The sequence below is a fragment of the Fibrobacter sp. UWB16 genome (genome assembly GCF_900215325.1).
Classification (GTDB): Bacteria; Fibrobacterota; Fibrobacteria; order Fibrobacterales; family Fibrobacteraceae; genus Fibrobacter.
In genome coordinates, this window is record NZ_OCMS01000001.1 from 115344 (window position 1) to 173014 (window position 57671).

A 57671-nucleotide genomic window follows, 5' to 3' on the forward strand; every position below is an offset into this window, starting at 1 on the left:
ATTCCACAACGAAATTGACTGTCTTGGAATCCGTAGCACCATCCGGATCCTTCACAGTGAACACGACATTGCGTTCACCATGCCAGTGCGGGTCGGCAATATTGATGTGGGCAAGGCCACCCTTGTAAATTACGACACTGAACGGATCCTTTACGGCTTCCTCGTCTTCTTCGTCATCATCCTTCTTACCCTTCTTCTTATCCTTCTTGCTCTTCTTGACCGGCTTTGTTTCAGGCTTCAGCACCTTCACTGCCCAAGAAAGCTGTTCCATGGTATTATCCGGGTCACGAACGAACTTGCTCAAGTCAATATCCTTGAACTGGCCCTTTTCACGAATTCTCTGCGGCGGGATATCTCTCAAAACCGGAGGATCGTTCACAGAAACAATTTCAAACGTAATGGACTGAGAAGTCTTAGCGCCATCCGGGTCGCTCACTTCGAGAATCATCATTTCAGGAGCGCACCAGAAATCCTTGTTCGGAGCCATCACCGTAAGCACACGGCTCGGAGAAATTTCAGCCTTGAGCTGCTTTGCACCAGTGATTCTCCAGCGGAGTTCATTCGGCTTGTTATCCGGGTCCTTCACAAATTCGTCAAGCTTGATCTGCTTGAAGGTTTCCTTTTCCTTAATCTTCTGGTCCGGGATTCTCTTCACGAACGTCGGAGGATCGTTCACACGAGTCACTTCAAAGAGCATCTTGTGGCGAGCATAAGCGCCTTCCGGGTCCGTCACGGAGAACGTGAGGTTTTCCTTACCGCTCCACTGCTTGTCCGGAACAGAAATAATCACAGTGTTGTCCTTGCGGATATCCACCTTGAGGTCACGATTGCCAGAAACTTCCCACTTCAAGGAAGATGCCGGATGGTCCGGGTCTTCGGCGAGAGTCGAGAGGTCGATCGTCTTGAAGCGGCCGCCTTCGAGAATCGTTTCACCCATCGGAGCGTCCTTCGAAATAATCGGGGCGTCGTTCACAGAACGCACTTCGAAGCGAGCTGTCTTGCTTGCAGAAGCACCTTCCGGGTCAGTTGCGGTAAACGTGATGTTTGCAGCACCGTGCCAATACTTGTTCGGGATAACAATGTTGGCGACCTGGTTTGCATCAACGTTCACGCTGAGCTTTTCACCAGCCGGTTCTTCGTCATCCTTCTTGCCCTTCTTCTTGGAAGAACCCTGGCCAATCGGGCTTACCTTGAACGTCCACTTGAGATCGCTAATCTTGTGGTCCGGATCCTTCACGAAGTCAGCGAGCTTAATCGGCTGGAACTGCTTCTTTTCATCAATCGACTGATCGCGAATATCACGAACGAATTCCGGAGCATCGTTCACAGAAAGCACCGTGAATGTCACTTCCTTGCTATCCGAGGCGCCATCCGGGTCCGTCACCGTGAAGCGGATCTTTTCAGAACCGTTCCAGCTTGCGTTCGGCGGAGTCACAGTCACCTTATGCGTTGCATCCATCGTCACGCGAAGTTCCTTCTGGCCTTCGATCTTCCACTTGAGGCGATTCTTGGCATGGTCAAGGTCTTCAACGTAATTGTCAAGTTCAATCGGCTTGAACGATTCCTTTTCCTTGACAGTCTGGCTTGCAATTTCCTTCATGACCGGCGGGTCATTCACAGAAACAACCGTAAATGTTGCAGTTGTACGAGCCTTGGCACCAGACGGGTCCGTCACCGTGAACGTCACCTTTTCAGAGCCGTTCCACATCTTGTTCGGAGTCTTGACCGTAACAATGCCGGCCTTGGACATATCGACCTTGAGGTCCTTATTGCCGGTAAAGTCGATCTTCAAGCTTTCAAAGCGGTCATCCGGGTCAGACACGAGTTCAGACACGTTGAACGGAGTAAATTCGCCCTTTTCCTGGATGGTCTGGTCGGCCACCTGCTTAATTTCCGGGAGGTCGTTCACGGATTCCACGGTGAAGAGTGCAGAAGAGGAAGCCTTAGCACCTTCCGGGTCCGTCACCGTAAACGTAATTTCTTCGGCGCCATTCCAGAACTTGTTCGGAATGATAATCTTTGCAACCTTCTGGTCGTCAATTTCAACCTTGAGTTCAGAATCTTTCTTCTTGGAACCTGCCGCCGGCTTGCTAGAGACAGAGAACGTGAGTTCAGAGAGCTTGTTATCCAAGTCCTTCACCATGTCAGCAAGCTTGATCGGCTGGAACTGACCCTTTTCGCGAATCGTCTGCGGCATCACCTGCTTCACGAACATCGGAACGTCGTTCACGGATTCCACAGTAAAGGTTGCGGTACGTTCGTCGCAAGCGTTATCCGGGTCGCAAACCTTGAACGTCAAGGCTTCGGCACCATGCCACTGCGGAGACGGCGGAGTAATGCGCACGTTACGAGCGGCATCCACAGCCACCTTGAGTTCCTTGTTGCCCGTAATCGTCCACTTGAGGCGGTTCTTGGCATGGTCAAGGTCTTCAACAAAGTTATCAAGTTCAATCGTCTGGAATTCACCCTTTTCCTTGATCGTCTGTTCACGAATATCCTTCATGACCGGCGGGTCGTTGATAGCCTTTACAGTGAACTTAGCAGAAGTTGTTGCACGAGCGCCTTCCGGGTCCGTGGCCGTAAAGGTCAAGTTTTCCGTACCATTCCACTGGTCGTGCGGAATCTTCACAGAGACTTCATGGGACCTGTTATCGATATTGACCTTGAGGTCCTTATTGCCCGTCACTTCGACCTTGAGCTTGGAGAAGTCATGGTCGGCATCGCTCAAGTAGTCATCCAAAATGAACGACGTGAATTCATTCTTTTCTTCAACAGCCTGGTCCGGGATTTTCTTGAATACCGGCGGGTCGTTCACAGACTTCACATTGAGTGCGACATCCTGCTTTGCAGAACCGCCTTCCGGGTCGGTGACCGTGAACGTAGCAATCGTGTTACCGTTCCAGCTCGGGTCCGGAATTTCAACCGTAGCCACATGCTGGTCGTCAATATTTACGTTGAGCGTGCCGAGTTCCGGCATCGGGCCCTGGTGCTTGACTTCGACATCCCAGGAGAGTTCAGAATTCTTGTGGTCTTCATCCTTGACAAAATCATCAAGCTTGATCTTCGTGAACTGCTGTTTTTCGCTGATGTTCTGGTTCGGAATCGGACGAATGATCTTCGGCAAGTCGTTCACGGAATTGACCGTAAACACGGCTTCGCATTCAGCAGAAGCGCCTTCCGGGTCCGTAGCCTTGAACTTGATGGATTCAGAGCCATTCCAAAGTTTGTTCGGAATGCGAATAGTGGCAACACCACCAGAAACAGAGACCTTCAGGTCCTTGGCACCGGCAACAGCCCACTTGAGCATTTCGATGCGGTGGTCCGGATCCTTCACGTACTGGCCAAGCTGAATCGGAGTAAATTCCTGCTTTTCGTCAATTGTCTGGTCCGGGATGTTCTGAACAAACTCAGGAGGGTCGTTAATAGACTTTACCTTGAGCAAAACATCCTGCTTTGCAGAAGCACCAGCAGCGTCGGTCACGGTAAACGTCACGCGTTCCTGGCCGTTCCAGAATTCATTCGGAGTGGTAATGATGGCAGAACCGTAATTATCGATTTCGATCTTCAAGTCCTTGTTGCCCGTCACTGTCCACTTGAGCTTCATCGGATCGTCATCCGGGTCGGTGACATAGTCCGCAAGGGAAATCATGTCGAACTGGTTCTTTTCGTCGATGACCTGGTCCGGAATCTTCTTCGTAAACGTCGGAGGATCGTTCACGGGCTGAACCGTAAATGCAGCGGTCTTGTTATCGCTACCGTAATCCGGGTCATTGGCAATAAACTTGATTCTTGCAGCACCATACCAGTGAGCATCCGGCACGACAATCGTCGCAACGCGGTTAGCGTCAATCGTCACAGACAAATCGCCATCAGCCTGCGGGCCACCAGCCGGAACGACTTCGGTATCCCACGTAATCTGGTTCTTCTTATGGTCTGGGTCATTCACAAAGTCATCCAGGCGGATCTTTGCAAACTGCTTGCCTTCCGTAATCACCTGGCTTGGAATTTGAGCCACCACCGGTGGATTGTTCACAGATTCGACGGAGAAGTTTACGGTTTCCGAAGCCGAGGCGCCCTTGGAGTCCGTAGCCGTAAAAGTCAAGTCTTCAGAGCCATTCCAAAGAGCATCCGGCGTGGTAATTTCAACCGTATGGTCCGGAGCAATATTCACCTTGAGGGCCTTGTTGCCACTGACTTTCCAGCGAATCTGGGAGGGCTGGTCCACATCGTCGGTGACAAAGTTATCAAGCTTAAACTTCGAGAAAGTTCCACCTTCCTGAATAGATTCACCAGGAATACCACCAATCTGAGGAGGCTCGTTTGCCGGAGCCGGTTCTGGCGCCGGGGCAGGTTCGTTCACAGGAGCTGCAGGCTCAGCCTGTGGAGCCGGTGCTGGATTTTGCGCAAACGACGATGTTGCAATAACACTAGCAGAAGCTATCAAGGTCGCCATGGACCGCTTCAGTTTATTCATTTTAGATCTCCGATTCCATATACGCAATCAAAATTTCACTGTGAAATTTTTCACACGTCCTTAAAAACGTCTCTAAATATAATGCTTTTCTGCGAAATCTTTTCATATTTCAAAAATGTTTTTCCATAACAAAAAAAGGCTTTTTTGTCCAGCCGTTCCAATTATTTCACGTAACTTTTTGACTATCAACGACTTACAGAAAAATCCCCCCAAAAAGTAAAACAGGCGCCATTTTTCAAGAAAACGCCATTTTTCCGAAAAAAGCGCCCTCCAACCGCCCGCAATTGTAAACTTTTTGTAAAAATTGGATTTTTTAAGGCATCAGCCCCTCGCAAGAAGGTTCCAAAATATGACAAATTGAGCTAAAAAAGCTAGTTTTAGAGATAAACCGATTAAATCTAACCAGGAAACACAATGAAATTCGTATTTCTCTGCGACGCCAACTACCTCAAAGGCGACATGGTCAACTTCCAGAACAACTTCCCGACCAATCACGAACTCGTGACGATGACCTCTGAAGACCTTCTCCAGAGCAAGTCCATCATCGAAGGGACATTCGCTATCTTGGCAGAACGCACCACTTGGCAGAAGAACTTCAGCCTTTTCCGCTACTTCGGCCTCCTCCCGCTCCTTGAAGTGCTCCCGCTCGGCATCGTCAGCCGTGGCCGCCGCAACGAACCCATCAAGGGCCGCAGCCAGAACAGAAACCAGGAAATATTCTTCAACCCGGCCGCATCCGCTGAAGAACTTTATCTCCAGGTCGACAAGTTCGTCGCCGCTCCTCCTTCTGGCTACTCCTATCCGCGCGGAGCCGCCAAGTAAGGCATGCAAAGAAAGGTCCTAGAAAGCCTTTACAACCAAGGCGGGCTTACACTTTTCGCCATTTCTGACGAAGAAGCGTTACCCATAGAAGCCTTGCATAAATTCGCACTGGCACTTAACGCCGGTGCGCGTTTTGTTGTAATTGACTTCACTGGGAAGCGCCCTCTCGAAGGGAACGCCCCCATTCAAGCCGCAGACCTTTCAAAAAAGATCCTCTCATCCGAAGAAATCGAAAAAATTTCCGCCTCATTTGCTGACGACGGAAGTATTTCATTCACGGGGACCAAAGCACTCCCCACTTCGGACGACGCATTCCGCAAGCTCTACCACAACATCAAAAGCCTCGAAAAGATAGCCCCGCACGTCATAGGCATCATTTCGACAGAGCAAGTCGAGAACGTCGGACACCTCGTCTCTATGGCGCGCCTCCTGATTATGCATGTGACGCCCCTTTCAATGAAATCGGCAGCCGCATTCATCGAAGACGTCAAAGAGGCTCAAAAAATCGAGATTTTGTGGCTTTCCAAGGAACGCCCAGCCAGACGCAGTTACCCCAAGGCCCGCAAAGCCATTAGCCGAAACGCCTGCGCCACCAAAGAAGCCTTTTCCATCGATTTCAAGAAAAATCCAGAAAAACTAGCCCAGGTTGTAAGGAAACTCCATAAAGTATCCATTCTCGTCAAGAATCCGCTGGACGGATTCCCGAGAATTATCCGCAACCTATTCCCGCTTTTGCTCATTGCGGTCATTATCGCCCCGTTCCTGTTCGTAACAGACATCGACAGGAGCGATTCGAACCTCCGCGACCGCATCCAGGAACGAAACCAGCTCTCCGTAGCCCCTTCGTTTGAATACACCTTCGATGGAAACGAAAGTATGCAGCGCATCGCCCGTTACGCCATCGGACGCTTTGACGCCATCATCACCAACGACAAGATGATCAAGAACTACGTGGCGAAAACGCTTGAGGACAACGGATATAAAGTCGTCGAATGGGAAAGAGGAAACTTGAACATTCCGCCTAAAGGGACGACCATACGCTTCTCGAGACCGGACGAAATCAAGCGCCCCGCCTCGGCAGATACAATCGGCGCCGCCTGGAAATACTGGACATCCGTCATTTCGGATAGCATCGCCTACATTACTGAATTTTATCACGAAACAGCGACAGCCACGCAACGAAAGCATAACGGTATCGACGTCGCAAGCCGCCAGGGGGCCCGTATTTTAGCACCATTCGGCGCAAAGGCCTGGACGAGCCGCGATGAACGAGGCGGCGTCATCATTGCACTTGTCCGCAAGGAAGACGTTATCTTGTTCATGCACTGCGACAAGCTCCTTTATCTGAACGGCCAGGAAGTCATGCCGGGCGACCCGATTGCAACCGTCGGAACCACCGGGCACACCACAGGGCCACACGCCCACATTGTTACAGGGCTCGTGAGCAAGAAGGGCAAAAAGCGTATTGGCAATGTCAAATACGACGTAATTGACCCTATCAAGTGGTTTTACAAGTTCAAGCCGACCAACAAATAACATTTTTTGGTGTTTTACGTCACACGTAACGTAAAAATATGTGAAAAACGGCCTTTCGTAACTGTAAATTTACACCCTTACTATCGCAAATCTATCCACAATTAAGTAACTTTGGAACACGGGATTGATGTAGTAAAAAAACAATGTCAAACAAAAGGATTAGGACATGAAAAATTCCATCATTTGGGCATCCCTCGCACTCGTCGCAGCATTCTTCTCTGCATGCTCTGGAGTCGTGACCCCAAAGGCCGAACTCGCCACCCATACCGATTCGGTACACGATATTCCTGCTATTGACAGCCTTATCGTCAGCATGAAACAAGACTACATCAAGCAGTGCTATATGCCTGTTGCAAGCCACATGCCGCCCGAAAATTCCTGCCAGTCTGACTTGTTCCAGATGGTCGAACGCCGCTACCACATGGACTTCAACCAGAACCACGTCGCTGCTGCTAGCAACGAACTCTTCTTCAAGGACGTCGTTCCGGAAATCAACAAGAAGGTCAAGAGAGAACCGGCCCTCCGCGATCCGCTGCGCCGCGCATTCTCCAACAGCAACGAAATGCTTGCCTACTACAAGGACAAGTACAAGTTCAACACCCAGATTGAACAGTTCTAATTCAAGTTTTTCTTGTTAAGACTACATTGAACACGGCTACTCTGCCGTGTTTTTTTCATGTCATCCCGGACTCCGTTCCGGGATCACCAGACACAATTCTAATAGCAATCTAAATTCAATACCTACCTTTTAAGTATTTTCAAAAAATTCTATATTTACGCCCGCAATAAAACAAACCTAAAAGAGACAAATCTATGGGAAAATCACTCTATCAGAAAATTTTCGAAAGCCACACGGTAGCTAAGCTCCCGAGCGGCCAGTGCCAGCTCTTTATCGGGCTTCACCTCTGCCACGAAGTGACGAGTCCGCAGGCCTTCGCCCAGCTCCGCGAAGAAGGTCAGAAGGTGCTGTTCCCGGAACGCACTTTTGCAACGGTCGACCACATTATCCCGACCACATTCCCGGAACGCAACCGCCCGCTTCAGGACGGCATTTCCGAAGAGATGTTCTCCCATATCGAAAACAACACCAAGAATAACGGCATCAAGTTCTTTGGCCCCGCAACCGCTGAACAGGGCGTGATCCACATCGTAGGCCCGGAAGAAGGCGTTACGCAGCCGGGTATGACCGTTGCCTGCGGTGACTCCCACACGGCAACGCACGGTGCATTCGGTGCTATCGCATTCGGTATCGGCACAAGCCAGGTGGCAGACGTTTTGGCCACCCAGACGCTCGCCATGAGCCCGCTCAAGACTCGCCGCATCAAGTTCACCGGCAAGCTCAAGCCGGGTGTAACCGCCAAGGACGTCGCCCTTGCTTACATCGCTAAGCTCGGAGTGAACGGTGGCGTTGGCTACGCTTACGAATTTGCCGGTCCGGTCATCGAAGAAATGGGCATGGAAGGCCGTATGACGGTCTGCAACATGGCTATCGAAGGCGGCGCCCGCGTCGGTTACTGCAACCCCGACGAAAAGACTTTTGAATACCTCAAGGGCCGTCCGTACGCCCCGAAGGCCGACAAGTGGGACGAAGCCGTTGCTTACTGGAAGTCCGTCGCTACCGACGCCGACGCACAGTTTGACGACGAAGTCGAAATCAACTGCGACAACCTCGAACCGATGGTCACCTGGGGTATCACTCCGGCTCAGGCCATCCCGCTCAACGGCAACATGCCGAAGATCGACGAATTCGAAGGCAGCGAAAAGAAGGTCATCTCCGAAGCTTATGAATACATGGGCTGGGAAGAAGGTTCCAAGATGATTGGCCGCCCGATCGACATCGCCTTCGTGGGTAGCTGCACCAACGGCCGCCTCTCCGACTTGCAGGCCGCCGCCGAAATCATCAAGGGCCACAAGGTCGCTCCGACCGTCAAGATGTGGGTCGTTCCGGGTTCCATGAAGATCAAGGTGGAAGCCGAACAGCTCGGTCTCGACAAGATCTTTAAGGAAGCCGGTGCCGAATGGCGCGAAGCAGGCTGCTCGCTCTGCCTCGCCATGAACCCGGATAAGCTCAAGGGTCGCCAGGTCAGCGCAAGCTCCAGCAACCGTAACTTCAAGGGCCGCCAGGGCAGCCCGACGGGCCGCACCATCCTCATGAGCCCCGCCATGGTGGCTGCTGCCGCCATCGAAGGCAAGATCACCGACGTCCGCAAGTACATCAAGTAACGCAAGGAGATTTAAAAAATGAATTCTATCGACATTGTTAAAGGTTCCGGCGTTCCTGTACGCGGTAACGACATCGACACTGACCGTATCATCCCGGCACGCTTCCTCAAGTGCGTGACTTTCGAAGGCCTCGGCGCAAACGCCTTTGCCGACGATATCGCAGGCCTCGCCGCTCAGGGCAAGGTCCACCCGTTCCGCGATCCGGCCTACAAGAACGGCTCCATCCTCGTCTCGAACCAAAACTTCGGTTGCGGTTCCAGCCGTGAACACGCTCCGCAGGCCCTGAAGCGCTGGGGCATCCGCGCCATCATCGCCGAAAGCTACTCCGAAATCTTCTTCGGTAACTGCGTCGCCATTGGCGTGCCCTGCTACAAGGTAAGCCACGAAGTGGCCGACAAGATCCTCGCCTGGATCGAAGCACACCCGAGCGAAGAACTCGTCACGAGCACCGAAAGCCGCACGCTCAAGATGGGTGACGAAACCATCGAGCTCACGCTTGCCGACGGCCCCCGCGGTCAGTTCCTCGACGGCTCCTGGCACGCACGCTCCGCCCTCATGGCCAACGCCGACAAGGTGCAGGAACTCGCCAAGAAGCTCCCGTACATGAACTTCTTGAAGTAGGAAGTAGACGGTAGGAAGTAGACTGTAAAAATGTCATGCCCGCCTCCGAGCGGGCACCTTCCTTTCAAAAACGTCCAGGTTAAAAGCCTGGGCGTTTTTTTTATTTTGTACATTTACGTTTGTTAAAAAAACTACCTTCGTTTAAGGAGGTTTTATATGAAATTTTCGACTATCATTTCTGTATTGAGTATCATCGCACTTGTCGGCTGCGCGAGCGCTCCTCGTCAACGCAGCATCAACGAAATTCCGGAATACGGCAACCAGCCCAAGAGTGCAGAAATGTTGCAAGCAGACCAGGAATTTCTAGCCCTGACAAAAGGCAAGGAAAAAGAATCCTTTGACCATATGATGGCTGTCGGATGGTCCTTTTTCAAACGAGGCGATATCGGGACCGCCATCAAGCGCTTCAACCAGGCGTGACTTATAGACTCTACCCGCTACGAGTCTTACTGGGGCTTTGCCGCCGCCGAAGGACGCCTGAACAACTTCGAAACATCCAAGCATTATTATGAAAAGGCCCTCAACCACGGAGGCGACACTAAAATTCTGAACCCCGAATATGCCATCGTTCTCCGCGAACAAGCCAAGGCCGAAAACAACAGCGAAAAGCTCGCCAATGCAGACAACCTGTTCATGAGCGAAATCGAAGCGGGCAACGAAAAAGCAGCCTGCATTTACGCCTACCAGCTTTACCGCGATAACAAGAAAGAAGAAGCCTGCAAAATCATGGAATCTTGCCCAGATGATAAAGACAATCTGAAAAAGGCATGCGGGATGTAAGGGGATTTAGGATTCATGCCTGTAAAAACCGTTAGCCAACGATGCAAGTTCTTTTCTGCGTTCCTCGGTAATCTGAGTTTTTCCAGCATGATTTGCCTCGAAATCGGCAAGGATTTCTTGTTCCTCTTCGTCTAGATTGAACTTTTTCGCATGCTTTTTAAAAGACAGCATTATAGACCATTCCTCACAGCTTCAATTTCAGCGTTAATTTCATCCAAAGACATTTCGAAGGCGCCAGCATAAACCGCATCCGCAGAGAGTTGCTGCATAGTTTTCAGCATTTTCTCAGATTGCATTTTGGATTGGGCTATATTAGCTTCAAATTTATTTTTCATAGTCTTTAAGATATAAGTTATTTTCAATTCAACAACAAGCCCTCCTCCTTCGTACACACTTCCAGCATTTTTCAAAAAGCTTCCAGAATGTCAAAATACGACATTCTTTTTATTTACATTCAAAAAAAGCAAATATTGTCACCTTTTTAGCCACGAAAGATAAACAAATATATTGACAAATCAACAAAAAGGTTGTATTTTTATTATGATAATTTAGAGAAATATGCAAATACGCCGAAGATCATGGATGGGTTAAAGCTAGAGTTTCTGGCGATCACTACATCTACACCAAGCCCGGAAGACAATCAGTGCCGATACAAAGAAACAAGCACGAAATCGAGGGAGCATACTTGAAGCGCATTCTAAAGCAATTTGATTAATCGGGAGGACATCATGGATTACGCTGCAAAAATTGAAAAAGATAAAGACATGGGATACGTGGTTTCGTTCCCGGACCTACCGAACGTAAACGCATTTGGCGAAACTCGCGAAGAAGCTATTAAGCAGGCAAAGGACGCACTTGATGGAGCAATGGAATGCGACCTTGATATGGGTTATTCGTTCGTTTATCCAAAGACGATGCCTGATGCAGACAAAAACCTTGTCGCCATTCAACTATCCCCAAGAATTGAAGTGGCGTACAAAATTTTTGAAGCCCGCCGTGGCAAAACAAAAGCAGAAGTTGCAAAAGCAGCCGGATTCACACCGCAAGCGTACCAGCGTTTTGAGACCCCCAAAGGCACACCTACCGTAGAAACTCTCTACAAAATTGCAGCGGCACTCGGAAAAAAATTGGTAATCAAATTCGCCTAAAGCTTGCCATATTCGCTGCTTACAACCTATTAAACATTTTGTATATTACAAAATGTTTAACATACAACATTTCAAAAAAAACTGATGAAAATCAAAAGAAACACACTTCTACTTTTGCTAGCATTTCTTTTGTTCTCTTGCTCACCGGAAAAGGAATCACCCAAAATCATGCTCACCACACCCATCGATAACATTCTCGTAGAAAAGGCGAAGCGCCAAATGCACTTGCGCAACGGCGATGTCGTTGTCAAGTCATACAGAATTTCATTGGGTAAGAATCCAGTCGGAGCAAAAGTCAAATCCGGCGACAACAAGACGCCCGAGGGCAACTACACCATCGAGAGACACAATCCCAAAAGCATTTTTCATTTATCGCTGAGAATTTCGTACCCGAATGCAGAACAAATCAAGGCCGCGAAAGAAGGCAACTACGAGCCCGGCGGAGACATCATGATCCACGGCTACCCAAACAAGATTCCAGCGTTTCTCTTTAAATTCTGGCACAAGTGGAAAGACTGGACCGCGGGTTGCATCGCGGTCACGAACGACGAAATCGAAGAAATATACAACGCCGTCAAAGACGGAACACCTATAACAATTCTACCTTAGCAAAAACATGAACTCCATTAAAAAATCTTTAATTTTATTAATGGCCGCAACAGCTTTTTCCTGTAGCGACAAGCAAGAACAACAGCAACAGTCAAGCAGTACCACAACTACAATGTCGTCATCAGCAGAAGAATCTTCTTCAAGTGCAGTGGAGTCATCCTCAAGCATCAGTAACGCTCTTGATGCAAAAGTTTTCGAAAAAATCCTAACGTTCTACACCAATTACATTTTCGGAGACGAGTTCGCAAGCGATTCTGTCATCGCGAAGTATTGCACAAAGGAACTCGCACAAGAGCTTTCAAAAGCGTACAACGACGAGTTCAGCGATGGTGGCGGCTACGCCGTTTGGAAATTCCGCAGTGGCGCCCAAGATGGCGAAGACATTCATGAAATCGAAAAGATTGAATCTCTTGGCGACGGCAAATACCTCGTCCATTACAACGATATGGGCAACAAAGGCACACACACCATCACCATTGTCCAGCAAAACGGCGATATATTCTTCGACAAACTAGATTAAAAGGCAACCAAATGGACATCAAAGTTCTCCGTGCAACAGAAGAATGGCAGCGCGCAGGCGCGTACAGCGTACGCATCCAGGCTATGAACCGAGCATACCATATTTCGCTCCGTGATGAATTCGACGAGCACGATTGCGACGGCACGAAGTTCATCGTTTTACTAGATGATGAATATCCTGTAGCAACGTGCAGATTCTACGAGATTGACGCAAAAACAGCAACAATCGGGCGCGTAGTCGTGATGCCGGAATATCGCGGTCAAAAGCTTGGCGCTATGGCCGTCCGCGAAGCTGAAAAATGGATTGCAGAATGCGGTTACAAAAAGATAGTCATCGACAGCCGTTTGGAAGCCACGGGCTTTTACGAGAAGCTTGGGTACAAACTCATCGGAGATCAGCCGCACCGCTGGGGCGTCTTTGATTGCACCCGCATGGAAAAAACGCTCTAGCTATCCGCGATACTTTGTATTGTACCCGTGATTTTCGCGAGGGCGCAAGTCATTCGGGTACATCACATCGGCATACACGTCTTGCTGGAGCTTTTTCACGATGTTGTAGACTTCGATGTAATTGGAAATGCTATCGATAGAAATTCCAGAATTCGTTGAAGTCATCCTTCCGTTCCGCGTTACAGGATTTGCCTGAGCTGACGTCGTGATAACATCCCCCACGCCAAACCACTGGTCAAAAATGCCACGGTGCAAATCAACGTGCGAAAGCTCTGCAAACGGTTTTGAATTGTAGTGTTTGCTGAAGACTCCGCCAGACGCATATATAGCTTTGTCCGTAACGATATAGTTCGTATTTTGGTAACGCCTAAACGACAAGAGCGCCCCGCCGAGGTAAATCCAAACCGGCATCAGATGGAGCAACATGAACGGGACCAAGAAAAAGCCAATGTGTTCATCTTTGGACGAGAACGAAGCGCCAATAAAACCAAAATCAATAATGCCCCAAATCAATGCAAACGGAAGTAGCGGGTTAAAGACACTTTCGAAGATAAAGCACTTTTTATTGGGTTTCCCCGCATAAATGATTTTTTCGTCTTTACCAATTAACAGTTTAAGTTCGTTGTCCATAAAAATTGCTCCGGGATGACGGACAATAATAAATTACAATATTTATTGGTATTTTGATAAATTACGTTTGTTTTTGTTTACAGTTTTGCAAGAAAGATGATATATTATAAGTACTCTCTTTAAGGAGAACGGAGAAAATCAATTTTTAGGGTATGGAGATTAAAATGGAAGAACAGAACATCCATTCGGCAGAAGTACAAAAGCAAATGAGAAAGGTGGGGCTGAAAATTGCGTTTATCATGGCGCTTTTAATGAGCTTCGGGCTTTCGCTCACAGGCCAGCTAATGGCGGAACACCCGCCCGAGATGCCGACAATCGCTATCGTCATCGGATTCCTGAAATGTTTCGCATTGAGCTTTGTGATTAGCTTTGCGATTGGCTTTTTCGTGCCGATTCCCAAGGTGAATGCCGCCCTCGCCCGCAAGTTCCACCTACAGCCGCATACGCCCAAGGCTCATTTCGTGGAATCGCTTGCCTCGAACTTGATTTACACGCCGCTTATCACGACAGCCATGGTCTGCTTCGTGTACTTCACAATGATGCCCGAGGGCCACAAGCCGCCGTTCCTTGCGATGTTCATCTTCTCGCAAGTCGTTTGCCTTGTCGTAGCGCAAGTGCTGATTATGGTATTCGTGCCGATTATCATGAAACTCGTGCTGCCGAAAATGCCGCCGAGACAATAGCAAAAACGCACGGGATGACCCGTGCGATTTTTTTATAAGGCGACCCCGTCCCCATCCGCGGATCATGACCACATAAGAGCTAGTTGCATTCAAGGCGAGTGTCGCGACAGGCTGCTTGCAGACTGTCATGATTGAGCCGAAGATGCTGACGCAAAGCGTCAAAGCTCTAAGTGGTCAAAGAAAATAAATCCGGGGTGACAAAGAATGCAAGATGACAATCTTAGCCGAGGCGTTCGTTCACAACATCCCAGTTGACGAGGCTCCACAGCGACTTCAAGTAATCCGGACGACGGTTACGGTAGTCAATGTAGTAGGCGTGTTCCCACACATCGAACGTAAGAAGCGGTTTCAACCCTTTAGTAATCGGATTCTGGGCGTTGCCCTCTTGCGTAATCACAAGCTTGCCCGTATCCAAAGCCGAAAGCCAAACCCAGCCTGAGCCAAAGAGCCCTGCGCCCTTCGTCTGGAAATCTTCCTGGAATTTTTCGAAAGTTCCGAAATCGCGAGCAATCAGCTTTGTAATTTCACCCGTCGGGACATTGTTCATCGTCGGTGCCTTGAACTGCAAAAAATACATCGCATGGTTCAAAATCTGCCCAGCGTTGTTGAACACGCCCCCATCGGCAGTCTTTACGATTTCTTCGAGCGATTTGCCTTCAAAAGCGCTCCCAGGAAGTGCAGCGTTCAAATTGTTCACGTAAGTCTGCAAGTGCTTGCCAAAATGAAAGAGCATCGCCTCCTGGCTTAATGCAGGAGCCAAATCAGCCATCCCGTACGGAAGCACTGGCATTTCAAATTTTCCATTGACTGGTTTAAACATGAAGAACCCTCCTTTTTTGGATAGTTTTTATCATTGCTCAAAGTAAATATATACTCGTCCAACGCACTATCGTATCAAAAAAGTAAGAAATGATTATTCCATATTATAGGAGAATGCTCTATTAAACAGGAGATGCCCGCTTACTTCGACTGCGCTCAGCACAGGCTCCGGCGGGCATGACAAATCAACATAAAAACAAGGCAACTGTATAAAGGCAATGCCCGCCGATGGCGGGCATGACAAGACAGGCACAGAGGCCAAGATGAAAGATGCCCGCGCAGAGGTGGGCATGACATCGCGTTATTCTTCGGCGCCTTCTTCGTCGGCACCTTCATCCGGTTCAGCCGGAGCGATCTTACCGAGCAAGACACTCACATCAACAGAAACGAGACCTGCGAGGCTCTTCACGCCCGTCGTCTTGTTTTCTTCGACCTTAGCGAAGTTCGAAACGATGACATTTGCAGAGTTCGCTTCAAAGCGGCGAGTCTTGTTCGTGATGCTCATAGAGCCCTTGGTGGCCGGGAAGAACTTAGCCTCGAGCTTAGCCATGTCCTGGGTATTCTTGACGGTCTGGAGAGCGCCGCAAGCGATTGCCCAAGTACCCTTGTTCGTTTCAATAGCGCTATTGACAAGGTCAAAAACCATGGTGTTGCCCTTGAAGGACTTGTTCGTCGTAGCTTCGTAATGTTCTCTAGCCTGGTTGACATAGTTGCCCTTCTGCATGAAGAGCATGGCGATAACGCCAAAGACGAGAACGGTAAGAGCAATGGAAATATTCTTTAAATTCATGACGTTCTCCCTTATTCGAAATGGTATTCAGCCGGCTTTTCAATCTTGAGGCTGTTTGCAAGGTTGTACTGGACAAGAGCGCTATAGTCGATGTTCTTGAGCTTGCCCTTTGCGAAGCTGAACTTCACAACGCAATTCTTACCGCAAGCGACTTCCTTAGAGCCCTTTTCGTTCTTGACGAGGATGGAACCTTCGGCAAGGCCAGCCTTTTCGTAAATGCCGTTCTGCACAGCATCATTGATGCCAACGCTAGAATAAAGGTGAGAAATCTGCTTGAAACGGGCATCCTTGTCGGCCTGAATGGCAGCGAGGCTAGAATTGAAAGCAGCTTCGCTCTTAGCACCGGAGAGTACAGTGTAAACGAGCTTCCAGGCCATGCTGTACTGGTCAACAGAACGCCACTGTTCCACGAGAACCTGAGTATTCTTTTCCAAATAAGCCGATTCCTGTTCGTTTGCAGTGCGTTTTGCCTGTTCCTCATAGCCGCCCTTGAGCGTCATCAGGATAACGATGAGAGCGACGAGGATGACAACGTCAGCCACGACGAGGATCTTCATTTTCTTTTTATCCATAGTATTCCTTTAGAAAAAGTCGTTTCAGAAACAATCTAAACTTTAATTTAAAAAAATCAAGCAAATTTAAAGTAAAAATAGAGAACTTACGCGCCTATTTTTTATATTCTTCTCGTATGAGCGAAGATATTTCCAAATTACCGTCCCAGATTATCTACAACAACCTCAAGGAAATGATGCGCGCCAAGAATACCGCGCACGAATCCATTTTCAAATTCCACTGGAAAAAGATGTGGCCGTTCAGCCTTATTTGGCCACAAGTTGATTTTGTCCGTATCGTAAGGCTCATGGACGAACTGCGCAAGAACGTGGTTTCGCAAAAAGCTCTCGTCAAGGAAGCGAAGTCCAAAGCTAAGCCGTACGAAAAGACGTTTCTCGACACCGTGCCAGCTTATTTAGACAACTTTGACACCTCTTGCAAGTGCCTTGCCGATGTTGCCCAGTGGAAGCAGGACATGCTCGAAAAGAAGCTTCACCACGATGTGAAGATGATACGCGACGTTTCGGAATACAACAACATTCTCAAGGCATACGAGAAGGCGCAAAACGACCTCGTCAAGGCAGGCGAATTTGTAAGACTTGGCTGGGTGGAAATGCTTAAGGGTTACGTAAACGAAGTCGAAGGCAAATAATGCCAGCCATAAGCGTCATCATCCCGCTGTACAACACCGAGGCATACATCAAGGATTGCCTCGACAGTCTCGTTGCGCAGACTTTTACGGATTTTGAAGCGATCATCATCGATGACGGATCTACCGACGGCGGAGCAAGAATCGCTGCCAGTTACGCCTCTTCGGACACACGCTTTAGGCTCATCGGACAACCGAACAAGGGACCATCCGAAGCCCGCAATACCGGGCTCAAGATTATGCGTGGCGAATACGTCACGTTTATCGATAGCGATGACTGCGTTACCCCAAACTATCTTGAGACGCTCTTTTTCATCGCACAATTGCACCAGGCAGACATTGCATGCTGTAAGAGCCAAAACATCGACGAGAATTATGTCGCCGACGGAAACACGCCAAACATAGCCGTTTCCAAATTGCTCACCGCAGAAGAAGCCGCAAGAATTGCGCTATACCAAGACAGAGTTCCTGACTATTCCGCATGGAACAAGCTGTACAAATCAAGTCTCTGGAAAAACAAGTTTTTCCCAGCCGGAACGATCTACGAAGATTTCGCCGTCATTCCTGAAATTTTGTTAGCCGCCAATAAGGTCGCCATTACAAAATCAAAATTGTACTTATACCGCAAGCGCGCCGGAAGCGAACTTGCCACGCAGATAGACCGTAAAAAGATCGTCCTTTTGCTCGACATTGCCGAAAACGTTTTTGAAGCGATGAAGCCAAAGTCGAAGGCGCTTTACAAGGCCGCCCGTAGCATGCTCGTGAGCGCGAGTTTCAGCATTCTGATGCGCACGCAGGACACCGAAGAATTCGCCGAATGCCGTCAAAGAGCGCTCAAGCAAATTCGCAAATACCGCTTTGGCACATTCTTTGACATGAGCATCCGCATGCGCAACCGCATGGCCATTTTGATTTCGTACCTCCCCCGCTTTTTGTTTCTCAAGCTTTTGAAGAAAGGTCTTTCGTGATTCCTTTAACACCTAAAGAAATTGCAATCCGCATGGCAAAGCGCATTCTCGGAGAGGATCGCGTTCACGACCATTTGATTGAGCGAGGAATCAAGTTAAGGCATTTACGCGACGGCTACGAAAATTATAGCGAGAATTGCGACGATGGCGACAGCCGCCAGACGCTCATATTCATGGCCGACGGCAAATGGATGCACGGCGGACTCACGGATCGCTTGCGCGGAATGACAAGTGCATATAAATTCGCGAAAGAGCACAATCTCGATTTCAAGATTTATCACACATCGCCGTTTGAACTTCAAGAAATATTGCAACCGAACAACGTAAATTGGGTTATTGGAGAAAAAGAAATTAGCCGCAATTGTGAAGTTGCCAAGCCCGTGCTGCTATACCGCGAAGATTTCAACAATGATTCCGCGCTAGAACGCCAGATTGATTCAAAACACAAGCAGTTCCATCTCTATTCGTGCGTGGATACAGTCGGCGAAGATTTTTCAAAATACTTTAACGAACTATTCAAGCCCTCGCCAATTTTAGAACAAGAGCTTTCGCATTACAGCGAATTGCTAGGTGAAAGCTATACCGCGATTTCGTTCCGCTTCCAGAACAAGCTTGGGGATTTCAAGGAATTCACGTTCAAGGAATTGCCTGAGAACGGCAAGCGCAAGCTGATGAGCGCAGCGATTAATGTATTAAGGAAGGAGATGCCCCATCAAGTGGGGCATGACAGATCGGATGCAACATTGTCATGCCCGCCGGTGAGCGGGCATCCCCCTCTCGTCAATGAAACAAGTAAAATACTTGTAACAGCGGATAGTCCGACGTTCCTTGCGGCTGTTGAAAACATGCCGAATGTCGTGACGGTCAAGGGCAAGAGCATCCACATCGATTTCAACAGTTCCAAGAACGCCACAGATTACCTGAAAGCATTCACGGAATTTTTCCTCATTTCAAAAGCTACGAAAGCAAAGCTCTACCGCAATCGCAAATACAAGACGTATCCGTCGAATTTCCCGAAATACGCAGCACTGCTTGGGCATGTGCCGTACGAGATTGTAGAAGATATTAAAGCATAGAATCTACGGCAAAAAATTTCTAGTACTTCAATAATTTTCGCGGAATAAAAAGTTTTGGAAGCCTGAACCAAAAACGTGGGGAAAGCGAAATCACTCTCGGAATCAAGCGAAGCGCCTTCAATTTACTCTGCGCAGCAACAGCCGAGAACCAATTTGATTTCCAGGCTCGCACAGCCTTTTTATACAACGGATGCGAACTGTAGTTTTCGGCAAGCAAACGTAGGATTTCTCCATAAATACGGTCATGATTGACATGCAAATTATCGCCATGTTCGCGGTAATAGCAGCATACAAAATCTTTTGAAACAGGCTGCGGACCGTAATGGTCTAGAATTTTAAGGTAAAGCGGATAATCTTCAAAATAATAACGATTGTCGTAACCGCCAATGGCTAAAATCTTCTCGCGCACAAACATTTCTGCGCAACCATGCAAAGCCTTTTGCCCAAGGAACGATTCCTTGAAAGTCACTTGCGGTACACTTCGCAAATAGCGCACATCCATTTCACCCAATTTGCCATCTTCGAATAATGGCATGACTTGCCCAAAACAAGCGACCGCTTCTGGATGAGCATCCAAGAAATCACTCTGGTTCTTAAGCCTGTCCGGCGGCATAATATCATCTGACGAGAACGAACAGACATACAACCCACGAGCAAGCAAAAGCGCCTCATTCAGTGTGGCGACAACACCTTTATTCGGGCGATGGATAAACATAAACCCGAGTTCTTCAGAAAGTCGTTTTAAAATTTCGGGAGAACGATCCTTGCTGCCATCATCAATGACGATTAACTCAAAATCAATACCCGTCTGTTCCATCACAGAACGGACAGCCGATTCGACATACGGCTCGTGATTATAGCTCGGCAAGATTACAGAAACTTTTGGAGTCATTTTTTGGACCCTTCCGTTTTAGCCCAATCCAAACAACCGACAAGAATAAACGAGGCGACAAGCGTCAAAAAGTTTTCGAGTGCATACGCCATCATCGGGCCGTTAAATTCATAGAGCTTAACAAAAGCAACGGTGGCACTCGCTAGGACTAGTTCAGAACAAATTTCCAGAATCAGGAATTTTTTTGTTTCACGGCGGGCAATCAGCACAAGCCCAAGAGCCCATCCGCCCACACGGAAAAAATCACCCAGCAACTGCATAGGCATATAGTCGGCAGCGCCTGCGTACGCCGAAGAAAGCATCAGCGCGACAAAAAGCGAACGGCCAAAATAGAGAATCAAAACCGCCACAAGCGCAAGCGCCATCGACTTCAAAAGAATCGGGCGGAACATGTTCCAGAACTCCGATTTAACCATTTTCGCAGAGACCTTCGGCAAGATAATCACGCCAAGAATCGCCGAGAAAAACGCCGTCAAAAAATCCGAAATTTTCCAGATGCCCTGCCAAATGCCAGCCGCATCCCATCCCAAATTCTCGCCAATGGTCATTCGCATGAACGTCAACACCACAGGCGAAAGCACCATCGGGACAATACCCATCAACGCATAAGAAACCCACGGAGCACGGATATCAAGCGCAGACTTGCGGATTTCACTTAAGCTAAACCCAGCTCGGGATGCAATTTGCGCTGCAAAAATGCCAGCAACAACGGACTGCGTTGCAACAATCGAAAGGACACTCAAACGTTCTGAATAAAGAAAGAAAGCGACCCAGAACATTTGCCACAGCGAAGACACCATGTTGATGAGCGCCCAACGGTGGTAATGCCCAAGCCCGTTCATCACCGAAGCTGTAATCGTAATGATATTTGTCGCAAAAACGCCCGGCAAAGCAAAGATAACAGCCGCCTGCACAAGACGCGGATGAATGCCCGGGAAAAATTTTTCAAGCGGGAGCATAAAGCAAAGGACAAGAGCAATGGCAAATGTCGCAATACTCGCAAAAGTTGTCAGGCGAAAACCGCCACGCCACACACCGCGCAACTGTTCCAAATTGCTTTTATTCTGCGCCGAGAGGCTTACCCAGCCATTCTGGAGCGCCAGAGAAGAAGTCGCCTGCCCTATCGTCATGAAATTCATGAACTGCCCGACGCATGCAAAAGCCGCTGGCGGAAGGAACACGGCCAAAAGCTTGTTCACGACAAAAACACGCAATGCATTCAGGATCGTCACCATTCCCGAACCCATAAACGCTTTCCAGAAATTCACAGAATTAGAACTCATTAATCGCCCCAATCACTTCGGAGACTTCTTCATCGGTCATCACAGGACTCATGGGAATGCTGAGGACCGTCTTTGCCAAGGTTTCGGCAATCGGATACTCGCCGTTAAACTCGTGCGCATACGCCTCTTGTTCATGCGGAGGAATCGGATAATGAATAAGCGTCTCGATGCCACATGCACTCAAGAAATTCTGGAGTTCATTGCGGGATTCTTCGCTCTTGAGGCGGATCACGAACACATGATAAACATGTTCCGAAGGCGTTGCAGGAATCTCGGGCAAAATGACTTTCGAGTTCTTGATCTCTGAACAATAACGGACCGCAATTTCACGGCGGCGTTCATTCGATTCGTCCAGGTGCGGAAGCTTTGCAAGCAACAACGATGCCTGCATCTCGTCCAAGCGGGAATTCACGCCCTTGAATTTATTCACATACTTACGTTCGGAACCGTAATTTCCGAGAGCGCGCACCATGTTTGCAATATCGGCATCATTCGTGAGGACCATGCCCGCATCGCCAAGCGCCCCCAGATTCTTTGTCGGATAAAAACTGAAACCAGCCGCCGAACCAAACGAGCCCGCACAGCGACCATCGCTCATACGAGCACCATGAGCCTGGGCGCTGTCTTCGAACAGGAGCAAATCATGCGTATTGGCAAACTCACAAATATCATCCATATCACAAAGGCGCCCGTACAAATGCACAGCAAGAATGGCGCGGGTTCGTGCACCGCATGCTTTTTCAAGCTGCTTCGGATCCATATCGTACGTATTTACAGAAGGCTCCACAAGCACAGGCTTAAGCCCAACAGCACTAACAGCAAGAACCGTCGCAATAAACGTATTCGAAGGCACTAAAATTTCATCGCCTTCATGCAGGCGCCCCAATTCCATGGAAGCCCGCAAAATAAGAGTCAAGGCATCAAGACCGTTCCCCACGCCTACGGCGTACTTCACACCGCAATATTCAGCAAACGCCTGTTCAAAGCGTTCACAAAAATGCCCACGAATATACCAGCCCGATTCAACAACGGAACACGCCGCATTTTTCAAGACATCCATGTACGGAGCATTAAGACTTTTAAGGTCGAGAAAAGGAACTTTAGCCATAATACCCCCTAGCGATTTTCAACGGTTCCGTCGAATTCAAACGTGTACTTTAGGTCACCCGTGCAGCCGACACTTTCCTTAAACGCACAAAGCCCCGCATTGGGAATTCCATCCTCGCTCGAAGGCCCAATGTCGAGATAGTCTACGCCCATCGCCTTGAACAGTTCAAACATCTTTAGCGCAAGCATGTTCATCGGTCGCGAAGATTCAAAACCAGGCGCATCGCCCCAATAGATCAACTGGCAAATTTGCGGAGAGACTCGGTAGACGATCGCCGCAGCCACGGGCTTACTCTCCAAATAAAGGACAAAATACTGGATTGTCACAACAGCAGCAGTCGCCGCAAACGCTTCAAGCGACATCTTGAGCGGATAGCCCTTATACTCACGATTCTGCCGGATAACGTCATAGCAAGTCGCAACACCTTCACGAGTTGTCTCTTCGCGAAGTTCATAAGGCAACTTGGCGGCCTGCTTCAAATTACGCTTCGCCATATTCCAAAGACGTTTTTCATACGGCTTCGAGTCCGTAAAATCAAAAGCGTAATTCAAATCGGCATACAAGAGCTTGAATCCAAAACGCAACATCGCCGAAACGCATTTCGTGAGGTACGTCTGGCTATAGAATACAGGAGCAAACGTGATGTGCAACTTTTTCTGAGCGGACGAGACAAATGCAGGCAAGGCCCCAATGGCTTCGTCAATTTCATCAATCGTCACGCCCTTGGCACAGGCAAAGCCTCCAAAAGGCGCCGAATAAGGAGAAAGCCACAGCGATCCGCGTTCACCCACGGCAAACCCCAATCGAAAACCGTCATGGTCAAAAGCAAAAAAACGGACCGCATCGACCTTGGAGGCATTCAACAAATTGAAATCAGAGCGCAAATAGCAAGCAAGGGGGTTCGCAAAGTGTTCTGCATATTTACAAGCATCAATTTCAATCCAGGCCATAGGACATTCCATGTTTCAAAAACGTTTTTATTCAATATAAAAAAAATCGGCTCCGTTAAACGGAACCGATTACTGAGCTACGAAGGGCTCGAACCTTCGACCCACGCCTTAAAAGGGCGTTGCTCTACCAACTGAGCTAGTAGCCCGAGCAGGAGCAAATATATAAAAACATTTTTGTATTGTAAAGGTATAGGAATGCTCAATAAATAAAAAATTTCGCATATACAGCGCCCTAATCTTAAAACTTTCTCTCGATTTTTTATAAATTTACACCATGGATTTACTGAAAAAACTATCAGCAATAGCGGCTCTCGCCATCGCATGTCCGGCAGCGGAACTTGGCTACTTTTCTAAGCACGATGCAGGGCAAGAAGTTTTTTCATTCCTATCGACTTTTGACAGTCCGCGCAATGCAGCCCTTGAAAAATCGGCAGCAGCACTTCCGACCACGGACCCGTCCATTGTACAGTTGAACCCAGCTGCAGTACTCATTGCCGATGGCAAAAAGCGCGTTGCCGAAGCCCACTGGCAAACAGGTGAATTCGCAGACAACCAGGGAACACTCTCGTACACAACGCAGTACAAAAAGTTTATCCTGCAGTTTTCATACAACTGGATTTCGTACGGCTCAATTACAGGCTACGATGAATACGGCGAAGAAAATGGCAGCGAATACAAACCGTTTAGCCAGCTTGTAACCGCAACAGTCGCATTCCCGATGAAGCACATCCGCTTTGGTGCGACCCTTAAATTTGTTTCGGACAAACTGACTGGCGATACAGGCGACCAGACCGCCATGGCTGCAGCTTTTGACTGGGGCTTGACATGGATGTCCGACACCAAGAACTACGGTTTTTCATTTGTCGCAAGAGACTTTGGCGCCATGCTCCGCAGTTACGTCAAGAACGGCTCTGATGACTATCCGCTATCGCAGACGTTCGCCTTTGGCGGCTTCTTTAAGCCCCGCAGCGTACCGCGCTTGACCTTGTTTGGAGAAGCAGACTTTCCTCGTTACGCCGAACCGGATTTGAACCTCGGTGCCGAATACGCACTTGGCGAATACTTCCGCATTCGTGCTGGTTTTACACGTACATGGCTTGATCTCTCCCGAGACTTCAAGGAATTGGCATCATCGTCTAGCAGACCTGATGAAACAAACGAGGCCCGCCTGTTCAGCCTCGGCCTTGGCTACAATTCTAGTTTATTCGCCTTTGACTATGCATTCTCCGTTCTGCCCGAAAGCTTGGGCTACGAACACAGAATTGGTCTTCGCGTAGAATTCTAAAAAGAGATACACCATGCGTCAGTTCGATGTTTTTGTTTTTGACGAAAACTACGACAAAGCACAAGGCAAGCTCCCCCAACCGCCATTCACAGATCCAGAACTCGGCTGGTTTTTCACGAGCGACTGGAACAAGCATCTCGACGAGATTGAAGGGGAATGGGTTATTTTTGCGCACCCAAGCATCAAGATTAACCGCAACTTTTTGAACAACGTTGCCGAGGTTACAGACTCTTTCCCGATGGTCGATGCTTTCGCTCCAAGAATCCGTACAGACAAAGGAAATTTTTTAGGCGGTTATTTATTAAAGCCTGCCGCTAAAGGTTCCGGCTTTGTAGAAATCGACGAGAATGCACCATTGCGTTACGTCGCCGCTCCGCATCCATTCCTCGCCGTGTTTTCTCGGCGCATCATCCAGCGCACCGGAGGCTTTGACACAACGCTTCCGGAATACGCAAGGCTTGCAGACTTTACGCTCCGCATGATGCACGCCGGCGGCAAGATGTTCTCCGTGCCGTATTTGGTTGCACAAGCAACAAACGAAGAAGCCGAGACAGTTGTGAGTAACGCAAGCTCTGAAAAGGCTTGCGGTCTTATGGGAGTGCGCGACCTCAAGTCAACAGTAATCGTCTTGTCTAAAGCTTTTGGCACCGAAGCGTCCGTGCCATTCGCACTCCACCATCCAAGCGTCATTCTGACGCTACTCAGTAACCGCAAACAGCGCAAAGAAAAGCGCAAAGCGGCAACACTCCTCTCCAAGCTCAAAGCGGATTTTCTGAAAGAAGTGACTGCAAAATAAGCAGAAAAAATCCCGAAATTTCAAAAAAGTCCAAACTTACGTGATAAATATACTCTTTTTTCATTTTTTCACGTAAAAACACACCAAATTTCAAAATCAGCATCAAAAGCCATCATTACATACAAAAAAAGAACCCTGCCGAGTGGCAGGGTCTTTGAAAGGTTTCTAGCGGAGGTGTGGGAATCAATTTGCTTTGAGCGTTACGCCCACACCACTAACACTATTCAGAAATCTTACTTGGCGATCACGCGGGCCATTTCGCAAACCTTGTTGCTGTAGCCCCATTCGTTATCGTACCAGGAAACAACCTTAACGAAGGTCGGGTCAAGCTGGATACCGGCCTTAGCGTCGAAGATGGAGGTCTTCGGGCAGTTACGGAAGTCGGTAGAAACAACAGCTTCGTCGGTGTAACCGAGGATGCCCTTGAGTTCGCCTTCAGAAGCTTCCTTCATAGCAGCGCAGATTTCTTCGTAAGTGCAAGCCTTCTTGAGTTCGACAGTGAGGTCAACAACGGACACGTCAGAAGTCGGAACGCGCATAGACATACCAGTGAGCTTGCCATTGAGCTGCGGGAGAACCTTACCCACGGCCTTTGCAGCACCCGTAGAAGACGGGATGATGTTTTCGAGGATGCCACGGCCACCGCGCCAGTCCTTCTTGGACGGGCCGTCAACGGTCTTCTGAGTAGCAGTTGCAGCGTGAACGGTGGTCATGAGGCCACGGACGATGCCGAACTTTTCGTCGAGAACCTTGGAGATCGGAGCGAGGCAGTTGGTGGTGCAGGAAGCGTTGGAGATGATCTTCTGACCAGCGTAGGTCTTGTGGTTAACACCATAGACGAACATCGGAGTTGCATCCTTGGACGGAGCAGACATGATGACCTTCTTGGCACCAGCCTTGAGGTGAGCAGAAGCGAGTTCTTCGGTGAGGAAGAAGCCAGTGGATTCAACAACGACGTCTACGTCAAGAGCGCCCCAAGTGATGTTGGTCGGATCCTTTTCAGCGAAGATCTGGATCTTGTTGCCGTCGACGATGAGGAAGTTGCCTTCGACCTTGATGTCGTGGTTGAAAGCACCGTGGACGGAGTCGTACTTCAGCATGTATGCGAGGTAGTCAGCGTCGAGGAGGTCGTTGATACCGACAACCTGGATGTCATTTGCGAAGTTTTCCACAGCAGCGCGGAACACCATACGGCCGATACGACCGAAACCATTAATACCGAGTTTGAGAGCCATTATTGGATCCTTTTTTTATTGTTGAAATTGCTACCCACCTACACGGTGGAGCTTTGCTGGCTGGAAAGATACAAAAAATCAAAGTTTTTGTGTAGTAATAATCGAAAAAAAAGAGATTTGGGGGCTGTTTTAGGGGGCAGAATCCGTCCAAACGGGCTAAGACCGCCATATGAGGTTTGGAGGGGGAAGCCTTCCCCTGTTTGCAGTCCCACCTCAGCCTGCATTGCACGCGAACAGGTCCTCGCCTTCGGCTGCGGAATTGTTCGCTTTGCAAGCAGGCTTTCGATGGGTCTTCCACCACCCCTACTACGGGGCTCGCCGCCCCGTAACGCCCCGGCTAAACCGCTATTCGTCATTCTTTATACAGCGGACGGAGAGCTTTCTGTTCATTTCGATAGTGTTCAACCCAACATCGTCATCGGAAAATGTGATGTATAAATGATGAGCGTATTTAAAATATTTCTTTAATGTAGAACTCCAAAAATTAGCGCTGAAGCCTTGGTTGTTGAGGGAATCGGCGGAGGATCCGCCGTAGCCCGCCGGAAGGGCTCTGAAGCCGTATGCATCCGTGCCGTTACCATTGCCAAACCAGTCAGTTGTAGATTTTAGCATTCGACCTGCGGTTGTTCTTGAACCGGTAACCTCGATAAGAGTTTCGAACTCTGCATAGGAAGGTAGATGCCAGCCTTCAGGGCATACTCCGCGCACCGGGTATATCGGTGAGCAGTCGCTTAATTCAATACTTAAATCAATACAAGACCTGATGTTTTCGCCCCAAATGCCATCGATGTCCATTGCGATGCTCCAATCGTATAAGCGTCCGTATTTTTCGCAGTTTTCGGAGGAACCACCGTAGCAAATGCTATTTTTTGTTTCCAGATTGAGGTTTTCAGCCATCCAGGTTTGGCTTCCGATTTTCACGGTTTTGTAAGTCTGACCATCACGCTCGTCGGTAAGGGAGCCATAAGAACCAGAATAAGCAGACTCGGTTGCCGCGTCCAACTTGGTCGATTTTCCCTTGAGGCAGCGAACATAACGTCCCATCCCCTTATCGGTTATAAAAAGATACGCCTTACCATTTATGCTGTTTGGCTCGTCCAATTTTAGGCAGAAAGAATTATTTTCGTCATTTTCCGTAGAAGTCCAAAAAAACGCAGAACCGCTAAATAAGCCGTATGTTCCATCGACCCACCTAAATCCGCTGCCCGTAGCCGAAAATCCATAGTCGTCAGTTTCGCCGTCCAAGAGATTTTTGCTAGCGCGGTTCGATTCTTTGGACCCGCCGTCTACGGACGCAATCAGCGTTTCGAACTCAGCCATTGTCGGGAGATGCCAACCGGAGGGGCAGGCAATCGATGCGGATTTCCAAGTGTAGAGCACCCCACCAGATTTGCATCTATCCTTTTTGTCTTCGTAACAGAAACTATCTTCAGCCTCGTATTTGAGGTTCTCGGCCATCCATTCCTGTTCACCGATTTTTACGGTTTTGTATGTTTTGCCGTCACGGTCGTCGGTAAGCAAACCGTATTCACAGTTGTCGTCTTCGTCGCTAGATCTGCAAGCAGGCACTTGCAAATTTTTGCCGAAACTTGACTGAGCGTCAGATGAGCTGGAAGCATCGGCAGAACTGCTAAATTTTACAGCTTCGCTACAGGATGACGATGATGATGTGACGCTGGACGAGGACTTCGCGGAACTGCTGGACTTCGCGCTGCTAGATGTCATGCCAGACTCCGTTCCGGCATCGCCGTTTTTCTTGGATGAACTACTTGACTTGCCCGTATTGATGGTTTCAAACCAATGGTCGCCATCGCATTCGTAGTCCGCTTTGAGGTCTTTCACATAGACCTTTTCGCCGATGAAGTCATCGCCGCATTCGAACTTTTTAAGTTCGTCCATATCGGCCACTTCGCTAGGCAGCTCGGAAATTTTAGGTGAAGACGAACGATCATCGCCACAAGCGACGAACAAGACAAGAGAAGTGAGAATCCAAAATACATTTTTCATTTGTATTCAAAATAGAAAAAATCTTTGAACCCAATTTAAGCAACTCTTTGAAAATATTTTTTTTCATCCACGCATCGCTTTTGTAAACATTAGGAAAGGATAATCAGATTATTCTTGTTTGTATCGCAAGACACTACTTTAGGCGTATCCTATTTTTCTAAAATTAGGGTGTTAAACAATTTATCCCGAGATTATTATGCGTTATTCGTTTGTAAAAAAAGAGAATTTGCTTGCCCGCCTGACAGTGGCATTCGGGCTTTTTTTCCTGATTTCTTGCGCGGGTAACACCCCCGATGTAAACACCTCCCCCGCAACGGAAGTTTCGGGTTCCGCAGAAGATAATTCGTACAACGAGGAATCCTCCGACATCGATTACTCTTCCGAAGAAACGGTTACGCCCAGGGCCACCGGCGGCACCATCGAAACGAGCGGTTATACGTTTACCGCGCCAGACAACGGATGGACAATCATCGGTGGCGAAGACAACGCCCCCTACGAATTTTATAATCCGAAGACTGGACGCCGCGCCGTCCTCGTGGAAGTCACCCTCCCCGAAGGTGAACCGCTCCGCCTCATGGACCGCGCTCAAATCGAAATGCAGTCGTTCGAATCGAGCGGCAAGAAGGCAACACTCGCCGAAACTTACCCGGAAGAAGCTTTTGGCACCACCGGTGCATTCTTTGATGTGGCCGGCAAACGCTACGACACGCCCTACGAAGCCGTCGGTCTCGTGATTGGCGCCGGAAACCGCACCTTCACGCTCACGCTTGCCGCAACGGACACGCAGCTCCCCGCAGGCGCCCTCAAGCAAGAATGGAAAGACTTCTTTGCAACGTTCAAGCTGAAAGACGTCGTGAAAGAAGAAGTCTCGGAACTTTCTGCCGAACGCATCATGCAGCACGCCAGCGCAGACCTCGGCTATTCCTGGAGCACAAGCGATACGCTTTGGCACAACTGGACGGGTGTCGCCCGCCAGAACGAAGACCCGGACTTGGTGCTCAGCAACAAGAAAGAAGACATTTCGCTTTTTGTGTACGGAGCAATTGTCCCGGGCGACGAAGTCGGGCAACAAGATATGTTCAAGGTGCTCTTAAGCCGTCTTGGACTTTCCATGAACGAGGCTAGCTTTGAAGTCCAGCGAGTCAAGGTCGGCGACCGCTACGCCCAGGAATTCACGCTCACCCACGTCGTCAATAAATTTGACTTCTATTATACAGGTAGATATTTCTACGACAATGGACGCGGCATCTTGATCGCCACCTGGACGCAGGGCATCAACAAGAAGAAATACGCATCCGTCATGAAGAACGCGATTAGCGGCCTCAAGGTCGGCGAAAAGCCCAAAATGGCAAGCGATGCAGAAGCCCAAAAGAAGCAGAACAAGTTCAACGCAGCTGTCATGAGCCAGGTCGGCATCCTCCGTTTGCTCGAAGACCAGCCGTTTGTCGCCCTCAGCTACTTTGAACGCGCCAACAAGATGGACCCGGAAGAACCACTATATTTAATTAACTGTGGTTTTGTGTACCAGATGAAGGAACTTTACGGTCCAGGCATCAGCTATTTCACAAGCCAGATGGATCTTGTTCGCAAGAACGGCAAATTGCTCTCCATTCTCGGCGAAATGTACGAAGCTTTGTTCGACTACGGTCACGCCCGCGAATGCGCCGAAGCGGCCCTCCGCTACACCCCAAACAATCCGGAATACGTCATCAACTTGAGCGATGCCCTCTGGGGCTTGGGACAGCGCCACCAGTCCCTCATTGTGGTGCAGAGACTTTTCGATACGCAGCCGAGTTCCCGCCTTGGCGTTTACCTCGCAAAGACATACATGGGACTTGACCAGTACGCCGAAGCCGTCGATATCTTGTACGGCATTCGCGGTCGCTTTGGCATGAGCAAGGAACTTGGCGAAACGCTCATGGATGCCCTCATGTTCCTCGGACGCTACGAAGAAGCCCGCGCTATCAGCGACGAAACGCTCGCCAAGGCCAAGAATGATTATAAAGTATGGACGATGCACGGCAAGATTTTGTTCTACAGCCGCAATTACCGCGATGCCGAAAAGGCACTTACCAAGGCCCTCGCCCTCAAGCCGGATAACGAAGATGCCAAGAGTTTCCTCTCCGCCACGAAGGCTTACCTCGGCAAGGCAGACAACCGCACGCTCCAAAAGCCAATTACGCCCGTTGAAGAACGTGTCGCAGACTTGAAGACTCTCCTCCGCCCGCAAGCCAAGAAGACAGCCACGGAAGGTGACTTCCCTGCCGTAATCCATTACCAGAAGGAATCTCTCAAGGCAGAAAAGAACGCCAACTGGGTCCGTAGCGAAGAAATGCTCCTCGAAGTTCTGGACCAGCGCGGTGCCGCCATTTATCGCGAATTCACGTTCGACTTCTTGCCGGGCTACGACCGCATTTTCTTGAACGCGCTCGAAGTTTACGACAGCAACTGGAAACTCAAGCAGAAGGCAACACTCAACGGAGCCTATATTACATACGCGACTGAAATTGGCGGTGGTAACGAAAGCCAGACCGCCCACTTCCCGCTTTCGGAACTTGCTCCAGGTGACTTTATCTACATGCAGTTCAGCCGCACGAATCTTGAAAACAAGGGCATGATTCCGTACACGAACTACGAAAGCAGCCGCGATGTGCCGGTCGGAGAATCCGTGTTCCGCATTTACGCTGACACGACTCGCTTCGTCACCGAAGAATACGGTCCGCTCGAAAAGACCGCCATCAAGGGCGGCATTGAATGGAAGATTGAAAACCCGGTCATTGTCCGCAAGGAACTTTATATGCCGGTGTACCGCGACTTCGGCGCAGGCCTCATGCTCACAGGTAAGCAGGAATGGCGCGACGTTGGTGACGATTACCAGAACCTCATCAGCCACCAGTTCAAGAAGGCCGTTAAGGTTCGCGAACAAGCTTTTGAAGTACGCGGCAACAAGATTGGCGATGAAGCCGTCAAGGCCATTATCAACTTTGTCCGTCAAGACATCCGCTACCGCGATGTGCGATTCGGCGGCCACAGCCTGATTCCGCAGACCGCAGAAGTGACTCTCAAGGAACACCGCGGCGACTGCAAGGACATGGCACTTTTGCTCAAGGACATGCTCGAAGCGATTGGCGTGAAGAGCTACCTCACGGCCATCCACCTCACAGAAGAAGGTTTCTCGCACTTGCCGACCATCCAGCAGTTCAACCACATGATCCTCTACATCCCGAAGCAAGGGAAGATTAGCGAACGCTGGGTTGATGCGACCGACAAGACGGGCAACGATCGCCCGGTTCCGCTCGACATGGAAGGCAAAGTTGCCCTCGTAATTGACGGCGACCAGAGCCACGTGGTGACAACGCCGATTCTCGAAGACAATCAGGAACACCAGATTGCTATTCAGCACGACTTGTTCATCGGCGCTAACGGCGAATGCGAATTCCGCGATTCCGTGCAGCTTCAGGGCAAGTTCGCCAGTGCCATCCGTAACAAGTTCTTTGGCCGCGACGTCAAGGATCAGGAAAAGCTCTTGGAACAGTTCCTCGCCGCAGGCGTGCCGGACGTGAGCATCGGCAACATCCGCATCCAGAATCTCGACCAGTTCAACAAGCCACTCATCATCGTGAACACGTATCTTTCCAAGGGTTACTTTGGTCAGGGCGGTTCCGAACTCAAGGGACGTTTCCCGAACGTCTGGGAACGTAGCCTCTTCAAGCTCCCGAAGGTTGCAAAGCGCCACCACCCCATCCGCATGCCGCACGAAACGCAGTTCAGCTTCAAGCTCAACATCAAGACGGCTAGTGGGCACTCGGTATCGCTCACCGAAGCAAAGCCGCTTAACCGCGCCCCGGATTACGTGAGCTTCGAAAAGCAGCCGAAGTCCAAGACTTCTAGCGGCATCAAGTGGACCACGTTTGCTCTCTACGCCGATCCAAGCGAATACGACAAGATTCGCGAAGAATGGAACTACCTCTTGAGCGAAACGAGCCCGATGATTACGGTGAAATAGGAATAACAATGCGCGCATTAATTCTTTCCGATATTCATGGTTCAGCCTTGGCAGCAAGGCAGGCACTCTCGTTCTTTGAAAAGTTCAACTGCGACAAGATTTTCTTGTTGGGCGATACGCTCTATCACGGTCCGCGAAACCCGCTCCCGGCAGGGCATGGTCCCATGCAAGTCGTCGAAGCGCTTGCGCCGTACAAAGACAGAATTGTCGCCGTTCGCGGCAACTGCGATGCCGATGTCGATTTGATGATGCTCGACTTCCCTATCGAAAACGAATACAAGGTCGTTGAAGATTGCGGTTTCCACTTGTTCATGAGCCATGGGCACATCTTTATGCCGGAATGTTTCCCGAGAGATGCGCTAAACGCCATCGAATCTACGGGAGCGGCGCAATCCACGGCGCAGTCTCAAGCCGATGCTCCGCAAAAGCCGCAAATTGATGTGTATCTGTACGGCCACACGCACATCTGGAAGCTCGAAAAGAACTTCCGCAATGTGCTTCTCGTGAATCCCGGCTCGACGAGCCTCCCGAAAGGCGGGAACCCGCCGACATTCGGGCTGTACGAAAGTACGCCCGCCAAAGATGGCGAGCCAGCCCACGCCAAGTTCAGCATCCACACGCTGGAAGATGGCAAGGAAATTAAGGCAGTGAGCATATAGCTATACAAGATGGCGACCCCGTCCCCATACGCGGATCATGACCACGTAAGAGCTAGTTGCATTCAAGGCGAGCGTCGCGACAGGCTGCTTGCAGACTGTCATGATTGAGCCGAAGATGCTGACGCAAAGCGTCAAAGCTCTAAGTGGTCAAAGAGAACTAGTCCGGGGTGACAAAGGGGATGCCCGCTCGGAGGCGGGCATGACAATCAACCTGCTATTTTTTTCTTACATTTGAGCCATGGTTTTAAATGTAATTTGGCTCGTGTTTTTCTTCGGTGCATTTATCGCATGCATCGTCCAGTGGCTTGCTTTCGGCGATACCGGCATTTTTAACAAGGCTATTCTCGGCGCTTTCGACATGTCCAAAACGGCATTCGAAATCGCTCTTGGCCTCACGGGCATTTTGAGCTTGTGGCTCGGCATCCTTAAAATTGGGGAAAAAGCAGGCGCCGTCCAGATTTTGGCGAAAATTGTACAGCCGCTCTTCTCGAGACTCTTCCCTGAAATTCCAAAGGGCCATCCGGTCGTGGGCACCATGCTCATGAACATCAGCGCGAACATGCTCGGTCTCGACAATGCGGCAACCCCGATGGGCCTCAAGGCCATGAAACAGCTACAGGACTTAAACCCGAACGACGACAAGACCGTCGCGAGCGATTCGCAAATCATGTTCCTCGTCTTGAACGCGAGCGGACTTACGCTAATTCCTGTCAGCATAATGACTTACCGTGCACAGCTCGGCGCCGCAAACCCGAGTGACGTGTTCCTCCCGCTCCTGCTCTCGACATTCTTCAGCACTATCGCAGGCATTTTCGCACTCAGCTTTTTCCAGAAAATCAAGCTCAAAGACCCAGTAACCGTGATGTGGCTTGGCGGCATTAGCGCCTGCGTTATCGCCGTGATGTTCTACTTTAGCCATCTCACCGCCGAAGCTCTCGGCACTACGAGCCTTTTCATTAGCGGTCTTGTGCTATTCGGAGTCATCGTTGCATTTCTCGGCCTCGCCTGCTACAAGAAAGTCCAGGCATACGAAGCATTCGTCGAAGGCGCCAAGGAAGGGTTCAACACCGCCGTGATGATCATCCCGAATCTTGTCGCGATTCTCGTGGGTGTCGCCGTGTTCCGCGCAAGCGGTGCAATGGACCTCGTGATGAACGGCATCTCGGCATTGCTCGGTCTTATCGGTGTCGGTAACGACGTTGTCCCCGCCCTCCCCACCGCCCTCATGAAGCCCCTTAGCGGTAGCGGTGCTCGCGGCATGATGATCGACGCCATGAAGAACCTTGGCCCGGACAGTTTTGCAGGTCGCCTCAGTTGCATGTTCCAGGGAGCAGCCGACACGACATTCTACATCATCGCCGTGTATTTCGGTTCCGTTGGCGTTAAAAAGACACGCCACGCCGTCACCTGCGCCCTCATTGCAGATGCAGTCGGAGTCATCGCCGCCATCATCATCGCCTACATATTCTTCCCACCGATTCACTAGGCTGGGAGCAAGGCAAGTGTAGTTCTAAAATGGAATAAAAATATTGTGATATATTAAATATTTTTTAACCTTTCTAAAAATTTTTATTTACATTTAGAACACTTAATTGGTGTATAATGTGTGGACTTTAAGGGGCGAAAATGGACTACGTCATTTTCAGTAGTGTTTATAAAGATTTTAGGGATGCGATTTTAGATAATATTCCTGATATGGCAGCGATGAGCAAACGAATCAGCGCGGCCATTCCTCCTATATGTAATATTTTAAACATAGGCTTTATCAAACTTAAACTCATTGCCCCAAGCTCCATCATTGCACGAAACGGTTTAAACGAAGAAAGAATTATTTACGAAGACCAAAGCGGGTACGAATCCATGCCCCTCATCCAGACCTACAGAACGGGTGAAAACGGCATGGCCACTATCGAAATACGAGCCAAGAAGGGCCGTAAGTTTACAAATCCCGAACTCCAGGCCGTAAAGCTCATTTGCGATGACATGTTCATCATTCTTGGCCGTTCACGCCTCATGAGCGCCGTCCACTATGCAAGCCAAACTGATACGATGACGGGTACCCCGAATACAGCTAAGCTCGTCCACCACAGTATCGAACTCAAGGCTAAGAACAAGCTACACAATTTCGCCGGTCTATTCATCAACCTTAAAAACTACAAGTACATCAACCAGTCCAAGTCCCCTGCTGTGGGCGACATGGGCATTACCACCTTTACACATGTAGTCATGGCGATGTGCCGCGATGACGAAATGATCGCAAGACTCGGTGGCGACAACTTCTTTGTACTTGTGAAAAAAGAAAACAGGGACATGTTCGTCAAGGCATTGTCTTCAATGAACGTAAATGTTCCCGTTCCACAAGGGCCGTCCATTCCGCTGACCATCCAGAGCCGCATCGGTGTTTACGATATCCAGCCCCAGGACTCCATGAACGAAATCATGCACTGCAGTTCTGTCGCGCTGAACGAAGCTAGACGCCACCCCGGAAACGATGTCGTTTACTTCACCCAAAAGATGCTCGAGGATGCCTACCACGAAAAAGAGATTTCTTCGCTTTTCCGCGAAGCGCTGAACCGCAAAGAGTTCATTGTCTATTACCAGCCCAAAGTATCCGTCAAAGACCAAAAGCTTTGCGGCTGTGAAGCTCTTGTGCGCTGGAACCGCAATGGCGAGATTATTCCTCCTGGCGAATTTTTGCCCATTCTCGAAAAAGAAACTTCGATCTGCAAGCTCGACTTCTACGTTTTCCGCAAGGTTTGCGAAGACATCCGTTCCTGGTTAAATGCAGGCATTGAACCGGTCCGCGTTTCGTCCAATTTCTCTAGACACCATTTGAGCAACCCGCACCTGACGGAAGATATCCTCAACATCATGAAGGAGTTCAGGATAGACAGCAAGTTCATTGAAATTGAGCTTACCGAAACATCGAACTTTGAAGACAAAGTTGCCATGCAGAAGTTCGTGAACGGGCTGCGCCAGCACGGCATTTCTGTTTCTATTGACGACTTTGGTACAGGCTACTCCACATTTGCCGCCATCAAGGACTTGAACGTCAATGTCATCAAGCTTGACAAGTCGCTCCTTGACCATATCGGCGACGAAACGCACCACGACGAAGTTGTCATCAAGAACATGGTCAACATGATCAACGAACTCAATCTTGAAGTCGTTGCCGAAGGCGTCGAAAATACCAAGCAATTGGACTTTTTGCAGAACGCCAAATGCTCCATCATCCAGGGATTCATTTTCGATAAGCCCCTGACTAGAGAAGACTTTGAAAAGAGGCTTTCAAACAAAGCCGCTTATCAGAATCAACCTCTAGAAGACACTCACTAAAAGAACATCCAGACAGCCATCCATAAAACGATGAGCCCGAACTCGATTTCCTTTGAAATTCGAGCCATAAAGCTACACCCAAGAGCTATCTCGGCAATAGCGGCCAAGCGGATCCACGGCGCTTCTTCGCCCACTTGGTAAAGCGAAACATTCCCGACAAGTTCTACCCAGAGCCAGAACGTCTGAGCAAGCACCATAAAGCGCCTGCGGTTTTCGCGAAGTCCCGTCGTAAATACACAGAACGTCAGAGCCACCATGCGGAAAGGATAATTTTCCAAAGTCGGTATGGCCAGGTTCCCCGCAAAAGCCGTGTAAAGGCAACTCGTCATGACAATCAAAAACATGACAAGCGTAATGCGGAGCATTCCCTTCATTTTCCAGAGAAACGCCACAAAGATCAGGCACAAGAGGCAAGCCACGGCATTTGCAAAGACGCTCATTTACCGCCTCCCCTACGCTTTCTGGAAAACCCTAGATGCACAAAAGGTTGCAAGCAGACCAAGAGGCAACTTACGTACGCGCCAAACGGCCCCGCAAGATTGACCCAGTCTGCAGTGAAATAGCCATAAGCGACAGCCGCGAGTACGCCACACAGCACAGGCAAGCGCACCACCTTGAATTCCGGAGCCGAAAATGGCGAGTAATAATTACGTTCAACAGCTTCAGGAACTTCGCCATCCGAGCTATCGCTCTCTTCGCCGATCAGGATTTCGTCATTTTCAAAGAATCTTGAAAGGAATAGACGCACCCCAAAGAAAAGAGCCACGAACAAAGTTCCGCACGCAAACATAAGACTGACATTTGCAAATGTGGCATTCAAGAAGAAATGAAAATCGTCGAGATTTACAACAAAGTCGCACTTGAGCATCACGCCAAAAAAGATGCTAGCCACCACCAGCACACGTCCCCACAAGCTTTCGCGCACCGCAGCAATGAACAGCAACTGCGGAACAGCGCAGGCAAATACAAAAGCCAAAACGCTCCCCTCGCCTTTGACAAGGAGAAGCCAAAGGAAAAGCAGCGACATGAACCAGCTGCACAGCAGGAGGAACCGTTCAATTAACCGGTTGTAATAGTTTTCAAACGAAAGGAGAGCAATTGAACTTGCTAGCCCCATATAAAAGACAATTGCAACCACGTACAGCGGGAAGAACGCTCCCTGCCAAACAGAATTTTCGTGACAAGCGAAATCCAACGCAAATTCCGAGACGACCCAAAACACCGTCGGGAGGATAATCCATGCCAGCGGGCGGCGGATTTTAGCCAGTTCCTTGCAGAGCGTCATGTCTTCAGCAGAATCGGCAGCCACAAGATGCGTCACAAAGAACAAAAGCGAAATAAAGCCGACAATGCCAATGCTGTAAACGTCACTATGAATATCACTATTCATTTGGATTGAACGAGAATAAAGCAGCGGTAGAACGACCGCAACGGCCAGGCTGCAAAGAGAACCAAGTTCTAACAAAAGCGATGTGCGCCGGTGAATTTTCACCTTCATGACAAGCAAAAAAGCCGAGAGCAAGACCCCAGCCTGCGACATGCCGATCCAGAATATGAACAAAGCCTTAGGGAATTTCCAGTTACCGCCATTGTGCAAAAGAAGGTCGATAGAACCATCCCAAAACGAGCCCCCTACCGAAAGCAGGAGCAACAAGCACAACCCAATAAAAACTATAGTAACGACTTTGTTGTTCAACGTTCGCGTCTCTCCACATACAATATATTTTTTTATTTTTTACATCAGGAGAATCAAATGAAAAAAATCCTACTCTGTCTAGCTTTTTTGGCCATTCATGCATCAGCAAATTCTTGCACCAAGGCTTGGTTCGAGATTAATGCTTACAATTACTTCGCCTCAAACAACAGGCCCTATCTGGATTCCACACATCAAAATGAATTGACTTACGAAATCGATGAAAAATACATCTATAAGAACGGAGTCATCGACACAATTTTCAAGTATCATCAAAAAGCGACTACACCAGGATACATTTATGCCTTTAACTGGGAAAAAGGAACTTTAACTCTTTTACACAACGGTGCATCAGCAAAAATATCAAGAGAAACGGTCAACGACACTCTAATAATTACACAAACAGAGACAAATCAAGAAATCATAAAGATTCTTGATAATTATGCAGAAAGAACTTTCATTAAACCAAGTACAGGCAAAGTATCCGTAGAAAAAACATTCTTCAGCAACGACACCCTCGTTGTCCAAACCACATCGACATACAAATCGGGCGAGACAAACACATATAAATCCATCACAGTCATAGACCCGCAAGATGACTCCAAATGCACCGAATATGACGACGAGGGAGAAATTCGAGCACAGCTAGAATTCACAAAAAACGATAAAGGCTATTCCATAATGTACAATATGGTGCAAGTTACGAGCCCCAACTACAAAGAATACTTTATGATTGTCCCGGAAGAATACACCACCGCTATTCGCAAGCAGCGCCCAGCACCAAAGATTTCGCCGAAGGCCACATATTTTGATCTTTTAGGTCGCTACAAATTCAGTAAATAACATTTCAATCATTTTAACAAATGACTCTCATCGAAATCATTGTCATCGCCATTGTAGAAGCCATGGACTGTTTTGCGGTTTCCGTTTCTACGGGACTAGCCAAGTCAAGCATCCGTTACAGCAGGGCATTTTTACAAGCCCTAAGTTTTGGCGTTTTTCAGGGAGGCATGACGCTTCTCGGGTATTTCTTGGGCAGTTTTGCCGAGCGTTGGTTCAATGCGGTGGGCACTCCGATTGCCTGTGCGATTCTTAGCATTTTGGGAATCCGCATGATTTGGGGTGCAGTTCGAGGAGACGCCGGCGAAGAAGAAGGTGAGCAAATCGCAGCAAAGAACTTATCCATAACCAATATTCTGCTATTGTCGATTGCGACAAGCATCGATGCCTTTGCGGTCGGAATTTCTTTTGCATTCGTAAATGTGAACATGTATTTAGCAACCTCGGCCATTGCTTTTGCAAGCTTTGCTATGGGCGTCATCGGTTTTGAGATTGGACGCCATACGGCAAAGCGTTTCCAGACCAAGATTCCGGAATTTATCGCCGGGATTATCTTGATTGCCATTGGCGTGAAGATGTTTGTGTAGCGCCTTCGGTGCGACCACCACAAACTCTTTCTATATTGCATTCCATGAGTGAGCAGAAAGAAATCGACCGTACCCGCTATTTTGAGTTAAAGAAACAACTGGAAGAAGCTAGCCGTCTTTATTACAAGGACGGGGTCTCCCCCATGAGCGACCAGGATTTTGACTTTGGGCTCAAGGAGATGGAAGCTCTCGAAGCGAAGTATCCGGAACTACGCGGGAAGGGTTCGCTCACGCAGAAGGTCGGTAGCGACCTCACGAATGATTTTGCGAAGGTGGCACATGCGGTGCCGATGCTCAGCATCGCAAACGTGTACAGCGAAGAAGAAATGCGCGAGTTTGTGAAGGCTGCGGAAGAAGGAATCGCGAGTCTCGAGACTTCACTGGATCCTTCGCGCATTCGCGCTCAGGATGACGAGAAAGGCAGCGCTCAGGATGAAAGGGAGATTCCCGGTCATCCCCGTCAAGCGAGGACAGGCGCCGGGAATGACAAGAAAGCGACGTGGATTTGCGAGAGGAAGATCGACGGGGTTAGCCTTTCGGTGGTTTACGAGAATGGTCGTCTGAAGCAGGCGGCGACGCGTGGCGACGGCGCTCAGGGCGATGACGTGACATTGAATGCGCTCACGATTACAGATATTCCTGAATATTTTGACGCGAAGAAATTGAAGATTGACCCGAGCGAGATTCCGCAGGGGACGTTCGAAGTCCGTGGTGAAGTCTACATGGAACGCGAGGCTTTTGAACGCTTGAACGAGCAGTTCATCTTGGAAAACAAGAAGACTTTCCAGAACTGCCGCAATACGGTTTCGGGCTCGCTCAAGCTCAAGAGCGTTGCCGAATGCAAGACGCGCCCGATGCGCTTTTTTGCATACCACATTCCGCAGAGCAACAACAAGACTCACGAAGAGAACTTGAAGCAGCTCAAGCGTCTCGGTTTCCATACGAACGATTATTGGACCGCCAATACGGTCGATGAAATCATGGCGATTTCTGAGAAGATTGGTGCGAGCCGCGACAGCCTCCCGTTCGACATTGACGGCATGGTCGTGAAGCTGAACGATTTGCAACAGCAGCGAGAACTCGGCAGCACGAGCAAGAGCCCGCGCTGGGCCATCGCTTACAAGTTTAAGGCGGAACGCGCTTACACGCCGCTTTTGTCTGTAGAATTCCAGGTCGGCCGCACCGGTGCCGTGACGCCTGTAGCCAATCTCGCACCCGTGCGCCTCGCCGGCACGACCGTGAAGCGCGCCACCCTCCACAACTTCGACGAAGTGGCAAGGCTTGACTTGCACTACGGCGACACAGTCGGCGTAGAGAAGGGTGGCGAGATTATCCCGAAAATCACCGACGTCAAGCGCGAGCTGCGCCCCGCCGGGGCCTCCCCCGTTGTGGCTCCCGAAAAATGCCCTGTATGCGGCGAGCAACTGACACACATCGACGGCGAAGTGATTTTACGCTGCGAAAACATGCACTGCCAAGCACAAGTGCAATGTCTGTTCGAGCATTTCGTGAGCCGTGAAGCGATGAACATCGAAAATCTCGGCCCGGCGCTTATCGCAAGCCTCCTCGCCACTGGCAAAATCAAGCGCATTCCAGACCTTTACCGACTTACGCTCGAAGACCTGGAATCGCAGGAACGCATGGCGAAGAAGAGTGCGAAAAACGTCTTTGACGCCATCCAAGCATCAAAACAGCGCAGTCTCGAAAATCTGTTGCACGGTCTCGGCATCCGCTTTGTCGGCCGCACCAGTGCCCGTAACATCGCAAAGCATTTCCGCACGCTCGAAAAAATCCGCACAGCTACGGTCGAAGAATTGCAAAACGTGACTGACGTCGGTGAACGCATCGGAAAATCCGTTTACGAATTTTTCCACACGCCGCTTTATACCAATGAAATTGATGAACTCGTAGCGCTCGGACTCCCGACGGAATTCAAGGGCGTTGTCAAAACATTGTTCCAAGGGCAAACGGCGGTCATCACGGGAACGCTCCCGAACATGGACCGCGATGAAGCGCGCAAACTCATCGAAGAGAATGGCGGCAAGGTTTCCGGTTCCGTCAGTAAAAAGACGAGTTGGGTTTTGGCAGGCGAAGCGGCAGGTTCCAAGCTCACCAAGGCAAACGAGCTCGGAATTCCCGTACACGACGAAGCATGGCTTATGGCTCAGATCGCGAATGCCAGCGAGAGCGCGAACGAAGATGCCACACCCGCTGATGCGAGCAGCGCAACAAAGCCCGCTGAAGATCAAATGTCGCTGGATCTATAGTTTTTCGCAATACAAGAAGGTGATGCCGGAACGGGGTCCGGCATGACATATAAGAAAGGCGTCCCGAAGGACGCCCAGAACTGTTTTGATTAAAGATTTAGCACAGCGAAGCTACAATCTGCCACCTTCAAGGAAAGGTAGAAAACCAAAGCAGCTCGTTTCGGAATAAAACTCGGCTCAAAAGCCCTCGCTTCAATCCCTAAAAACAAATGTATTAAAAATTTAACAAAAAGGCAAGATGTTTAATAGTACAATTTGGAATGCGCCCTAAAGCTGTAATCCGTGTCACATTGCCTAAAAATCCTTTTTTTAGTAAATTTTAGCGCATGAAATCAGTACCTATAACGCTCCTGACCGGTTACCTGGGAGCCGGCAAAACTACTCTCCTCAACTACGTTCTCAACAATCAGCAGGGCTATCACGTCGCCGTCATCGTAAATGACATTGGCGAAGTGAACATCGACCAAACTTTAATTGAAAAGGGCGGAAACATCACGAAGGAAGATTCGGGCAAGGTTGTCCCGCTTTCGAACGGTTGCATCTGCTGCTCGCTCAAGACCGACTTGATCGAACAAATTGCCGAACTTTTGGAAATGGGCAAGTTCGACTACATCCTCATCGAAGCTAGCGGTATCTGCGAGCCGATTCCTATAGCCCAGACCATTAGCTTTGCAGGTAGCCAGCTCCGTAGCAAGGACGGCAGACCTCTCCCCTGCCATTTGGACAACATCGTCGCCGTTGTGGACGTGCTCCGCCTCGCTGACGAATTTGCCGGTGGCGAAAAGCTCCTCGACGAAAATCTCGAAGAAGAAGATATCGCAAACTTGCTCATCCAGCAGATTGAATTCTGCAACACGATTATTTTGAACAAGGTTGACGCGCTCAACAAGCACGACTTGGAACACGTGAAGGCCATCGTGAAGGCTTTGCAGCCGACCGCCAAGATGATCGAGACGAACTACGGCAAGGTCGACATGAAGGACATTCTCGACACGAAGCAGTTCGACTTCAACAAGGTTGCCGAATCGAGTACTTGGGCTATCAAGCTCAACGAAGAAGGTCACGACAACGATGACGATGATGATGACGATCATGACGAACATGAACATCACCACCACGACCATGACGATGACCACGATGAGCACGAGCACCATCATCACGACCACGAAGACGAAGACCACAGCCATTGCGACCACGAACATGGCGTTTGCCACTGCGGCCACCACCACGACAAGGACCATCCGCATGGCGACGAATATGGCATCAGCACGTTCGTGTTCGAAGACCACCGTCCGCTGAACCGCGAAAAGTTCGAAGCGTTCCTCGACGACTATCCGACGAGCATCATCCGCACAAAGGGTCTCCTGTGGTTCAGCGATGAACGCAGTGAAAGCTACTTGTTCGAACAGGCCGGTAAGCAGGCCTCTGCCCAGAATTTTGGACGTTGGTTCGCCGCCGAAAGCAAGGCCGAACAGCAGCGCATCCTCGCCGAAAATCCGCAGCTCCAGAAAATTTGGGACGAAAAGTACGGCGACCGCATCATCCGCTTGGTATTCATTGGCCAGCACATGGACAAGAAGAAGATCATCCAGGTGATGAACGACTGCTTGGACGACTAGTACAATGTCATGCCCGCCGCCGAGCGGGCATCACCTTTTAAAGACGAGAATCCCCGCGACCGAAGTCGCGGGGATTTTTTCAAATAAAGTTAAGCAGTTACTTTTCTTCGATTTCTTGAATTTCAATAGCATCGACGTCTGGCGGGAGCGGATTTTTGGAGTCTTGTTTTGCACCAAGACGTTCCAGTTTGCGGCAAGATTGCACTATGCTAGCCCCCTTATCATCGAGTTTCGCCATTCCCTTATTGTAAGCGTCTTGAGCTTTTCCAAGGGCGGAGCCAATATCTTCCATATTTTTCACAAACATGCCCACACGTTTGAGCACTTCGTTCGCAAGTTCAAAGACCTTTTGCTGGTTTTGAGCCTGCTGCACCTGGCGCCAGGTCAACTTAACGATACGGAGAGCGGCAAAAAGCGTCTGTTCGTCGGCAATATAGACTCCACGGTCCATGGAATCGCGCCAAAGAGAAGGTTCCTCGGAAAGCGCCGTCCAAAGAGCGGCTGAGCGAGGGACAAACATGATAACAAAATCAACGGTTTCCCTCGGAGCTTTCACGTATGTCGAATACTTTTTCTTGGCAAGTTCATCCACATGCTTCTTGAGGCTTTCAATATGACGTTTCAAAAGGAGCTTCCGCTGTTCCACATCTTCGCAAGCGACATAGTCCATAAAAGCATTCATGGAAACCTTAGAATCGACAATGACATCCTTTTTTGTATCCAGGTGGACGATAACATCCGGGCGCATCATGCTTCCAGTCTCTTCGGCGCGGAGCACATTGCCTTTTTCATCGCGCAGTGTTGATTGCGTTTCAAAATGAATTCCCTTTTGGAGTCCGAGCGATTGCAGCAGTTCTTCGAGGACGCATTCGCCCCAGTCGCCCTGAATTTTGCTATCGTGCTTGAAAGCGCGAATCAAGTCATCGGCAGTTTGCTTTGTCGCCTTGTTAGAATTGATGGATTGCTGCAGAACTTCCTTCAGCGAGGTATTCGCCGCAGTCTGCTGTAGCGTCGTGTCGTTCATGGTCTTTTCCATCTTGGCGATGGTTTCCTTGAGCGGAGTCACGAGCTGTTCCATGGTGGCATGGCCCGATTCCGAAATTTGCTTTTCGCGCTGTTTAAGCATTTCTTCAGTAGCGTTTTTCGCTTCGGCAACTAGGCGCTGCGAGATATCATCGAAGCGAGCTTTTTGCTCTTCAAAAGCTCGGGCCGCCTCGGCTTTTGTCATTTCAAGTTGGCTTTTCAATACAGCAACTTCTGTTTTTGCACTATGTCCCAATAAATAACCAATTGCGATCCCTAATACAGCGCAAATAATGGCGACGGCAATTATCATCAAGAACTCCTTTTAACGTTCTAACAATATATCGTTATTTAAATGAAAAATGTCAACTGTTTTTCGAGAAATCACTGGATCCTGCTCCTCCGAACCTAACTCCACTAAGGGACTGAAGCCCCAAGTCTCGTATATCGCTTCGCTCAGGATGACGAATGACAAGCACAGGGATAAGTTTTATTATAGCAAAATTCAATATTTATCTGGTAAAAATAGAGCTTAACTATAACAATATCCAATTTCACAGTAGGTTTATAGGATTTTTCAATAAATTTTAGACTGACCCCTTGCCATGCGTCATTTGGATTGATATTTTTGTGGCATGATGAATTTTGTTACAAATGCAACTCTCAACCGTCGTTGGTGGCGCGGACTCTAACATAGAGCCCGGTATTTGTTACAAATCACCCAAGATTTTTAGGCAAAGGCTTCCGGACTCACGGAGGCCTTCCTTTTTACCGAAAATTGACGAAATCCTCCGGGAAATAAAGCCTTTGCAAAACGCAAACGAGTTTTAAAACTAGAGGATTAAAATGACTAAGATTACTCACATCACCGAACGCCCGGGTTACGCTCCGCGTACTGACAGCATTTACGTTGCACTCCCCGGTGAACGTTACACCCCGTTTTCACTCGCCAAGAAGCTCGGCGCAAAGGCCATCTTCGAATCGGCAAGCTTTGACCACGGTCGTAGCCGTTACTCGACTTTGATGGTCGATGAAGGATTCCGCCTGCGCCAGAACGACAAGAACGTGAGCATTGTCGTGGACGGCAAGGAAAGCGAATTCTTGGCAGAAGGTGATGGCGATATTCTCGACGCCTTGCTCAAGATTTCCGCAGAAAACACGGTGCCGCCAAACCAGATTCCTATTCCGTCTTCGGGCGTGGGCTACCTCGGCTACGAATTCTGTGCCCGCTGCGATACGATTCGCCTTGCCCCGCAGGTGGATGAACTCAACATTCCCGAAGCTGAATTTTTAGTCGGCCACATTTACATTGTATTCGACCACTTCACCGAAAAGCTTCACTTGTTCGCCCTGAACTACGAAGAACACCAGATCGACCTGAAGGCCGCAATTGAAAAGGTGAAGGCACGCCTTGCTGACCTCGACTTTAGCTACCTCGCTCCGGAAAAGCAGTACGGCAAGGGCATTACGATGACCGACCTGGAACAGTCCCGCAAGGAATACGTGGAAAAGGTCGCCGCATTGCAGAAGCACATCGTGGCAGGCAACATCGTTCAGGCTGTGCCATCCCGCCGCATCCAATTCGCAAGCGATATCGAAGCGCTCGACATTTACCGCCGCCTCCGTACGGTGAACCCGTCTCCGTATATGTTCTTCTTGGATTACGGCACACACCAGTTCATCGGCGCATCGCCGGAAAGCTTGATTCGTGTGCGTGAAGGCATCGCTACCATCCACCCGATTGCAGGTACCCGCCGCCGCGGTAAGGATGACGCAGAAGACGAAGCATTGATGAAGAATTTGAAGGGCGATCCGAAGGAACGCGCAGAACACTTGATGCTCGTAGACCTCGCCCGCAACGACCTCGGCCGCGTTTGCGATGCCGGTACGGTCGAAACGACCAAGTACATGGAATGCGAAAAGTTCAGCCACGTGATCCACTTGGTCTCTGACGTGCAAGGCCGCGTTTCCAAGAACAAGAAGGCAATTGAAGTGCTGCGCTCCAGCTTCCCGGCAGGTACGGTGAGCGGTGCTCCGAAAATCAGCGCCATTGAAATTCTTTCTGGTCTCGAAAAAATCAAGCGTCGCTTCTACGCTGGCGCCGTGGGTTACATTGAATCGGACGGTGACTTGGATTTCTGCATCGCTATCCGTTGCTGCTTAAAGCAGGGCAAGACCATCAGCCTCCAGGCAGGCGGTGGCATCGTGGCGGCATCGAACGCTGACCGCGAATTTGAAGAAACGAATGAAAAGCTCGGAGCAATCAGGGCTGTACTGGAGGGTGACAACTAGATTGCTTCGGCTTTCAGCCTCGCAATGACGTAACACCCCAAAACTTTAAAAAAGAGATTACAACCATGATTATCATTATCGACAACTACGATTCTTTTACTTACAACGTTTATCAGGCATTAGCCAAGATTACCACCGAAGAAATCCGCGTGCTCCGTAGCCGCGAATGCACCATTGCAGATATCGAAAAGCTGAACCCGAGCCGCCTTATCGTAAGCCCGGGCCCGGGCCGCCCCGAAGATGCGGGCATTTCCGTCGAAGCCATCAAGCACTTCGCAGGCAAGCTCCCGATTTTGGGCGTGTGCCTCGGCCACCAGGCTATCGGTTACGCCTTTGGCGCAAAGATTGTGCAGGCCAAGTTCATCAAGCACGGCATCGCCGAAGAAATCGACCTCGATGGCAAGGGTCTCTTCCGCACCATCGGCAAGAAGAACATCTTCACGCGTTACCACAGCTTGGTCATCGACGAATCTACGCTCCCGGGCGATTTCGAAGTGACCGCCCGCGCAACAGACGGCGACATCATGGGCATTCGCCACAAGACGCTCCCGATTGAAGGCGTGCAGTTCCACCCGGAATCCATCGCTAGCGGCCGCGCCGACGAATTCTTCAAGGCATTCCTCAACTACCGTCGCGAACCGCTTGACATCCGCGGAATCCTGAACACGCTTACTGCAGGCAAGGATTTGACTCGCGAAACCGCCGAAATGTTCATGGAAGACTTGACGGACGGTATCATGGACGAACGCCAGATGGCAGCAATCCTTACCGCACTTTCCAGCAAGGGCCCCGTGACCGATGAAATCGCCGGTTGCGCGAAGGTACTCAGCAGCAAGAAGCGCAAGTTCCCGTACAGCGGTGACGAACTCACCGATATCGTGGGTACCGGTGGCGACGGCAAGGGTAGCTTCAACGTGAGCTCTCTCTCCGGCCTTATCGCAGCAAGCTGTGGCGCCAAGATTGCCAAGCACGGCAACCGCGCTGTTTCGAGCAAGTCCGGTGCCGCCGACTTTTACACGGCTGCAGGCTTCAAGCTCGACATGACTCCGGAAAAAGCAGCAAGCGTCATCGACAAGACGAACTTTGTTTTCCTCATGGCTCCGGTTTACCACAGCGCTATGCGTTTTGCAGGCCCGGTTCGTGGCGCACTCGGCGTGAAGACCATCATGAATTTACTCGGCCCCCTCACGAACCCGGCCGAAGCCAAATACCTCATGCTCGGCGTTTACAGCAAGTCGATTCTCGAACCGTTCACCAAGGCTGCAAAGTCCCTCGGTGCCAAGCGCGTGATGGTCGCTATCTCCGATGACGGCTACGACGAAATCTCTCCGTGCGTTCCGACGACCATTGCCGAAATCTTGGAAGACGGCGAGTATCGCGAATACCGCATTGACCCGAAGGAATTCGGCGTCCCGGCTGTGGACCCGGAAGACCTCGCAGGCGGTACGGGCGTGGACAACTTCAACCTCGCTCTCGACGTGCTGAACGGCAAGGGCCGTCCGGGCATCAAGTATGCCTGCGCCCTGAACGCCGGTGCAGCGCTTTACATCAGCAACAAGGCTGCAAGCATCAAGGAAGGCTTCGACAAGGCGATTAAGGCTATGGAAGACGGCTCCGTTCTCAAGAAGATTGAGGAAGTGAAGGTCGCTACAAACGCGTAATGAGGTCCGCCGCGCTTGCTACCTTTGGGAGCGAGCGCAGGCAACGTCCTTTGTGATAAGTGCTCCGAGAAATCGGGGTGCTTTTTTTCAATAACACATTTTGACATTCCTTTTTGTACCTTAAAATGCGTCGGACGAAACTACTAATAAAGTAATTCTATTAGTAGCGATATTTTTTTAGTATTGGACAAAGGGTTTTGCGTTCTCTATATTTGTTTCTCAAAAATGGGAGACATTCTATGGCAGTTGATTATTCTACTCTTAAAAAGGGCGGCTGGATGCGCCAAAAGCAGAAGAACAATTTCTCGTTGCGCGTTCGCGTTGTTGGTGGGAACCTCACTGCAACACAGCTTGCCAAAATCGCCGAAGTCGCTGAAAAATATGGCGAAGGTTACGCTCACCTGACTTCGAGACAGAGCGTCGAGATTCCGTTCATCAAGCTTGAAAATATTGACGATGTGAAAAACGCACTTGCCGAGGGTGGCGTTGAACCAGGCGTTTGCGGAGCCCGCGTGCGTACCATTACGGCATGCCAGGGTGAAGCCGTTTGCCCGAGCGGTTGCATTGACACATACGCTATCGCCAAGGAACTTGATGACCGTTACTTTGCACGAGAACTTCCGCACAAGTTCAAATTCGGTGTGACGGGTTGCCAGAACAACTGTCTCAAGGCCGAAGAAAACGACGTGGGCATCAAGGGCGCCATCAAGGTGGATTGGCTCGAAGACAAGTGCATCGGTTGCGGGCTTTGCGCAAAGGTTTGCCGCAAAGAGGCCATCAAGATCGAAAACAAGAAGGTCATTTTCGACAAGGAAAAATGCAATTACTGCGGCCGTTGTTACAAGTCCTGCCCCACTGACGCCTGGAGCCACATTCACGGCTACATCGTATCGTTTGGCGGGCTTTTCGGCAACAACATCAACAAGGGCGAAACGATTATTCCGTTTGTAGAAGACAAGCAGAAGCTCTTGGACATTTGCGATGCTGCGATTCAATTCTTTGCAGACAACGGAAAGAGCGGTGAACGTTTCAAGTACACGATCGACCGCGTCGGCCGCGATGTATTCGCAGAAAAAATACGAGAAGTTTATAACAAGTAATGAATATTGAAAAAATAAAAACAGACTTGCTAATCATCGGTGGCGGAACAGCTGGGTGTTACGCAGCCATTACAGCCGCAGCACGGAATTCGGGCAAATCGCAAGACTTGAAAATTCTCATCGTCGAAAAGGCGAACATCAAGCGCAGCGGTTGCCTTGCAGCCGGTGTAAACGCCCTGAACGCCTACATCACCGAAGGCCGTACGCCAAAGGATTACGTGGAATACGCAAAGAAAGACGCCGATGGAATCGTGCGCGAAGATCTCCTGTATTCCATTTCCGAGAAGTTCAATGAAGTCACAGCGCATTTGGAAAAGCTCGGACTTGTCATCTTAAAAGACAAGGACGGCAAATACGTCACGCGCGGGAATCGCAACATCAAGATTAACGGTGAAAACATCAAGCCGATTCTTGCAGCCGCTGTCGCAAAATTGCCATTTGTGCAAGTGCTAAATCATGTGAATGTCATCGACTTTTCGGTACATGACAACCGCATTGACGGAGCTTTCGGTTTCGGCATTGAAAACGGAACGTTTTATGCTATTGAAGCAAAAGCGGTCATTATCGCTACCGGCGGAGCAGCAGGGCTTTACCGCCCGAACAATCCAGGATTTTCAAGGCACAAAATGTGGTATCCGCCATTCAACACGGGTGCGGGCTACGCCATGGGAATCCGTCACGGTGCCGAGATGACAACTTTCGAGATGCGTTTTATAGCGCTCCGTTGCAAGGACACAATCGCCCCGACGGGAACTCTCGCGCAAGGCGTTGGAGCAAAGCAGGTGAATTCGCTCGGAGAAGTTTACGAAACGAAATACGGCATTTCAACTTCCGAACGCGTTTACGGAACCGTTGCCGAAAATCTAGCCGGTCGAGGTCCCTGCTACTTGCGCACTGTCGGGATTACCCCCGCACAGGAAGAATCGCTTCTGAAGGCATACTTAAACATGGCTCCATCACAAACGATTCGCTGGCTCGAAAACGAAACGCCCTCCAAAGCAAATGTGGAAATTGAAGGCACGGAGCCTTACATTGTAGGCGGCCACACGGCAAGCGGTTACTGGGTCGATACCAAGCGCGCTACAACAATCGAAGGGCTTTACGCAGCTGGCGATGTTGCAGGCGGATGTCCGCAAAAGTATGTGACGGGCGCACTTGCCGAAGGCGAAATTGCGGCGAAGTCGGCTGTAGAATATATCAACGCAGCGGAGGATCGCCTCGCCTCCTTACAGGGAGCTCGCAATGGCGTAGAAGCAGAAATCGCCCGACATGTCGCAGAAATCGAAACATATTTATCGCAGAAAAACTCGCTGTACACGACAGAACAACTTGAAGATGCCATGCAAATAGCCATGGACGAATATGCAGGCGGAATCAAGACAGGATATGGCTACAGCGAAAAGCAACTCAATATCGCCAAAGAAAAAATTGACGAAATTGAAAGTCTTACAGACAAGCTTAGCGCAGCCGATTTGCAAGAAGTGATGTACATCTACGAACTCAAGGAACGTCTGACAGTTTGCAAGAGCGTGATTGCCCACCTCAAGGCACGTCACGAAACGCGTTGGCACAGTTTTGCAGAAAACCTAGACTACCCCGAAAAGGACAACGCCAACTTCCGCAAGTACGTCAATTCAAGACTCGAAAACGGCGAAATCAAAATCATCTTGCGTGACCTCACCGCAGAAGGGCAAAAGCACTATGAGCATCAGCATTGATCAAAGCAAATGTATCGGCTGCAGGAGATGCCACGACGTATGCCCCGGCACGCTAATCAAGATAAATGAAGACAAAAAAGCATTTATCAAGTACCCCAAAGATTGCTGGGGTTGCACTTCGTGCATCAAGGAATGCCCTGTTCATGCCATCCAATTTTTCCTCGGCGAAGACATTGGCGGCAAGGGAAGCAAGGTACATACCGAAAAAGTAAACGGTCTAATTCGCTGGATTGTGGAATTCCCAGACGGGAGCGTCAAATCCATTGACATTGACCCTAAAGAATCAAATAAATACTAGGAGTTTCACAGTGAGCGAATTTTCACACCTCGACGAGCTGGAAGCCGAAGCCATTTACATCATCCGCGAAGTCGCCGCTGAATGCGAAAAGCCGGTGATGCTTTATTCCATTGGCAAGGACAGTTCCGTCATGTTGCATTTGGCCATGAAGGCCTTCTATCCCGAAAAGCCTCCTTTCCCGTTTTTGCACGTCAATACGACCTGGAAATTCCGCGAAATGATTGAATTTCGCGATAGGATTGCAAAAAAGTACGGCATTGAAATGCTGGAACACATCAACCAGGATGGCGTCAAACAAGGCATTAACCCATTTGACCATGGTGCCGCCTATACTGACATCATGAAAACGCAGGCTCTGAAGCAGGCGCTGAACAAGTACGGTTTTACCGCCGCATTTGGCGGTGGTCGCCGCGACGAAGAAAAGTCCCGCGCGAAGGAAAGAATTTTCTCGTTCCGTAATTCCGCGCACGCCTGGGACCCGAAAAATCAGCGTCCCGAAATGTGGAAACTTTACAACACCAAGATCAACAAGGGCGAAAGCATCCGCGTTTTTCCGATTTCGAACTGGACCGAAAAGGACATCTGGCAGTACATCAAACGCGAAAAGATTGATATCGTACCGCTTTACTTTGCAGCCCCACGCCCAGTCGTTGTACGCGATGGCAACATCATCATGGTCGATGACGAACGATTCCCTTTGCGTGAAGGCGAAAAGCCCGAAATCAAGTCGGTGCGCTTCCGCACGCTCGGTTGCTACCCGCTTACAGGCGGCATAGAATCAACAGCTACAACACTTGACGAAATCATTGACGAAACTTTGAGCGCCGTATCTTCGGAAAGAACATCGCGCGTGATTGACAACGAAGCCGCCGGCAGCATGGAACGCCGCAAGAGGGAGGGCTATTTCTAATGAAAGGTTTATTGAAGTTTATTACTTGCGGTAGCGTTGACGACGGAAAATCAACCCTTATCGGTCATATTCTTTACGATTCCAAATTGCTTTACACCGATCAGGAAAAGGCTCTGGAATTGGACAGTAAAGTCGGTAGCCGCAGCGGAAAAATTGACTATTCGCTTTTGCTCGACGGCCTTATGGCAGAACGCGAACAAGGCATTACCATAGATGTCGCGTACCGCTATTTTACAACGGACCATCGCAGTTTTATTGTTGCCGATACACCGGGGCATGAAGAATACACACGCAACATGGCTGTGGGCGCATCATTTGCCGACCTCGCCGTGATTCTCGTGGACGCTTCGCAGGGAGTTCTCGTACAGACGCGCAGACACGCTCGCATTTGCAGACTGATGGGCATCCGCCACTTCGTCTTTGCCGTGAACAAGATGGATCTTGTGGGTTACAGCGAAGAGGTATTCAACAAAATCAAGGTACAAATTGCAGAACTTGCACAGACTCATTCCTTGAGCAACATCCAAGTTATTCCGCTCTCGGCAACGGAAGGCGACAACGTTACCATCAAATCGAAAAACATTGCATGGTATCAAGGCCCAGCTTTACTCGAATACCTTGAAAATGTCGATACATCAAGCACTGCTCAAGAAAAGGGATTTTACATGCCCGTGCAGCGCGTGAGCCGCCCCGACCGTACATTCCGCGGATTTCAAGGACAAATTGAATCTGGAACGATTCGCGTCGGAGACGTCATCAAATCCCTCCCGAGTTACGAGAAAGCATCCGTCAAAAGCATTCTCTACACAAACAAGAATGTCAAAGAAGCTCACGCTGGCGAACCAGTCACGATTACGCTTGATCGCGAAGTTGACGTATCGAGAGGTTGCGTGCTCGCTAGAGATGCAAGCATCGGTAGCTACAAGAAAATCAAGGCGTCACTTTTGTGGATGGATGACGAGCCGCTTTCGCTAGGCAAAGACTACCTCGTCAAAATCGGGACAAAGATTATTCCAGGAACACTCACGAAAATCGACTATGCCATTGACGTGAACACAGGCGCACACTTAGAAACAGAAAGCATTTCCAAAAACGGGATTGCCGTCTGCGAACTTGTTTTCGCCGAAGCCATTGTCGTTGATCTTTTTGAAAAGCACAAAACGCTTGGCGAGCTCATTCTCATTGACATCGTAACGCATGCAACAGCCGCTTGCGGCGTTGTTGAAGGGCTCTACGAAAAGCAACTTCAATCCAACGAAAAGGCAGCCTTTGTGCAGGGTGAACGCCATGGCCGTGGAGAAATCTTCGAAGAATTCTTCTACGATACAGCTACACTTTCCGTAGTAAAGCAGCAGCCCATCAAGCAGCACTACACTGTAGGCGACGAAATCCCGACTGCTGGCGAAAGCTACCACTACCCCGACGATTTCGACATCATCATCTTGCGTGACAGCGTGGCCGTCAAGGTGCGTGGCAAACGCATCTCCGAAATCACGGCCGCGGACCAGTACCATTACGGAAACGTTCCGGTCATCAACGGTCGCGGTTTTGAAATCAAGGTCCATTCCGACGAAGATGTTAAGCAGCTGCTTAACGAATACGAAAAAGCAGGTATCGCAGGTCGCGAAGAATTCTTCCGCAAGTGGGCTTCATTTAATACATATCGCAAAGTCGTATTACACTAAATCACTTTTGCTTCTTCACCACCATAATGCTCGGCACACCGCCGAGCATTTCTTATTTTAAATAAAATAATCAAAAATTACAAATAAATTTCATAATAGCAAAAATCAATATCTCAGCATAAAAATTTAGTATTAGACAAAGTGAAAAACGCGTTCTATATTTTGCCGCACAAAAAACAAAACACACAACAACAATAAAAAACAATAACAAGGAGTTACGAATGAACCAGACAATATCCAAGATTTTGATTACAACAGCACTGGTATCATCCATTTGCTCTGCTGCAGAATCTGCTAACGAAAGCACATTTAAGCTGACAGGAAATGTTCAAGCACAGGCAATCAAATCACTTTACGACAACGATGCCGACAACACGCTCGACAATTCCTTCTTGCGTGCAAATATCGGTGCAAAGTACAACTCTGAAAATCTCAGCGCCGTAATTAACTTGCGCATTTTCAGCCCGGCTTTCGGCAATACGATTGAAGGCAAGAACTACGACAAGATTTCTGCAGATACATACTATGCCAACTACAAGTGGGATACCGAATACGGCAAGTTCAATGTTCAATTCGGTCGTTTCCGTACTGACTGGAGTGTTGGCGGTAACTTCGGTACTTATGTTGATGTCGCCCTCAACAAGCGTGGATTCCTCGCCCGCGATTACCAGCATGATGCAATCGCTTTTGGTCACGAAAACGGCATTTCCACATTCAACGCCTTGCTCGGTACTTATGATGCCAAGTTCAACACGGGTTACATCCGCCTTGAAGAAACGCTTAAGTTTGGCGACGCCAAGGTGAGTGCAGCCTATCGCGTGAACGCACTTGATCCGATTCAGCATACGGCTCAGGTGACGCACCGCGTTGCAGGTCGCGCAAGCTACTACTTCCAAAAGAATTTTGGCCTTTACGGTGAAGTCGCTTTGATCGCTACCGGTGATGAAGAAAATCTTAAGGCAGCAAACGCCATCAAACCTGAATACGCTCAGGATTCGCGATACATTCCGTTCTTCGTCGGTTTGGAAATTCCGACCGCAGGTTTCTTGAGCAATCTGTACGCAGAATTGGAATACCTCTCTAACCGAGACGAATTGCAGGCCGGTGCCGATGGAATCGCATGGACCGTAAGCTTCATCAAGAAAATCAACGATTATTCTAAAATCCAGGTGAACGTCTATAGTGAAAAGAAGGCTTCTGACGTTGCTCTTGCCGCACGATTCACTGCATCGCTCAAATAAAACTTAGCACATCCCCGAGCGCCCTCAGCACAGCTCACGCTTCTTTGATCCATTCCGCTGAGGGCGTTTCTAAAAAAACAACCAAAACATTTAAACAAAAAGAGGTTTTAAACATGAATTTCAAAAAAATTACTATAGCATCCATCGCTCTTCTCTCCATCGCTTTCACCGCCTGCTCTTCTTCTGAAGAAAAGCACGAACACGGCAAGCAAACACTTACTAACGTGTCTTACGACCCGACGCGTGAACTCTACGCCAACTACAACCAGGTCTTTGCAAAGCACTGGAAGGAAAAGACCGGCAAGGATGTGGAAATCACGCAGTCCCACGGCGGTTCTGGCAAGCAGGCTTTGGAAGTCGCCAACGGCCTCGAAGCTGACGTTGTAACGCTCGCCCTCGAATTTGACGTGAACGCCGTGCGCGATGCAGGCCTTATCGAAGATGGCTGGGTCAAGGAATTTCCGCTGAACAGCGCTCCTTACACCTCCACCATCGTCTTCCTCGTTCGCAAGGGTAACCCGAAGAATCTCAAGGACTGGGGCGACCTCGTCAAAGACGGCATCGGAGTCATCACGCCGAACCCGAAAACTTCTGGCGGCGCACGCTGGAACTATCTCGCCGCTTGGGCATGGGCCGAAAAGCAGTACAACGGCGACGAAGCCAAGGTCAAGGAATTCGTGAAGAAGCTCTACAAGAACGTGCTCGTACTCGCTTCTGGCGCTCGCGGCTCTACGACGACATTCATCGAAAACGGCCAGGGCGATGTTTTGCTCGCTTGGGAAAACGAAGCATTCCTCTCGCTCAAGGACTATCCCAACGATTACGAAATCGTCATCCCTAGCGTAAGCATCTTGGCAGAACCGTCTGTCGCAATTGTAGACAAGGTTGTTGACAAGCGCGGCACCCGCGAACTTGCCACCGAATACCTGAACTTCCTCTACAGCGACGAAGGCCAGCACATTGCAGCTAAGAACCACTACCGTCCTTCCAACAAGGCCATTCTTGACCAGTACAAGGAATTTGACCAAAACGTGAACCTGATTGACATCAGCTACTTCGGCGGTTGGGATAAGGCTCAAAAAACGCACTTCTCCAACGGTGGCATTTTCGACCAGATTTACGAAAAGAAGTAATCTATCTCCATAGAAACAGTCCTCGCTCACAAACAGGCGAGGATTTTTCATACAATCAGGCAATTACTTTATCTATTATAAAAAAAATTAATAACAGACGCTAGAAATAAAATATTGGACAAGCTGAAAAGTGCGTTCTATATTTGAGCCCAATTATGAAAAGAACAAATAGAAGTGTTATACCAGGTTTCGGCCTTACTACAGGCATCACGCTCGCCATTTTGGGCGTTGTCGTGCTCATTCCGCTTGCATCGCTTGTGGTGTTTACGGCGCAAATGAGTTTTGACGAAATTATAGAGACCATTACGCGCGACCGAGTGCTCTCTAGCTTTCGTGTGAGTTTTACAACTGCATTTATCGCATCGCTCATCAATGCAGTAATGGGCATCATTCTTGCGTGGGTTCTTGTAAAATACACATTTCCACTCAAACGATTGATTGACGGGATGATCGAACTTCCATTTGCCTTGCCGACAGCTGTGGCGGGCATCGCTCTCACGGCACTCACAGCAGATACAGGCCTTGTGGGCGGATTCTTTGCAAAATTCGGCATCAAAATTGCCTTTACGCAAATCGGCATTACGGTTGCGCTCGTGTTTATCGGCATTCCATTTGTAGTACGTGCAGTGCAGCCCGTACTCGAGAAACTGGACCCCGCATACGAAGAAGCCGCAGGCGTGCTAGGCGCATCACGGGGC

The 57671-nt window shown here is 49.4% G+C and carries 52 protein-coding genes and 1 tRNA gene (2 of these 53 cut by a window edge); 36 read left to right on the forward strand and 17 right to left on the reverse strand.

Going from position 1 to position 57671, the window contains the following annotated elements; all coding sequences use genetic code 11:
* On the reverse strand, positions 1 to 4474 hold the 5' portion of the coding sequence (locus tag CRN95_RS00465) for an Ig-like domain-containing protein (RefSeq protein WP_088629575.1). It extends 1928 nt beyond the left edge of the window; only the first 4474 of its 6402 coding nucleotides appear in the window; it begins with the start codon at positions 4472 to 4474; the stop codon falls past the left edge of the window.
* Between the two features lie 414 nt (positions 4475 to 4888).
* Here CRN95_RS00465 and CRN95_RS00470 point away from each other — a divergent pair, with 414 nt between their 5' ends.
* The 7 genes from CRN95_RS00470 (at position 4889) to CRN95_RS14715 (ending at position 10456) form a co-directional block, all read left to right on the forward strand.
* Positions 4889 to 5296: a hypothetical protein gene (locus CRN95_RS00470; RefSeq protein ID WP_072828146.1), complete on the forward strand. Its 408-nt coding sequence runs from the start codon at positions 4889 to 4891 to the stop codon at positions 5294 to 5296.
* A gap of 3 nt (positions 5297 to 5299) precedes the next feature.
* On the forward strand, positions 5300 to 6832 hold the full coding sequence (locus CRN95_RS00475; protein ID WP_088629574.1) for a M23 family metallopeptidase: 1533 nt from the start codon (positions 5300 to 5302) through the stop codon (positions 6830 to 6832).
* Between the two features lie 166 nt (positions 6833 to 6998).
* Positions 6999 to 7451 (forward strand): hypothetical protein, encoded by a 453-nt coding sequence (locus CRN95_RS00480; RefSeq protein WP_088629573.1) that lies wholly within the window; start codon positions 6999 to 7001, stop codon positions 7449 to 7451.
* 194 nt (positions 7452 to 7645) lie between these two features.
* Complete coding sequence (gene leuC / locus CRN95_RS00485; protein WP_072828149.1) at positions 7646 to 9055, forward strand: 3-isopropylmalate dehydratase large subunit; 1410 nt, start codon at positions 7646 to 7648, stop codon at positions 9053 to 9055.
* 18 nt (positions 9056 to 9073) lie between these two features.
* Positions 9074 to 9676: a 3-isopropylmalate dehydratase small subunit 2 gene (locus CRN95_RS00490; RefSeq protein WP_088629572.1), complete on the forward strand. Its 603-nt coding sequence runs from the start codon at positions 9074 to 9076 to the stop codon at positions 9674 to 9676.
* A gap of 156 nt (positions 9677 to 9832) precedes the next feature.
* The gene (locus CRN95_RS00495; protein ID WP_088629571.1) at positions 9833 to 10096 is read left to right on the forward strand and encodes a hypothetical protein; all 264 of its coding nucleotides are present in this window, start codon (positions 9833 to 9835) and stop codon (positions 10094 to 10096) included.
* A 213-nt stretch (positions 10097 to 10309) separates the two neighbouring features.
* Positions 10310 to 10456 carry a hypothetical protein gene (locus tag CRN95_RS14715; RefSeq protein ID WP_159462248.1) on the forward strand — a complete coding sequence of 49 codons (147 nt, stop codon included), beginning with the start codon at positions 10310 to 10312 and terminating at the stop codon, positions 10454 to 10456.
* A 6-nt stretch (positions 10457 to 10462) separates the two neighbouring features.
* Here CRN95_RS14715 and CRN95_RS14720 read toward each other — a convergent pair whose 3' ends face one another.
* Together CRN95_RS14720 and CRN95_RS00500 are read right to left on the reverse strand one after the other, a co-directional pair.
* Positions 10463 to 10627, reverse strand: a complete 165-nt coding sequence (locus tag CRN95_RS14720; protein WP_159462249.1) for a hypothetical protein — start codon at positions 10625 to 10627, stop codon at positions 10463 to 10465.
* Positions 10627 to 10866, reverse strand: coding sequence for a hypothetical protein (locus tag CRN95_RS00500; RefSeq protein WP_088629570.1), 240 nt, complete (start codon positions 10864 to 10866; stop codon positions 10627 to 10629). Before CRN95_RS00500 ends, CRN95_RS14720 begins: the two co-directional genes overlap by 1 nt.
* Positions 10867 to 11012: 146 nt before the next feature.
* Here CRN95_RS00500 and CRN95_RS15115 point away from each other — a divergent pair, with 146 nt between their 5' ends.
* The 5 genes from CRN95_RS15115 (at position 11013) to CRN95_RS00525 (ending at position 13182) form a co-directional block, all read left to right on the forward strand.
* Positions 11013 to 11171 (forward strand): type II toxin-antitoxin system HicA family toxin, encoded by a 159-nt coding sequence (locus tag CRN95_RS15115; protein ID WP_088629756.1) that lies wholly within the window; start codon positions 11013 to 11015, stop codon positions 11169 to 11171.
* A 13-nt stretch (positions 11172 to 11184) separates the two neighbouring features.
* Positions 11185 to 11604 (forward strand): type II toxin-antitoxin system HicB family antitoxin, encoded by a 420-nt coding sequence (locus CRN95_RS00510; protein WP_088629569.1) that lies wholly within the window; start codon positions 11185 to 11187, stop codon positions 11602 to 11604.
* A 114-nt stretch (positions 11605 to 11718) separates the two neighbouring features.
* Positions 11719 to 12213 carry a murein L,D-transpeptidase family protein gene (locus tag CRN95_RS00515; RefSeq protein WP_235002792.1) on the forward strand — a complete coding sequence of 165 codons (495 nt, stop codon included), beginning with the start codon at positions 11719 to 11721 and terminating at the stop codon, positions 12211 to 12213.
* 40 nt (positions 12214 to 12253) lie between these two features.
* A complete protein-coding gene (locus CRN95_RS00520; protein WP_235002793.1) occupies positions 12254 to 12733 on the forward strand; it encodes a hypothetical protein in 480 nt (159 codons plus the stop codon).
* Positions 12734 to 12744: 11 nt separating this feature from the next.
* Positions 12745 to 13182, forward strand: a complete 438-nt coding sequence (locus tag CRN95_RS00525; protein ID WP_097019793.1) for a GNAT family N-acetyltransferase — start codon at positions 12745 to 12747, stop codon at positions 13180 to 13182.
* On the opposite strand, the gene CRN95_RS00530 is transcribed toward CRN95_RS00525, so the two are convergent.
* Positions 13183 to 13812, reverse strand: a complete 630-nt coding sequence (locus CRN95_RS00530; RefSeq protein WP_097019794.1) for a PH domain-containing protein — start codon at positions 13810 to 13812, stop codon at positions 13183 to 13185.
* A gap of 152 nt (positions 13813 to 13964) precedes the next feature.
* Here CRN95_RS00530 and CRN95_RS00535 point away from each other — a divergent pair, with 152 nt between their 5' ends.
* On the forward strand, positions 13965 to 14495 hold the full coding sequence (locus CRN95_RS00535; RefSeq protein WP_235002794.1) for a hypothetical protein: 531 nt from the start codon (positions 13965 to 13967) through the stop codon (positions 14493 to 14495).
* Positions 14496 to 14715: 220 nt separating this feature from the next.
* Here the strand turns inward: CRN95_RS00535 and CRN95_RS00540 are convergent, their stop codons facing one another.
* The 3 genes from CRN95_RS00540 to CRN95_RS00550 all read right to left on the reverse strand — a co-directional run bounded on the left by CRN95_RS00540 (position 14716) and on the right by CRN95_RS00550 (position 16676).
* Positions 14716 to 15315 carry a superoxide dismutase gene (locus tag CRN95_RS00540; RefSeq protein ID WP_097019796.1) on the reverse strand — a complete coding sequence of 200 codons (600 nt, stop codon included), beginning with the start codon at positions 15313 to 15315 and terminating at the stop codon, positions 14716 to 14718.
* 300 nt (positions 15316 to 15615) lie between these two features.
* Positions 15616 to 16104: a hypothetical protein gene (locus CRN95_RS00545; protein WP_088629563.1), complete on the reverse strand. Its 489-nt coding sequence runs from the start codon at positions 16102 to 16104 to the stop codon at positions 15616 to 15618.
* An 11-nt stretch (positions 16105 to 16115) separates the two neighbouring features.
* Entirely contained in the window at positions 16116 to 16676 is a 561-nt protein-coding gene (locus CRN95_RS00550) for a hypothetical protein (RefSeq protein ID WP_097019797.1), read from the reverse strand.
* A 116-nt stretch (positions 16677 to 16792) separates the two neighbouring features.
* Here CRN95_RS00550 and CRN95_RS00555 point away from each other — a divergent pair, with 116 nt between their 5' ends.
* The 3 genes from CRN95_RS00555 to CRN95_RS00565 are packed head-to-tail and all read left to right on the forward strand — an operon-like array spanning position 16793 to position 19349.
* Complete coding sequence (locus CRN95_RS00555; protein WP_097019798.1) at positions 16793 to 17308, forward strand: hypothetical protein; 516 nt, start codon at positions 16793 to 16795, stop codon at positions 17306 to 17308.
* Positions 17308 to 18273: a glycosyltransferase gene (locus tag CRN95_RS00560; RefSeq protein WP_097019799.1), complete on the forward strand. Its 966-nt coding sequence runs from the start codon at positions 17308 to 17310 to the stop codon at positions 18271 to 18273. Before CRN95_RS00555 ends, CRN95_RS00560 begins: the two co-directional genes overlap by 1 nt.
* Before the next feature lie 32 nt (positions 18274 to 18305).
* The gene (locus CRN95_RS00565; RefSeq protein ID WP_235002795.1) at positions 18306 to 19349 is read left to right on the forward strand and encodes a hypothetical protein; all 1044 of its coding nucleotides are present in this window, start codon (positions 18306 to 18308) and stop codon (positions 19347 to 19349) included.
* A 19-nt stretch (positions 19350 to 19368) separates the two neighbouring features.
* On the opposite strand, the gene CRN95_RS00570 is transcribed toward CRN95_RS00565, so the two are convergent.
* From CRN95_RS00570 to CRN95_RS00590, 5 genes are all read right to left on the reverse strand, one after another.
* Positions 19369 to 20241, reverse strand: a complete 873-nt coding sequence (locus CRN95_RS00570) for a glycosyltransferase family 2 protein (protein WP_088629558.1) — start codon at positions 20239 to 20241, stop codon at positions 19369 to 19371.
* Positions 20238 to 21524: an O-antigen translocase gene (locus CRN95_RS00575; RefSeq protein ID WP_235002796.1), complete on the reverse strand. Its 1287-nt coding sequence runs from the start codon at positions 21522 to 21524 to the stop codon at positions 20238 to 20240. The genes CRN95_RS00570 and CRN95_RS00575 overlap by 4 nt, the downstream gene beginning before the upstream one ends.
* Positions 21514 to 22632 (reverse strand): DegT/DnrJ/EryC1/StrS aminotransferase family protein, encoded by a 1119-nt coding sequence (locus CRN95_RS00580; RefSeq protein ID WP_088629557.1) that lies wholly within the window; start codon positions 22630 to 22632, stop codon positions 21514 to 21516. Before CRN95_RS00580 ends, CRN95_RS00575 begins: the two co-directional genes overlap by 11 nt.
* Before the next feature lie 8 nt (positions 22633 to 22640).
* The gene (locus CRN95_RS00585; RefSeq protein ID WP_145993947.1) at positions 22641 to 23594 is read right to left on the reverse strand and encodes a hypothetical protein; all 954 of its coding nucleotides are present in this window, start codon (positions 23592 to 23594) and stop codon (positions 22641 to 22643) included.
* 61 nt (positions 23595 to 23655) lie between these two features.
* Positions 23656 to 23728: transfer RNA gene (locus tag CRN95_RS00590), tRNA-Lys, on the reverse strand.
* 128 nt (positions 23729 to 23856) lie between these two features.
* On the opposite strand from CRN95_RS00590, the gene CRN95_RS00595 reads away from it, so the two are divergent.
* Together CRN95_RS00595 and CRN95_RS00600 are read left to right on the forward strand one after the other, a co-directional pair.
* On the forward strand, positions 23857 to 24867 hold the full coding sequence (locus CRN95_RS00595) for a hypothetical protein (RefSeq protein ID WP_088629555.1): 1011 nt from the start codon (positions 23857 to 23859) through the stop codon (positions 24865 to 24867).
* Positions 24868 to 24880: 13 nt separating this feature from the next.
* Positions 24881 to 25663: a hypothetical protein gene (locus CRN95_RS00600; RefSeq protein WP_097019800.1), complete on the forward strand. Its 783-nt coding sequence runs from the start codon at positions 24881 to 24883 to the stop codon at positions 25661 to 25663.
* Between the two features lie 233 nt (positions 25664 to 25896).
* Here the strand turns inward: CRN95_RS00600 and gap are convergent, their stop codons facing one another.
* Positions 25897 to 26898 carry a type I glyceraldehyde-3-phosphate dehydrogenase gene (gene gap, locus CRN95_RS00605; RefSeq protein WP_088629553.1) on the reverse strand — a complete coding sequence of 334 codons (1002 nt, stop codon included), beginning with the start codon at positions 26896 to 26898 and terminating at the stop codon, positions 25897 to 25899.
* A gap of 345 nt (positions 26899 to 27243) precedes the next feature.
* On the reverse strand, positions 27244 to 28905 hold the full coding sequence (locus CRN95_RS14595; protein ID WP_097019801.1) for a fibrobacter succinogenes major paralogous domain-containing protein: 1662 nt from the start codon (positions 28903 to 28905) through the stop codon (positions 27244 to 27246).
* A gap of 196 nt (positions 28906 to 29101) precedes the next feature.
* Between CRN95_RS14595 and CRN95_RS00615 the strand changes: the two genes are divergently transcribed.
* The 4 genes from CRN95_RS00615 (at position 29102) to CRN95_RS00630 (ending at position 36906) form a co-directional block, all read left to right on the forward strand.
* Positions 29102 to 32911, forward strand: coding sequence for a transglutaminase domain-containing protein (locus CRN95_RS00615; protein ID WP_088629550.1), 3810 nt, complete (start codon positions 29102 to 29104; stop codon positions 32909 to 32911).
* A gap of 8 nt (positions 32912 to 32919) precedes the next feature.
* Positions 32920 to 33570 (forward strand): phosphodiesterase, encoded by a 651-nt coding sequence (gene yfcE / locus CRN95_RS00620; protein WP_088629549.1) that lies wholly within the window; start codon positions 32920 to 32922, stop codon positions 33568 to 33570.
* 238 nt (positions 33571 to 33808) lie between these two features.
* Positions 33809 to 35056: a nucleoside recognition domain-containing protein gene (locus tag CRN95_RS00625; protein WP_073424398.1), complete on the forward strand. Its 1248-nt coding sequence runs from the start codon at positions 33809 to 33811 to the stop codon at positions 35054 to 35056.
* A gap of 140 nt (positions 35057 to 35196) precedes the next feature.
* Entirely contained in the window at positions 35197 to 36906 is a 1710-nt protein-coding gene (locus CRN95_RS00630; RefSeq protein WP_088629548.1) for a bifunctional diguanylate cyclase/phosphodiesterase, read from the forward strand.
* Here the strand turns inward: CRN95_RS00630 and CRN95_RS00635 are convergent.
* Together CRN95_RS00635 and CRN95_RS00640 are read right to left on the reverse strand one after the other, a co-directional pair.
* Positions 36903 to 37346 (reverse strand): hypothetical protein, encoded by a 444-nt coding sequence (locus tag CRN95_RS00635; protein ID WP_088629547.1) that lies wholly within the window; start codon positions 37344 to 37346, stop codon positions 36903 to 36905. The two genes, CRN95_RS00630 and CRN95_RS00635, sit on opposite strands and share 4 nt — an antisense overlap.
* Positions 37343 to 38296, reverse strand: a complete 954-nt coding sequence (locus CRN95_RS00640) for a hypothetical protein (protein WP_141099833.1) — start codon at positions 38294 to 38296, stop codon at positions 37343 to 37345. The genes CRN95_RS00635 and CRN95_RS00640 overlap by 4 nt, the downstream gene beginning before the upstream one ends.
* 90 nt (positions 38297 to 38386) lie before the next feature.
* On the opposite strand from CRN95_RS00640, the gene CRN95_RS00645 reads away from it, so the two are divergent.
* The 4 genes from CRN95_RS00645 (at position 38387) to CRN95_RS00660 (ending at position 43912) form a co-directional block, all read left to right on the forward strand.
* Complete coding sequence (locus CRN95_RS00645) at positions 38387 to 39442, forward strand: hypothetical protein (RefSeq protein WP_141099832.1); 1056 nt, start codon at positions 38387 to 38389, stop codon at positions 39440 to 39442.
* A 20-nt stretch (positions 39443 to 39462) separates the two neighbouring features.
* The gene (locus CRN95_RS00650) at positions 39463 to 40026 is read left to right on the forward strand and encodes a manganese efflux pump MntP family protein (protein WP_088629544.1); all 564 of its coding nucleotides are present in this window, start codon (positions 39463 to 39465) and stop codon (positions 40024 to 40026) included.
* A 44-nt stretch (positions 40027 to 40070) separates the two neighbouring features.
* Entirely contained in the window at positions 40071 to 42293 is a 2223-nt protein-coding gene (gene ligA / locus CRN95_RS00655) for an NAD-dependent DNA ligase LigA (RefSeq protein WP_097019802.1), read from the forward strand.
* A 326-nt stretch (positions 42294 to 42619) separates the two neighbouring features.
* On the forward strand, positions 42620 to 43912 hold the full coding sequence (locus CRN95_RS00660) for a GTP-binding protein (protein ID WP_088629543.1): 1293 nt from the start codon (positions 42620 to 42622) through the stop codon (positions 43910 to 43912).
* 97 nt (positions 43913 to 44009) lie between these two features.
* On the opposite strand, the gene CRN95_RS00665 is transcribed toward CRN95_RS00660, so the two are convergent.
* Positions 44010 to 45158: a DNA recombination protein RmuC gene (locus tag CRN95_RS00665; RefSeq protein ID WP_235002797.1), complete on the reverse strand. Its 1149-nt coding sequence runs from the start codon at positions 45156 to 45158 to the stop codon at positions 44010 to 44012.
* 623 nt (positions 45159 to 45781) lie between these two features.
* On the opposite strand from CRN95_RS00665, the gene CRN95_RS00670 reads away from it, so the two are divergent.
* The 10 genes from CRN95_RS00670 to cysT form a co-directional block, all read left to right on the forward strand.
* Positions 45782 to 47227, forward strand: a complete 1446-nt coding sequence (locus CRN95_RS00670; protein WP_088629541.1) for an anthranilate synthase component I family protein — start codon at positions 45782 to 45784, stop codon at positions 47225 to 47227.
* A 65-nt stretch (positions 47228 to 47292) separates the two neighbouring features.
* Positions 47293 to 48888: a bifunctional anthranilate synthase component II/anthranilate phosphoribosyltransferase gene (locus CRN95_RS00675; RefSeq protein WP_088629540.1), complete on the forward strand. Its 1596-nt coding sequence runs from the start codon at positions 47293 to 47295 to the stop codon at positions 48886 to 48888.
* A gap of 239 nt (positions 48889 to 49127) precedes the next feature.
* Entirely contained in the window at positions 49128 to 49988 is an 861-nt protein-coding gene (locus tag CRN95_RS00680; RefSeq protein WP_088629539.1) for a 4Fe-4S binding protein, read from the forward strand.
* Positions 49988 to 51706: an adenylyl-sulfate reductase subunit alpha gene (locus CRN95_RS00685; RefSeq protein ID WP_088629538.1), complete on the forward strand. Its 1719-nt coding sequence runs from the start codon at positions 49988 to 49990 to the stop codon at positions 51704 to 51706. Before CRN95_RS00680 ends, CRN95_RS00685 begins: the two co-directional genes overlap by 1 nt.
* Positions 51690 to 52004 (forward strand): ferredoxin family protein, encoded by a 315-nt coding sequence (locus tag CRN95_RS00690; RefSeq protein WP_073424415.1) that lies wholly within the window; start codon positions 51690 to 51692, stop codon positions 52002 to 52004. The genes CRN95_RS00685 and CRN95_RS00690 overlap by 17 nt, the downstream gene beginning before the upstream one ends.
* 10 nt (positions 52005 to 52014) lie before the next feature.
* On the forward strand, positions 52015 to 52914 hold the full coding sequence (gene cysD, locus CRN95_RS00695) for a sulfate adenylyltransferase subunit CysD (RefSeq protein ID WP_097019803.1): 900 nt from the start codon (positions 52015 to 52017) through the stop codon (positions 52912 to 52914).
* On the forward strand, positions 52914 to 54599 hold the full coding sequence (locus CRN95_RS00700; protein WP_097019804.1) for a sulfate adenylyltransferase subunit 1: 1686 nt from the start codon (positions 52914 to 52916) through the stop codon (positions 54597 to 54599). Before cysD ends, CRN95_RS00700 begins: the two co-directional genes overlap by 1 nt.
* Before the next feature lie 221 nt (positions 54600 to 54820).
* Positions 54821 to 55840, forward strand: a complete 1020-nt coding sequence (locus CRN95_RS00705; RefSeq protein ID WP_073424418.1) for a hypothetical protein — start codon at positions 54821 to 54823, stop codon at positions 55838 to 55840.
* Positions 55841 to 55953: 113 nt separating this feature from the next.
* Positions 55954 to 56973, forward strand: coding sequence for a sulfate ABC transporter substrate-binding protein (locus CRN95_RS00710; RefSeq protein ID WP_088629535.1), 1020 nt, complete (start codon positions 55954 to 55956; stop codon positions 56971 to 56973).
* Between the two features lie 155 nt (positions 56974 to 57128).
* Positions 57129 to 57671, forward strand: the 5' portion of a protein-coding gene (cysT, locus tag CRN95_RS00715; protein WP_088629534.1) for a sulfate ABC transporter permease subunit CysT. 291 nt of this gene lie beyond the right edge of the window; the window shows 543 of its 834 coding nt (coding positions 1-543); its start codon is at positions 57129 to 57131; its stop codon lies beyond the right edge, outside the window.

What these genes read in the sequence shown, in the direction of transcription:
- CRN95_RS00470 (WP_072828146.1), top strand. Translation starts at nt 4,889, where the DNA reads ATGAAATTCGTATTTCTCTGCGACGCCAACTACCTCAAAGGCGACATG.
- CRN95_RS00475 (WP_088629574.1), top strand. Translation starts at nt 5,300, where the DNA reads ATGCAAAGAAAGGTCCTAGAAAGCCTTTACAACCAAGGCGGGCTTACA.
- CRN95_RS00480 (WP_088629573.1), top strand. Translation starts at nt 6,999, where the DNA reads ATGAAAAATTCCATCATTTGGGCATCCCTCGCACTCGTCGCAGCATTC.
- leuC (WP_072828149.1), top strand. Translation starts at nt 7,646, where the DNA reads ATGGGAAAATCACTCTATCAGAAAATTTTCGAAAGCCACACGGTAGCT.
- CRN95_RS00490 (WP_088629572.1), top strand. Translation starts at nt 9,074, where the DNA reads ATGAATTCTATCGACATTGTTAAAGGTTCCGGCGTTCCTGTACGCGGT.
- CRN95_RS00495 (WP_088629571.1), top strand. Translation starts at nt 9,833, where the DNA reads ATGAAATTTTCGACTATCATTTCTGTATTGAGTATCATCGCACTTGTC.
- CRN95_RS14715 (WP_159462248.1), top strand. Translation starts at nt 10,310, where the DNA reads ATGAGCGAAATCGAAGCGGGCAACGAAAAAGCAGCCTGCATTTACGCC.
- CRN95_RS14720 (WP_159462249.1), bottom strand. Translation starts at nt 10,627, where the DNA reads ATGCTGTCTTTTAAAAAGCATGCGAAAAAGTTCAATCTAGACGAAGAG.
- CRN95_RS00510 (WP_088629569.1), top strand. Translation starts at nt 11,185, where the DNA reads ATGGATTACGCTGCAAAAATTGAAAAAGATAAAGACATGGGATACGTG.
- CRN95_RS00520 (WP_235002793.1), top strand. Translation starts at nt 12,254, where the DNA reads ATGGCCGCAACAGCTTTTTCCTGTAGCGACAAGCAAGAACAACAGCAA.
- CRN95_RS00525 (WP_097019793.1), top strand. Translation starts at nt 12,745, where the DNA reads ATGGACATCAAAGTTCTCCGTGCAACAGAAGAATGGCAGCGCGCAGGC.
- CRN95_RS00530 (WP_097019794.1), bottom strand. Translation starts at nt 13,812, where the DNA reads ATGGACAACGAACTTAAACTGTTAATTGGTAAAGACGAAAAAATCATT.
- CRN95_RS00535 (WP_235002794.1), top strand. Translation starts at nt 13,965, where the DNA reads ATGGAGATTAAAATGGAAGAACAGAACATCCATTCGGCAGAAGTACAA.
- CRN95_RS00540 (WP_097019796.1), bottom strand. Translation starts at nt 15,315, where the DNA reads ATGTTTAAACCAGTCAATGGAAAATTTGAAATGCCAGTGCTTCCGTAC.
- CRN95_RS00545 (WP_088629563.1), bottom strand. Translation starts at nt 16,104, where the DNA reads ATGAATTTAAAGAATATTTCCATTGCTCTTACCGTTCTCGTCTTTGGC.
- CRN95_RS00550 (WP_097019797.1), bottom strand. Translation starts at nt 16,676, where the DNA reads ATGGATAAAAAGAAAATGAAGATCCTCGTCGTGGCTGACGTTGTCATC.
- CRN95_RS00555 (WP_097019798.1), top strand. Translation starts at nt 16,793, where the DNA reads ATGAGCGAAGATATTTCCAAATTACCGTCCCAGATTATCTACAACAAC.
- CRN95_RS00560 (WP_097019799.1), top strand. Translation starts at nt 17,308, where the DNA reads ATGCCAGCCATAAGCGTCATCATCCCGCTGTACAACACCGAGGCATAC.
- CRN95_RS00565 (WP_235002795.1), top strand. Translation starts at nt 18,306, where the DNA reads ATGGCAAAGCGCATTCTCGGAGAGGATCGCGTTCACGACCATTTGATT.
- CRN95_RS00570 (WP_088629558.1), bottom strand. Translation starts at nt 20,241, where the DNA reads ATGACTCCAAAAGTTTCTGTAATCTTGCCGAGCTATAATCACGAGCCG.
- CRN95_RS00575 (WP_235002796.1), bottom strand. Translation starts at nt 21,524, where the DNA reads ATGAGTTCTAATTCTGTGAATTTCTGGAAAGCGTTTATGGGTTCGGGA.
- CRN95_RS00580 (WP_088629557.1), bottom strand. Translation starts at nt 22,632, where the DNA reads ATGGCTAAAGTTCCTTTTCTCGACCTTAAAAGTCTTAATGCTCCGTAC.
- CRN95_RS00585 (WP_145993947.1), bottom strand. Translation starts at nt 23,594, where the DNA reads ATGGAATGTCCTATGGCCTGGATTGAAATTGATGCTTGTAAATATGCA.
- CRN95_RS00595 (WP_088629555.1), top strand. Translation starts at nt 23,857, where the DNA reads ATGGATTTACTGAAAAAACTATCAGCAATAGCGGCTCTCGCCATCGCA.
- CRN95_RS00600 (WP_097019800.1), top strand. Translation starts at nt 24,881, where the DNA reads ATGCGTCAGTTCGATGTTTTTGTTTTTGACGAAAACTACGACAAAGCA.
- gap (WP_088629553.1), bottom strand. Translation starts at nt 26,898, where the DNA reads ATGGCTCTCAAACTCGGTATTAATGGTTTCGGTCGTATCGGCCGTATG.
- CRN95_RS14595 (WP_097019801.1), bottom strand. Translation starts at nt 28,905, where the DNA reads ATGAAAAATGTATTTTGGATTCTCACTTCTCTTGTCTTGTTCGTCGCT.
- CRN95_RS00615 (WP_088629550.1), top strand. Translation starts at nt 29,102, where the DNA reads ATGCGTTATTCGTTTGTAAAAAAAGAGAATTTGCTTGCCCGCCTGACA.
- yfcE (WP_088629549.1), top strand. Translation starts at nt 32,920, where the DNA reads ATGCGCGCATTAATTCTTTCCGATATTCATGGTTCAGCCTTGGCAGCA.
- CRN95_RS00625 (WP_073424398.1), top strand. Translation starts at nt 33,809, where the DNA reads ATGGTTTTAAATGTAATTTGGCTCGTGTTTTTCTTCGGTGCATTTATC.
- CRN95_RS00630 (WP_088629548.1), top strand. Translation starts at nt 35,197, where the DNA reads ATGGACTACGTCATTTTCAGTAGTGTTTATAAAGATTTTAGGGATGCG.
- CRN95_RS00635 (WP_088629547.1), bottom strand. Translation starts at nt 37,346, where the DNA reads ATGAGCGTCTTTGCAAATGCCGTGGCTTGCCTCTTGTGCCTGATCTTT.
- CRN95_RS00640 (WP_141099833.1), bottom strand. Translation starts at nt 38,296, where the DNA reads ATGAATAGTGATATTCATAGTGACGTTTACAGCATTGGCATTGTCGGC.
- CRN95_RS00650 (WP_088629544.1), top strand. Translation starts at nt 39,463, where the DNA reads ATGACTCTCATCGAAATCATTGTCATCGCCATTGTAGAAGCCATGGAC.
- ligA (WP_097019802.1), top strand. Translation starts at nt 40,071, where the DNA reads ATGAGTGAGCAGAAAGAAATCGACCGTACCCGCTATTTTGAGTTAAAG.
- CRN95_RS00660 (WP_088629543.1), top strand. Translation starts at nt 42,620, where the DNA reads ATGAAATCAGTACCTATAACGCTCCTGACCGGTTACCTGGGAGCCGGC.
- CRN95_RS00670 (WP_088629541.1), top strand. Translation starts at nt 45,782, where the DNA reads ATGACTAAGATTACTCACATCACCGAACGCCCGGGTTACGCTCCGCGT.
- CRN95_RS00675 (WP_088629540.1), top strand. Translation starts at nt 47,293, where the DNA reads ATGATTATCATTATCGACAACTACGATTCTTTTACTTACAACGTTTAT.
- CRN95_RS00680 (WP_088629539.1), top strand. Translation starts at nt 49,128, where the DNA reads ATGGCAGTTGATTATTCTACTCTTAAAAAGGGCGGCTGGATGCGCCAA.
- CRN95_RS00685 (WP_088629538.1), top strand. Translation starts at nt 49,988, where the DNA reads ATGAATATTGAAAAAATAAAAACAGACTTGCTAATCATCGGTGGCGGA.
- CRN95_RS00690 (WP_073424415.1), top strand. Translation starts at nt 51,690, where the DNA reads ATGAGCATCAGCATTGATCAAAGCAAATGTATCGGCTGCAGGAGATGC.
- CRN95_RS00700 (WP_097019804.1), top strand. Translation starts at nt 52,914, where the DNA reads ATGAAAGGTTTATTGAAGTTTATTACTTGCGGTAGCGTTGACGACGGA.
- CRN95_RS00705 (WP_073424418.1), top strand. Translation starts at nt 54,821, where the DNA reads ATGAACCAGACAATATCCAAGATTTTGATTACAACAGCACTGGTATCA.
- CRN95_RS00710 (WP_088629535.1), top strand. Translation starts at nt 55,954, where the DNA reads ATGAATTTCAAAAAAATTACTATAGCATCCATCGCTCTTCTCTCCATC.